Here is a 57,233-nt window from a genome sequence, read left to right as displayed (position 1 = left end):
TTCCTTCTGGATGACGGCCATGACCGCGGTGGTGCTCAGCGTGCTTGCCCTGCTGTTTGAAGTGCCGCAGTGGAAAGTGCCAGGCGCCGCCACCTGGTGGTCGATCGGCTACAACGCGGTGCTGATTTTTGGTTTTGCGCACGCCGCCTGGTACTTCCTGGCGCGCAGCCTGCCGCCGGTGGCTTCGTCGCTGAGTGTGATGATGATTCCGATTCTGGGCATGTTCTCCGGCGCGCTGGGCCTGGGCGAGGTGCTGCACTGGCAGGACTGGGCCGCCGTCGTGCTGATGGTCGTCGCGATTGGGTCGGTGTTGGTGCCCACGCGCGCAGGTTTTTCATCCCGGATCTGATTCGGGATCCATGCAAGCATCACGCAGCCTGAGGGGTCATCGCAGCATGGATTGCGGATCAGGTCCGCAATGACACTTCGGTCAACGCTTGAATTCAGACATGGCGAGACACAAATCGTCCCAGGCCTTGGCCTTGTCGCCCAGGCTGCGCAGCAAATAGGCCGGGTGGTAACTGACCACCACTGGCACGCCGAGGTAGCGGTGCACCTGGCCGCGCAGTTTGCCGAGCGGGATTTTCTGCACCTCGGGCACACTGTCCTGCAGCAGCGACTGCGCCGCAAATTTGCCCAGCGCAAGAATCATTTTCGGCTGCAGCAATTCGACCTGGCGTTTCAAATAGGGCTCGCACTGTGCGATCTCGGTGGGGTCGGGGTTGCGGTTCGCGGGCGGCCGGCATTTGAGCACATTGGTGATGAAGATGTTCCGGGCCACGCCGGGCCGCGCTGCGTCGTCATTGCCGCGCTGCAGCCCAATGGCCAGCAGCATGTTGTCGAGCAGTTTGCCGGCCTGGCCGACAAAGGGCTCGCCGGCGATGTCCTCGTTTTCACCGGGCGCCTCGCCGACGACCAGCCAGTCCACGGCCGGTGCGGCCTCACCCGCCTGACCGGAATGCGGGCCAACGCCAAACACGGTGTGCTTGCGGTTGGTGCACAGCGCGCAGGCGCGGCAGCCGGCAACGGCGAACTGCAGCGCCGGCCAGGCCATCAGCTCAATGCCTGCGGGGCGCGGCTCCAGGCCGGCCGCAGGGGCTGCGGGGGCGCGTGCCACGGTGGGCGCGGGCTGAGGCGCGCGGGCGGCGGCAACCTGGGGGCGCCGGAGTTCAGCATCAAATCGGGCCTCAGCCCTTGGGGGACGCGCGGGAACAGCTGCTGAATCCATAGCGGCCAAAACGTCCGGTACAGCCGTTGCAGGCGGCGCTTGCCAGATGCGCACACCCATCTCGCGCAGCATGGCGCGCTGGCGTTTGTCGAGGTCCAGGCTCATGACAGGCCCAGGCTCATGACCACCGCGTCTTCGCGCTGACCCTCGGCTGCCGGGTAATACTGGCGGCGCGTGCCGACATGGCGAAAACCGTAATGCTCGTACACGGCGCGCGCGCGCTCGTTGCTCACGCGCACTTCCAGCCACAGCCACAAGGCGCCCTGGCCGCGTGACCAGAGCACCAGCGCATCGAGCATCACGCGGGCCCAGCCCTGGTGCTGGTGGTCGGGTGCGACGGTGATGTTGAGCAGATGCACTTCGTCCACACCTTTCATCGCCACAAAATAACCGAGCAGCTCGCTTGCGCCTTCTGGCCCGGCGGCCAGCACTTGCGCCTCGTAACCGGCGTTCAGCGAGTCGCTGAAGTTGCCCCGGCTCCAAGGGTGGTCGTAGGCGCTTTGCTCCACTCGCAACACCGCCTCGAACCATGAGGCGGTCATCGGTTCAAAACGGGCTTCGATGGGTTGGAGAACAGCGTTCATGATGGGGAGGCGAGCGCAGCCTGGGCCTTGACCTGTGCGCGCTCTTCGGTGGTCAATGCTACTTTATCGCGCACATACAGCGGCAGCGCCTGCGCCGCGTCCACGCTGTGCCCGGCCGCCAGCAGCGCCGGCGCCAGCCGCAGCATGGCGCTGGCCGTGGGCAGGGCTTGGACACACTGCGACGCTGGCCAGACCGGCAAGCGGCCTGCATAAACCTTGAACACATTGCCGGCCAGCAGGTTTGCCGCGCCCGGCACAAAGTCGTCCGGCCGGCGCAGCGTGCAGTCATCCAGCGCCGCCCAGGCGCCCGCCGCCCAGGCAAAGCGCTGCACATACATCTCGTCCATGCGCGCATCCAGCAGCGCTGTGAGCTGCAGCGCCTGCGCCTCGGGCTGATGCCGGAAGCGCGCTTCTTCGGCAACCGCCAGCAAGGTGTCCAGCGGCAGCACCGGCAGCTTTGCGCCCAGCGCCAGACCCTGCGCCACAGAACACGCCGTGCGCAGACCGGTGAAGGAGCCCGGCCCGCGGCCGAACACCAGTGCGTCCAGTTCCGCCAGCGCCAGCCCGGCTTGCATGAGCAGGTCCAGGATGGACGGAATCAGCGCACTGGACGCCTGCGCTGCGCCCGGCCCGGTGTGCTGCCACACCTGCGTGCCATCGGTGAGCGCCACCGACAGTACTTCGGTGCTGGTATCAAAAGCCAGGAGTTTCATGGATTCACAGTCAAATCAGGCCTTGGCCCTTGTGGAGCGGGCGTCACCAGCTATCAAATCAGGAGCGACTGCCGGTGGACGCTGCGCTTGCATGCGCACCCCAAACACAATGCCCACCGTCACCAGCGCCAGCCCCGCCAGCAAATTCCAGTGCAGCGGCTCGCCGAGGAACATCACCGCGCCGAGTGCCGACAGGCCGGGCACCACGGCGGTGATCATGGTTGAACGCACCGGCCCGAAATGCTGGACCATCTTGGTGAAGGTGATGCCGGAAATCACTACCGAGCCCATGCCCTGGAACACCACCTGGAAAATGATTTCGCTCCAGGGCGCGGTGGTGAGCTGCGTGGCCAGCGCGCCGCTGAACACCAGCAGGCCATAGACCGGCACATAGGTCACAAAGGCAAACACGCTGATCGCAATTGTCGCCTGCACCGCTTGCAGCGCGTGTTTGCGCACCAGCACCGAGTACACGGCCCAGCAGGTGGACGCGCCCAGAAACAGCAGGTCGCCCTTCCACACCTCGCTGCCAGGCTCCAGCCAGGCGCGCAGCAGGCTGGCGCCGCCGACCAGCACGTCGCCGAGAAAAATCAGGCCCAGCCCGATGGCCCGCACCGGCGTCACGCGGTCTTTCAGGATCAGCACCGCCATCAGCGTGGTACTCAGCGGCAAGGTGCCGGGCAGCAGCACCGAGGCATGCGCGGCCGGTGCGAAATAAAAGCCGCTGTAGGCCAGGCAGGCATAAGCGATGCCGCCCACCAAACCGATCAGCGCGGTCAGTTTGAAACCCAGCGGCGACAGCCCCAGCCAGCTCGGCGGGGCCAGGCCGGGGGCGCTGTCACGCGCGCGCTTCCACACCAGCCAGGCGCCCCAGGGCAGCAGCACCAGTGCGGCGCCAGCAAAACGCAGCAGGCAGATGTCCAGCGGGGTCAGGCCGCGGTGCGCGGTGGCGCGGGCAATCACGATGAAGGAGGTCCAGATGGCCACCGTCACGACGGCGGCCAGCACGCCCACGGTCTTGGGGGAAAAACGCATGTCCTGATTATCCGGGCAAGCGGCCGGGAGCAGCCCTCGCACGGATAATCAGTCGATGTTTGTGAATCCCCTTCCCGCCCGGCTGCTGCTGGCCGCTGCCCTGGCCCTGCTGCCGGCGTGGGCGCTGGCCCAGAAGACCCCGGCCGCAAAATCCGCCAAAGCGGTGCTGCCGGCGGCGATCAGCCAGGCTTTGACCCGCGCCCAGGTGCCGACGGATGCCGTCACGCTGCTGGTGATGGACGCCGCTGGCAAGGCCGCGCCGCGCCTGGCCCATCGGGCCGGCGAGCCAATGAACCCGGCTTCGGTGATGAAGCTGGTGACCACCTACGCGGCGCTGGACCTGCTGGGCCCTGACTTCACCTGGAGCACCCGCGTGCTGATGGACGGCAGCATTTCCGAGGGCGTGTTGCACGGCAACCTGATCGTGCGCGGCGGCGGCGACCCCAAGATGGTGGTCGAGCGCCTGCAGGCGCTGCTGGCGCAGATCCAGTACAGCGGCGTGAAAGTTGTGCGTGGTGACATCGTGCTGGACCGCAGCGCCTTCCAGGCATCGGTACAGGATGCGGGTGAGTTTGATGGCGAGCCGCTGCGGCCCTACAACGCCAGCCCCGACGCGCTGCTTATAAACTTCAAGTCGCTGGTCATGCGTTTTACACCGGACCCGCTGAACAACCGGGCGCTGGTGGCTGTGGAGCCGCCGCTGGCCGGCATCGTGATCGACGACAGTGTGCCGCTGGCGCGGGTGGCGCGTTGCGGCGACTGGCGCAGCGAGCTGCGCGCCAGCGTCGACAACCCGAACCGCCTGCAGTTCACCGGCAGTTATTCGGCGGCCTGCGGTGAACGTGTCTGGCCCAGCGCCTATGCCGACCCGGCGAGTTTTGCGGCGCGCGCGATCGAGGGCTCCTGGCGCGCCATGGGCGGCCTGCTGACCGGCACGGTGCGCGACGCCACGGCGCCCGAGCTGGCGCTGCTGCGCGCGCGCGGCACGCTGTCGGGCGAGAAGCCGCCGCTGCGGCTGGACGCGCCCTCACTGCCGCTGCGCGAGATCGTGCGCGACGTCAACAAATTCTCCAACAACGTGATGGCCCGGCACCTGTTCCTGAGCTTGAGCCGGCCCGGACAGGGCGGGCAGCTCGACCAGGCCTCGCCCGGGACCGGCCGCGCGGCGCTGGCCGCCTGGTGGAAAAAATCGATTCCCTTGCAGCCCGCACCGGTGATGGACAACGGCTCCGGCCTGAGCCGCAGCGAGCGCATCAGCGCAACCAGCCTGGCGGCGATGCTGCAACACGCGGCGCAAAGCCGCGTTGCGCAAGACCTGCTCGACTCGCTGCCGGTTGCCGGCATGGATGCCACCATGCGCGAACGCGCGAAAAATGTCGCCGGCCAGGCATTCATCAAGACCGGCTCGCTGCGCGACGTGACAGCGGTCGCCGGTTATGCCAACGGTGTCAGTGGTGCGCGTTATATCGTCGTCGGCATGGTCAACCACCCCAATGCCGGGGCGGCACGGCCAGCGCTCGATGCCCTGATCCAGTGGGCGGTGCAGGAGCGCTGAAATTTGAAACACATTCAAACGCTCCTGATTCAATAGCGACTTACGCTCACCCGTTAAAGGCCAGGGACCGATTTGATGCCTGATGGGCAACGGTGAAGCGTTTTTGCAGATGCCGCGCCTGCACGGCCGCGTCCACAATCGCAACCGTCAGGTCGGCCACCGACATACCGGCGGACTGCGGTGAGCCATTCCCCCGTGGCGTGACGGAAAGCCCCCCAAGCTGCGACATACGATGAAATGCTGATGGCCTGCTCTGGCCGCGAACTTGGTACGGCAACTCGAAAGTACCGAAGCAGGATGAAAGTGATGGTTCCTGCCCAGGGCAAGGCTTGCAACGCCGCCATGGTACGAGGGCGCGCGCTCATGGCTTGATACTTTTGCGATGCAGTATCAAGGTAGCGATGCTCCGCCGAATGTGGGCGCCATAAAGCTGGCGCGGCGGGTGTTGCCGGCCTTGACCGCCCAGTGCGTGTCGCGGTCTGACACGGTGACGTTGGCGTCCGTGCTCTCCGGCCGACCGGCATAACGTGTCTTGGGCAACAGCCAGACCATTTCATGGAGGCTGTCTGGATGGCTGGCTGTGAACTGTGACACGCCCGCCGCATCGCGCTTCTCGGTCCAGGCGACGGCCTGACGCGAGGTCATGAAATCGGCCAGCCGTGTCATGGTGTACCAGCGAAATTGTTCAGAACCTTTTGCCTTGGCGTACGCCAGCAGGTCTTGCAGCACATCGGGCCAGACATTGGCGCCGTTGGGGTGCATGTAGATCATTCGGGTGGTGTTGTGCCTGACTGCAAAGTCCACAGAATCGCGGTACCAGTTGATGACTTCCTGCTTGGGCACCTGGTTGACCTGAAACTCTTCAAAGGTGGCGTATTGTCCTGCGGGCGTGACAGGAAACACCCACAAGTTTGGGTTGCGCAGCTGGCCGTCCCGGTACTGACGGGTAGGCCCTAGGCCGGTGTGGCCGCCAAAATAAACCGCCACTACACCTTGCTGCTCCAGCCAGTCCATGGCCCAGGTCGGGTTGTTGCCGACCGGTGGCGAATACTGCCGCATCGGTGGGCCAAAAGCCCAGTCGATCAGTGCCTTGACTTTTTGAGCCATGGGCAAAAAGGCATCCGGGACTCCGTGCGGGGTGGACGAAGTCAAGCCCAGGTAGGGTCGCAATGGGTGACTGACCGCGCGCTTGATGGAGGCCACGTTCTGCTCCAGATAGGGCAGGAAAGTGGCGCGGTTGGATTCGTTGGCGTTGAGTCCGTAGTAGTCGTGGTTCCAGCCACCATGGCTGCCGATGGCGTGCCCCTTCTTGGCGAAACGGCGCAAGATATCCTGCGCCACCGGATTGTTGTCCAGGTTCCAGCCTTTGCCGTCACCATCAGTGACCGCATCAGGGCCGGTCGTCATGTCGATAGAAAACGGACCGTGATCGAAGATGCCGAGTTTTTCCAGCGTCAGCGTCGGCTGCTGTGCGGTGAAAGAGTCCAGGTGCCAGTCCAGCGTCAGTCCGGGTACGGCATTGGGCACAGGAGACAGCTGCGCCAGTTGAAGGACGTTGTGCGCAAAGTAATGCAGAAAGCCGTGCAGGGGCAACCCATCGGTGCGCACCACCTTGAGATAGGTCAAGGGCAGATTCACAAACAGCACCTGGCCACGCCCCACTTTGTTCAGGCCCGCCACCAGACCGGCCCGCGGCGACGTGGCCAGCGTTTTGCCGTTGAATGCGCCGCGGGTAACAAAACTCGAATATTTCAACTGCCCCAGGAGGTAGCCGCTGTAAGCGTCCAATACATCTCCGGGCATGGCCGCACCACCTGGCAAGCTGCCGGCCGCCAACTCGGTCGGGGTGCTCTCAGCCAGATACGTCGAAGGCGCTTCAGCGGATGACGCGGCGCTGGCAGTTGCCGGTGACACAGGGGGAGCGTCTTTCGCCACATAAGGGATCGACTTGCCCGGCGGAACCTGCAAGGCGCGCAGGGTGCTGCGCATGGCGGTCACCGGACCTACGACGGTGCTTTTTTCACGCAGAGCGTCATAGAGCCCATAGTCCACGCCGGCGAGGTCGCTCAACTTTGCACGGGGGATGGCGTAGGTTGGTTTCTGGTTGCCGTCCAGGGCGAAGATGCCGAAATCGTGAACCAGCAGGGTGTTGCCCCCCGCCGTGGTGTAGTCGCGCACTGCCTTGAGCAAGGCGTCGGTGGCAATGGGGTGAAGCAGGTCGGGCAATACAAGCCCCCCGTATTTGAGCGCTTCGGGCCCGAGAGCCATGAACTGGCTGTCGGTCAAAGGCTGCAGTCGCACGCCGTCTTCAGAGGCCGCATCTACCCAGGCGGTCACTTCGGGTGAAGTCAGCTTCTGCCCGTCCGGGACCAGCAACATAAGCAGGCCGGGGTCGGCGACCATCGGTGGGTTTTCAGCGACGCGGGGCCGGGCGCTCACCGACGTGCCGGTCATGATATTTTTCTCCGAGCAGGCGCCCAAGGCGGCTGTCAGCAGCACTGAGAAAAAGCAGATCAGGACGGTGTTACGGCGAGAGCGGAGGAGTGTGAGCAAGGGCAGAACATGCATTGGAAGCAAGCGCAGTCATGGATTTCGGTCGCGCAGTGGTCCTTCAGCTTGCGCAAATATCTTTCGACCATAACCGTGCAATATTCCACTCCCAGTGCGGATGGGATGACACGCCTGTAGGACATGACGCCGCAAGAGGCGAGCTTACATGGCGCGGGCCGCATCCAGGTGCGCCTTGACCCGTTGTGCCAGCGCAATGTCTCCCGGTGTGTCGGGCCGCCAGGGCGACACGGGGAGGGCCTGCCCCTCCGGATCAACCGCGACAAATACCAACACGCATTCGGTGATGTCATACATGTCACCGGTTTTCATGTCACCAGCCCGCACCTGGACCGAGATGTTCATGCTGGTGGTGCCGGTGTAAGCCAGCCGGGCCTCGACCTCTACCAGGTCGCCTATCTTGATCGGCCGTTGAAACCGGATGCTGCCGACCGAGACGGTGACGCAGTAGCGCCTGGCCCAGCGGGTGGCGCAGGCATAACCGGCCTCGTCTATCCATTTCATGACAGTGCCGCCGTGAACCTTGCCGCCGAAGTTGATGGTGCTGGGCTCGGCCAGAAAACGAAGGGTGATGGAGGACATGCGGCTCTCTCAATAGTGCGCTATGAAAATAATAGCTGCTAATGCCCTTTCTGCAAGGGCTAAAGCCCTTTTATTCTTGTAAAAGCCGCTTCAGGTAACGCCCGGTGTGGCTGTCCGGGTTGGCGGCGATGTCTTCGGGCGTTCCGACCCCGACCACCGTGCCGCCACCGGCCCCGCCTTCGGGGCCCATATCGATCAGCCAGTCGGCGGTTTTGATCACGTCAAGGTTGTGTTCGATCACGACGATGGTGTTGCCGGCGTCGCGCAACTGGTGCAGCACCCTGAGCAGCAAATCGATGTCGGCAAAATGCAGGCCGGTGGTCGGCTCGTCGAGGATGTAGAGCGTGCGGCCGGTGTCGCGCTTGGACAGCTCCAGCGCGAGCTTGACGCGTTGCGCCTCGCCGCCCGACAACGTGGTCGCCGCCTGGCCGAGCTTGATGTAACTCAGGCCGACATCGAGCAGGGTGTGCAGTTTGCGCGCAATCACCGGCACTGCCTTGAAGAACTCAGCTGCGTCCTCCACCGTCAGATCCAGCACCTGGGCGATGTTCTTGCCCTTGTACTGAACCTCCAGCGTCTCGCGGTTGTAACGCATGCCCTTGCAGACGTCGCAGGGCACGTAGACATCGGGCAGAAAGTGCATCTCGACCTTGACCACGCCGTCGCCCTGGCAGGCTTCGCAGCGGCCGCCGGCGACATTGAAGGAAAAGCGCCCGGCGCCGTAGCCGCGTTCACGCGCGGTGTTCATCTCGGCCATCAGTTCGCGGATCGGCGTGAAGAGACCCGTGTAGGTGGCCGGGTTGCTGCGCGGCGTGCGGCCAATCGGCGACTGGTCCACATTGATGACCTTGTCGAAATGTTCGATGCCTTCGATGCTTTCGTGCGGCGCCGGCTCTTCATGCGCGCGGTACAGGGTGCGCGCGACTGCCGCGTACAGCGTGTCATTGACGAGGGTCGATTTGCCGGAGCCCGACACGCCGGTCACGCAGGTCAACAGGCCGACCGGGAAATCGACGCTGACGTTTTTGAGGTTGTGGCCACTGGCGTTGATGATGCGGATCGCCTGCATGTCGCCTTGCGTGCGCAGGTGTTCGGCCTCGCGCGCGGCACGTTTGATGCCCGCTGCGCTGGGCGCAAATTTCGAGGGCTTTTTCGGATCGCGGTAAGGCGCCTTGACGACCGTCGGCAACCACGGCGTGCGGCGCTTGGGCACGGCGATGGCGAGGGTTCCCGCCAGGTATTTTCCGGTCAGGGAGTTTGGGTTGGCGAGTACGTCGGCATAGCTGCCTTGTGCCATCACACGCCCGCCGTGAATGCCGGCACCCGGCCCCATGTCGATCACGTGGTCGGCGGCGCGGATCATGTCTTCGTCGTGTTCGACCACCAGCACGCTGTTGCCGATGTCGCGCAAATGTTTGAGTGTGCCGATCAGGCGATCGTTGTCGCGCTGGTGCAGGCCGATGCTGGGCTCGTCCAGCACATACATCACGCCGGTCAGCCCCGAGCCGATCTGCGAGGCCAGGCGGATGCGCTGCGACTCGCCGCCCGACAGCGTTTCTGCGCTGCGGTCCAGACTCAGGTAGTTCAGGCCCACATCGTTGAGAAACTTCAGGCGCAGGCCGATCTCGCGCACTACTTTGCCGGCGATTTCGGCTTTCGCGCCTTCCATGCTCAGCGTGTTGAAGTAGTCGAAGCTCTCGCGCAGCGTGATGTTGCTGATCTGGTAGATCGCCTTGCGCCCGGCGGCGCCGACCAGGTAGACATGGCGGGCCTCGCGGCGCAAGCGCGTGCCTTCGCAGTCGGGACAGGGCTGCAGGCTGCGGTAACGCGCAAGTTCTTCGCGCACGGCGGCTGAATCGGTTTCGCGATAACGCCGCTCGAAGTTGGTGATCACACCTTCGAAAGGATGTTTCTTCGTGTGTTTTTTGCCGGCGTTGGCGCCCGAGTCGAGGATGTAGCTGAATTTGATCTCTTCGTCGCCCGAGCCGTGCAGCACCACCTGCCGCACCGCGTCCGGCAGCTTTTCAAACGCGGTGTCGATGTCGAAGCTGTAGTGTTTGGCCAGGCTTTCGAGCATGGAAAAGTAATAGGCGTTGCGCCTGTCCCAGCCCTTGACCGCGCCGCTGGCCAGACTCAAGGTCGGGAAGGCCACCACCCGGGCCGGGTCGAAAAACTCCATGTGGCCCAGGCCGTCGCAGCTCGGGCAGGCGCCCACCGGCGAGTTGAAGGAAAACAGGCGCGGCTCCATCTCGCTGAGCGAGTAGCTGCAGACCGGGCAGGAAAACTTGGCGCTGAACAAGTGTTCCTGGCTGGAGTCCATTTCCATCGCAATCGCCTTGCCGTCAGCCAGTCGCAGCGCGGCCTCAAAACTTTCGGCCAGGCGCTGCTGCATGTCGGGTCGCACCTTGAGGCGGTCGATCACCACATCAATGTTGTGTTTCTCGGCCTTCTTGAGCTTGGGCAGCTCGTCGAACTCGTACGCCTGGCCGTCGACGCGAAAACGCACATATCCCTGGGCCTGCATCTCGGCAAACAACTCGACAAATTCGCCCTTGCGCTCCCGCGCCACCGGCGCCAGGACCATCAGTTTGGTGTCTTCCGGCAGGGCCAGCACATGGTCCACCATCTCGCTGACGCTTTGCGCCTGCAGCGGCAGGTCGTGATCGGGACAAAAAGGTGTGCCGGCGCGCGCAAACAGCAGGCGCAGGTAATCGTGTATTTCGGTGACGGTGCCGACGGTGGAGCGCGGGTTGTGCGAGGTCGCTTTCTGCTCAATCGAGATCGCTGGCGACAGACCTTCGATCATGTCCACATCGGGCTTGTCCATCAGCTGCAGAAACTGCCGGGCGTAGGTGGACAGGCTTTCGACATACCGGCGCTGACCCTCGGCGTACAGCGTGTCAAACGCCAGCGAGGATTTGCCCGAGCCGCTCAGGCCGGTGATGACCACCAGCTGGTTGCGCGGAATGTCCAGGTCGATGTTCTTGAGGTTGTGCGTGCGCGCGCCGCGGATGCTGATGCGTTGCGCCGCCAACTGATTGGCCCCCACGCTTGCCACTTCGTGTGCTGCACTGCCCTCCGGGGGGGCTGGACTTGCTTGGGGCGGCCCTTCGCTGCGTCCGGCCAGGGAGCGGCTGGCATCAGGTTCGGCCGCCACCGGGCCGGCAGCGGCTGCGAGGTATTTGACGTCGTTGGGAGAGTTCACGTGTAGGGGCGCCGCAAAACCCTCCATCATAGACGCGTGTGGGGGTTTTGACACCGTGGCCACCGGTGGCCTTCGGGGCGATGCCGCGGCCCGGCGCAACGGCGCGTTTCCTGCTTGCAGCCAGGAACCTGGGAAAACGACCCGCAATTCAAAGACAATAGCCCACCGCTACGCTGGTTTTTCTGCCCGTCTTCATTTGTGAACCACTTCGCCTGACCGTGTCTCCTGCCCCTTCCTACCCCATGACCGCCACCGAGCGGCGCGCGAGCGCCTCGCTGGCCTCGATTTTTGCGCTGCGCATGCTGGGGCTGTTTCTGGTGCTGCCGGTGTTTGCACTGGAAGCCGCGCGTTACCCCGGCGGGGACGACCCGGCGCGTGTCGGGCTGGCCATGGGCATCTACGGCCTGTCCCAGGGCCTTCTGCAAATCCCTTTTGGCATGGCTTCGGACTGGTTGGGGCGCAAGAAGGTGATCGTGGCTGGCCTCGTGGTGTTTGCACTGGGCAGCTTTGTGGCGGCCTGGGCGCCCGACCTGACCTGGCTGATTATCGGCCGCTCGCTGCAGGGTGCCGGCGCCATCTCGGCGGCCGTGACCGCCTTGCTGGCCGACACCACGCGCGACGAAGTGCGGACCAAGGCGATGGCGCTGGTGGGCGCCAGCATCGGCTTGATGTTTGCGCTGTCGCTGGTGCTGGCGCCGCTGCTGACCGCGCAGATCGGACTCGCCGGTCTGTTTGGCTTGACCGGCGCACTGGCAATCGCCGGCATCGCGGTGGTGGTCTGGTGGGTGCCGCCCGAGCCGCTGCTGCACGTGAATCGGCCGCGCGGTAGCCTGGCCGAGGTGTTGAGCCACCCGGCGCTGCTGCGGCTGGACCTGGGGGTTTTCATATTACATGCAGTGCAACTGGCCATGTGGGTGGCCATTCCGGCCTTGCTGGTGCAGGCCGGGCTGGCCAGCAGCAGCCACTGGCAGGTTTACCTGCCGGCGGTGCTGGCTTCCTTTCTGGTCATGGGATGCACGCTGTTTCCGCTCGCAAAACGGGGTTACCTGCGTGGCGTCTTCCTTGGAGCGGTGGGCCTGATCGCGCTGGTGCAGTTCGGGCTGATGGCCGCGTCCGTTCAGGGCGCGCCCTCGCTGGCGGGTCTCGGCGTGCTGCTTTTCCTGTTTTTCTGCGGTTTCAATATCCTCGAAGCCTGCCAGCCGAGTCTGGCTTCGCGCGTGGCACCGGCCCATTCGCGCGGCGCGGCGCTCGGGGTTTACAACACGCTGCAGTCGCTGGGGTTTTTTGCTGGTGGCGCGCTGGGCGGGTGGCTTGCCAAGACGGCCGGTCCCCAGGCGCTGTTTGCGGCCTGCGGCGGCCTCATGCTGCTCTGGCTGCTGGTGGCCTGGCCGATGCGTGCGCCCCCACGTTCGCTCCCTGCGGGTAGCTCTCTGCCCCCCGAGGGTGCTAATTTTCCTAGGGGCGGCCCGGCAGAAAATTCCGCCCTGCCGCCAACCGCCGAATCAGCGGCGGTACAGCCAGTTAAACTGTGAAAAATTAGGAGAACATGCCATGGCATCCGTCAACAAAGTCATCCTCGTCGGCAACCTGGGCCGCGACCCCGAAGTGCGCTACATGCCCAGCGGCGACGCCGTGGCCAATATTGCGCTGGCCACCAGCAGCAAGTACAAGAACAAGGCCGGTGAAATGGTCGAAGAGACTGAATGGCACCGCATCAGCTTTTTCGGCCGCCAGGCTGAAATCGTCGGTGAATATCTCAAGAAGGGACGCTCGGTTTACATCGAGGGCCGCCTGAAGACCCGCAAGTACACCGACAAGGACGGCGTGGAGAAATACGCCACCGACATCATTGCCAGTGAAATGCAGATGCTTGGCAGCCGCGAAGGCATGGGCGGCCCCGGCGGCAACGATGGCGGTGACGAAGGCGGCGAGCGCCAGTATTCGCGTCCACCGGCCGCCGCGCCGCGTGCCCCGGCCGCGGCCCCACGGGCGCCCGCTCCAACCAAGGCCGCTAGCGGGTTCGACGACATGGACGACGACATTCCGTTCTGATCCTCCGGTTTCCGGTATTCCTTCTGCCCGGCCTGCGCTTTGCGCACACCGGGCAGATGCATTTTTTAAACAACGCTTTGTCTCCCGCCGCCGTGAGGCTGTGTAGGCGCCGGCCTTGTTCTGGCGCGGCGACCTCTTTCAGCGCGTTTTGTTGGCTAGGATGAAATCCCCTGCCAACATGACCTGAGAAGCCCCCATGCGCCCTGAACCACGATCGAACGATATCCCTGCGACTCGGCCGCTTAAGCGCATGGCTGGGCGCGGCCCTGCTCGCCACCGCAGGTCTGGCGCCGGCGCAGGCCAACACCGACCCCCACAGCGATCTGCTGAGCACCCCCGGCAGTGCCGGCCTGGGCCTGGCGGTGCGCGCCGAGCAATCGCCTTATGTCGGCGGCGGCACCCGTTATGACCTGCTGCCGCTTTACCTGTACGAGGGCAAACGTGTGTTCCTGCATGGCAGCCGCGCCGGGCTCAAGCTGCTCGACGACGGCGCTCAGCGTGTCGATATCTTTCTGGACCAGCGCTTCGAAGGGTATGCCGACGACCGGATTCCGCCCAGCCTGGCCGGCATGGCCGAGCGCGGCTCGGGCCTGGACGCCGGTGTCTCTTACCGCTACCGTCAGCCTTGGGGCACGGTGCAGGCCGAGTTTTTGCAGGACGCCGCCGGATTTTCCAAGGGCAGCGAGCTGCGCCTGTCCTATGCCTACGACTGGCGCTCGGGTCGGCTCGCGCTGCGGCCCAACCTGACGGTGGCGGCGCGCAGCGCCAAGCTCAACAATTACTACTATGGCGTGCGGCCCGGCTAGGCCATGGCAACGCGGCCGGCCTATGAGCCCGGCAGTGGTATCAACACCACGCTGGGCCTGTACGCTACTTGCGAACTGAGCGAAGGCTGGCGCCTGCTCGGTGGCGTGACTCGCACCTTTCTGGACGACAAGGTCAAGGCCAGCCCCATCATCGGCCGGTCGGCGCAGACCGGAGTGTTCATCGGCGCCGCCTATGACTTCGGCACCTACAAGGGCCAATGGGCGCAGGAAGCCAGCTCACCGACCTATTTCAAGCTGCTGTATGGCAAGTCGACCAAAGACGGTTGCCACTTGGCGAAAATCATTACCTTGCGCTGTGCCTCCACGGCCAAGGTCAACTCCACACGCATTGCGGGTGTGCAGGTCGGAAAACCCTTCATCGAGCAGCCCAATGGCTGGCCGCTGGACATCGTCGGTTACGTCGGCCTGCTGCAGCACGACGACCGCGGCCTGGCCCCCAACGGCATGCAACTCGACGCTTTCATGAAGGCTTATTACTACGGCTTCCCCTGGAGTGACCGGGTCAAGACCCGGCTCGGCCTCGGCGTGGGCGTGGGCGTGTCGCTGGCGCAGCGTGCACCTTATGCCGAATCCAGCAGCCAGGCCGCACGCGGACGCTTAACCTCGCGCCTGCTCAACTACCTGGACCCGAGTATCGACTTCAGCTTGGGCGACCTGATCGGCCGCCCCGGCCTGAAAGACACCTACCTCGGCTTCGGCGTGTCGCACCGCTCGGGCATCTTCGGCTCGTCGCGCCTGCTGGGCAATGTCAACGGCGGCTCCAATTACATCTATACCTACGTCGAAACCGTGTTGTAAGTTGTGAGGGTCATTTGCTATTAAAACAATAGCTGTTCACGCCTATCCGGCATGGGCTGAAGCCTGTTTTCTTTTATGAAAATTGATACGGATTCAGCCCAGATTCTGCACGTTGCTCGACGCAATGACGCCGCCGCCCAGGCAGACATCCCCCTGGTAAAGCACCGCCGACTGGCCCGGCGTCACCGCCCATTGCCGCTGTTCAAAGCGCAGCCCGGCTTCGGTGGCTGCGGGCGCGACCAGCGTGCAGGCCGCATCCGCCTGCCGGTAACGCGTCTTGGCCGCCATCGTGCCGGCTTCGGGTGGCGCACCCGCGACCCAGCTGCAGTCCTGTACCTGCAGTTCGGTGGACAGCAGCCACGGGTGGTCGTGGCCCTGCACCACCCACAGGGTGTTGCTGTCCATGTCCTTGCGCGCGACAAACCAGGGCTCGTGGTCGCCAGCGCCGCGCTGGCCCTGCGCCTGCAACGCCTTGAGTTCGGCGCCGCGCGCTTTCACGCCGCCTATGCCTAGGCCCTGGCGCTGGCCCAGGGTGTAAAAACTCAGGCCCACATGTTCGCCGAGCACGCGACCTTTGTCGTTTTTGATGGGTCCCGGCGCCTTGGCAATGTAGCGATTCAGGAAGTCGCGGAAAGGCCGCTCGCCGATAAAGCAGATGCCGGTCGAGTCTTTTTTCTTGGCGTTGGGCAGGCCGATCTCGTTGGCGATGCGCCGCACCTCGATCTTTTTGAGTTCGCCAACCGGAAACAGTGTGCTGGCCAGTTGCGCCTGGTTCAGGCGGTGCAGAAAATAGCTTTGGTCTTTCGCCGGATCCAGGCCCTTGAGCAGCTCGTGGTGACCGGCGGCTTCGTTTTTTCGCACGCGCGCGTAGTGACCCGTCGCGATCTTCTCGGCGCCCAGGCGCATCGCGTGGTCGAGGAAGGCCTTGAACTTGATCTCGGCGTTGCACAGGATGTCGGGATTCGGCGTGCGGCCGGCCTGGTACTCGCGCAGGAACTCGGCAAACACCCGGTCCTTGTAGTCGGCGGCGAAGTTGACGTGTTCGATCTCGATGCCGATCACATCGGCCACGGCCGCAGCGTCCACGAAGTCGATGTTCGACGAGCAGAACTCGCTGTCGTCGTCATCTTCCCAGTTCTTCATGAAGATGCCGATGACTTCGTGCCCTTGCTGTTTAAGCAGGTGCGCGGTCACCGCGGAGTCCACGCCCCCGCTCAAACCGACCACCACACGCTGCTTCGCTACCTTGCCCATGGGTCGATTATCCCGGGACGGGGATCTTATTGCTGGAGGCTGGCCAATACCCGGTCGACCATGACGCCGGCCTGCCCGAGGCTGTTCATCGGGTCGCAGAAGGTGGTCAATTGTTCGCGCGTCACGTGTTTGGTGATTTCCGGGTGTTCGGCCAGCAGGTCGATTAGCGGGCGTTGTTGCCGCAGCGCGTCACGGCAGATGTCGTAGACCAGGTCGTGCGCGTATTCGCGGCCGATGTAGGGGCCCAGGCCCATCATCACGGCCTCCGACATCACCAGGCCGTGGGTCATGTCGATGTTGCGCCGCATCTGCGCGGCATCAACCTCCAGCCCGGCCAGGATGAACTTCGTCTGCTTGAGCGCGCCCGAGGTCAAGCAGAAAATTTCCGGCATGGCCACCCATTCGATCTCCCAGGGACCAGTCGAGCGTTCGTGGTCGGCCACCATGGCGTCCATCAGCGAGGCCGCAAGCTGGCGCACCACCGAGATGTTGGCGTGGATGTAGAGGCAGGAAATCGGGTTGCGTTTTTGCGGCATGGTCGAGGAGGAACCGCGCCCCGGCGCAAACGGCTCGAAGACTTCGGCCACTTCGGTTTGCATCATCAGCTTGACGTCCATCGCAATCTTGCCGAGCGAGCCACCGACGATGCCGAGGAAGGCGCCGACCTCGGCAAAGTTGTCGCGCACCGTGTGCCATGAAATCAGCGGCTGGTCCAGGCCCAGCTCCTTCATCAGGCCGGCCTGGGTTTCCATCGCGCCCTTTTCAAGCGACGACAGCGTGCCGGATGCGCCGCCGAACTCGCCGACCAGCACGCGCGGCTTCAGTTGCGCGAGCCGCTCGCGGTGCCGTTCGATGCCGGCGAGGATGCTGGCCATCTTGTAGCCGAAGGTGATGGGCGTGGCCTGCTGCAGGTTGCTGCGGCCGATGATGGGCGTGTCGCGGTGCTCGCGCGCCAGTTTGGCCAGCGATGCGGAAATGTCTTTCAGGTCTTCCTCAACCAGCGCCAGCCCTTCGCGGATTTGCAGCACGGCGGCGGTATCTGTGATGTCCTGCGTGGTCGCACCCCAATGGCAGTATTCGCCGAGCTTGTCCTTGCATTGCGCATTAATCTGGTTGACGACGGCAATGATGGGGTAGCCGATCTGCTCGGTCTTGGCCTTGAGTTTGACCCAGTCGATCTGGCTCAACTCGCAGTTTTTGACAATCTCATCAGCGGCGTTCTGCGGAATGATGCCGAGCCGGCCCTGCACCCTGGCCAGCGCACGCTCGATGTCGAGGTATTTGGCGGTGCGGTTCTCGTCCGACCAGACGTAGCGCATTTTTTCGTCGCTGAACATATCGCCGAATATTTTTGAATCAATGATGCTTGCTGCCATTTGGTGCTCCGTTGGATGGTTGTTTGAATGCTCTGTCGTTTAAGTAGTAAGGCCGGCCAGCGCAACGATGCGCTGGGCCTTGAGGATGGCCGGGCGGCCCACCATTTTTCCGTCGACCTGTATCGCCCCTCTAGCGCCCGTGCCACAGGCCTGCAGCCCCCGATCTGCCCAGTCCAGTTCCTGCGCGCTGGGCGCCAGCGCCGCGCGGACGGCGGTGACTTGTGAGGGGTGAATGCACATCTTGGCGCCGAAGCCCAGGCTGCGTGCGTGGGCCATGTCGGCGCCCACTTTGGCGGCGTCCAGGTCGGGCGTCACGCCCGCCACGGGTGCCGCCAAACCCGCAGCCCGCGACGCAACTGCCAGTTGCGCTGCGGCGTAGTCCAGCGCCAGGCTGTCCGCCGGGATGTCCAGGTCGGCCATGTAATCGATGGAGCCAAAGCCAAGCCGCGTCACGCCGGCAGCGTGCGCGATCTCGCCCAGAGCCAGCATGCCGCGTGCGGCCTGCGCCTGCGCGGGAGAGGCCAGTGTGATGGAAAGACTCGCCAGCAAGGGCGTCAGCAGCAGGGACAGGGCGGGGGAGCCAGACAACATACAAATCTTCTGGGATTGGAAGCAGATGCCGCAATCGTGTCCTTATCCAGCGTCGCAGTAAAGTGCAATTTTTGCTAAGATTAGTGCGTGGCACGCATCAATTTTGATTTGCAGCAATTGCAGGCTTTTGTGGCCGTGGCCGAACGTGGCAGTTTTCGCGCTGCGGCAGAGCAAATTCATCTTTCGGCGCCGGCGCTGAGCCGGCGAATCGACAAGTTGGAGACCATTCTGGGAGCCCGTCTGTTCAACCGCACCACGCGCGAGGTGGATCTCACGCCTTTGGGCCGGGTCTTCTTGGAGCGCGCGCGGGCCGCGCTGGATGACCTGGAGTCGGCCATGCTGGGCATCTCGGACATCGCCGCCAGCCGCAGCGGCCGGGTCACGGTAGCCTGCGTTCCCTCGGCGGCGATCAACTTCCTTCCGTCGGTGGTCAGTTCTTTTTCCGCGCGTTATCCGCTGATCCGCATACGTGTGGTCGACGAGGCGGCGGGTCTTGTGCTGGCCAGTGTGATCTCCGGCGAGTCCGATTTCGGTATCACTTTCATGAGCAGCTTGGTGCCTGGTGTGGACTTCGACCCGATTCACACCGACCCCTTCGTGCTGGCCGTGCGCCGCGAGCATCCGCTTGCTGCGCGCAAAAACCTGGCCTGGTCTGAGCTGGAAGGCGAGCGGCTGATTGCTGTGGCGCGCTCCAGCGGCAACCGCCAGGTGCTCGACGATGCGCTGGCCCAGGCCGGCGTCAATCCGTCCTACCGTTTTGAAGTCAGCCACATCGCCACCCTGCTGGGCATGGTGGACGCCGGGCTCGGCCTGGCGGCGGTGCCTCGCTTGGCGCTGCCGTCCACCCACCCCACGCTGGCTGGCGTGGCGCTGCGCCGGCCAGCGGTGTCCCGGGTGCTGGGCCTGGCCACCCGTCGCGGCGCTGCCCTGCATGCACCCGCCAGGGTGTTCCACGACTACCTGCGCGCCGCGCTCAAGGCGCGGCGCTGAAGCTCAGGAATTTGGCAGAAAAACCGACGGGTCCGTGGTGACCAGGTCCAGCGGGTAGCGCCGACCGGCCAGGTAGTCTTCCATGCAGGTCAGCAGCAGCGGGCTGCGGTGCAGCGGAACGCAGGCCCGGATTTCGTCTGGGCTGAGCCACAGGGTGCGCACAATGCCTTCGTCGAGCGCCTGCCCCACCACTTCGTCTCCCAGCGAGCCGCAAAACGCGAAACGCAGGTAGGTGATGTCCAGTACTTTGTCCTGGCCGGGCACGCTTTTCTCAAAGCGCGACATGTAAACGCCGACCAGTGCGCCCGGCGTGAAATGAAAGGCGGTTTCTTCCAGCGTTTCGCGGATGCAGGCCTGAACAATGCTTTCACCTGGGTCAAGATGGCCGGCCGGGTTGTTCAGGCGCAGTCCGTCCTGCGTGTGTTCCTCGACCAGCAGGAATTTACCCTCGCGTTCGAGGATGGCGGCAACGGTGACACTGGGTTTCCAACGTGAGTTCATGCGCGCATTATCCGGTGCCGTACCGTCGCGGTTACTGCGCGGCCAAAACAGCGCGAAACTCATGTAAGCTAGCCGCCAGCTTCAATTTCACGTAGAACTACTTACACGCAACGAGGAGACACCCATGCGAATTGGGGTACCAGCCGAAATCACGACAGGGGAAACACGTGTCGCCGTGACGCCCGAGACGGCCAAAAAACTCAAAGCCCAAGGCCACACGGTCGTCATCCAGTCGGGTGCCGGTGTGGCCGCCAGCGTTCCCGATGAAGCTTATGTAGCGGTCGGCGCTGAAATCGGCGATGCTGCCTCCGCCTACGGTTGCGACATCGTGCTCAAGGTGCGTTGCCCGCTGGACAGCGAGATCGGCCTGGCCAAAGCCGGGTCGGTGCTGGTTGGCATGCTCAACCCGTTTGATGCCGCCGGCCTGCAACGCCTGGCCGCGGCGCAACTGACGGCGTTTGCGCTGGAAGCCGCACCGCGCACCAGCCGCGCGCAAAGCATGGACGTGCTCTCCTCGCAGGCCAATATTGCTGGCTACAAGGCAGTGATGATGGCGGCCAACAGCTACCAGCGCTTCTTTCCGATGTTGATGACTGCCGCCGGTACCGTCAAGGCTGCGCGCGTGGTGATTCTGGGCGTTGGCGTGGCCGGCTTGCAAGCCATTGCCACGGCCAAACGCCTGGGCGCGGTGATCGAGGCCAGCGATGTGCGCCCCAGCGTCAAGGAGCAGGTCGAGTCACTGGGCGGCAAGTTCATTGACGTGCCTTACGAAACCGATGAAGAGCGTGAAGCGGCTGTTGGTGTCGGTGGTTACGCCAAGCCGATGCCGCCAAGCTGGCTGGAGCGGCAAAAGGCCGAGGTTGCCAAACGTGTGGCCCAGGCCGACATCGTCATCACCACCGCACTGATCCCGGGCCGCGCCGCCCCGGTGCTGGTGACCGAGGACATGGTCAAGGCCATGAAACCCGGCAGTGTGATTGTTGACCTGGCCGCACCACAGGGCGGCAATTGCCCGCTGACCGAAGCCGGAAAAACCGTGGTCAAACACGGCGTCACGCTGATTGGCGAAACCAATGTGCCGGCGCTGGTCGCCGCCGACGCCAGCGCGCTCTACGCGCGCAACCTGCTGGACTTCCTCAAGCTGGTGATCAGCAAGGAAGGCACGCTGACCGTCGACCTTGAAGACGACATCGTGGCAGCCTGCCTGATGACGCAGGCCGGCGAAATCAAAAAGAAATAAACACTTTCAGGGCAGGCGACAACGCCACCCGACCAGGAGAAAAGACCATGGATGCCGTGTCACCCACCATCATCAACCTCATCATCTTTGTGCTAGCCATTTACGTGGGTTACCACGTGGTCTGGACCGTGACGCCTGCGCTGCACACACCGCTGATGGCGGTGACCAACGCGATCTCGGCGATTGTCATTGTTGGCGCCATGCTGGCAGCCGCACTGACCGTCACGCCGCTGGGCAAAACCATGGGCGTACTGGCCGTGGCGCTGGCCGCGGTCAATGTGTTCGGCGGCTTCCTGGTCACGCGCCGCATGCTGGAGATGTTCCGGAAAAAAGAGAAGAAAGCCGTTGCGGCTGACGCAGCGGGCTCGGGAGTGGCCAAATGAGCATGAATGTTGTCACGCTGCTGTACTTGGTGGCTTCCGTCTGTTTCATCCAGGCGCTCAAGGGCCTGTCGCATCCGACCACTTCGATTCGCGGCAACCTGTTCGGCATGGTCGGCATGGCGATTGCCATCCTGACCACGGGCGCCCTGATCGTGGAAATTTCCGGCGGCAAGGCCGTCGGCATGGTCTATGTGCTGGGCGCATTGCTGGTTGGCGGCACCGCCGGCACCCTCATGGCCAAACGTGTCGAGATGACCAAGATGCCCGAGCTGGTGGCTTTTATGCACAGCATGATTGGCCTGGCGGCGGTGTTTATCGCCGTGGCCGCGATGGCCGAGCCAGATGCCTTTGGCATCGTGGCCCAAGGTTTGGGCACGGCGGCGATTCCGGCCGGCAACCGGCTTGAGCTTTTCCTCGGTGCGGCCATCGGTGCCATCACCTTCAGCGGCTCGGTGATTGCCTTCGGCAAGCTCAGCGGCAAGTACAAGTTCCGCCTGTTTCAGGGTGCGCCGGTCACTTTTGCAGGCCAACACATGCTCAATCTGGCACTGGGCGTCGCCACATTGGCGCTCGGCCTGGTGTTCATGTTCACTGGCAACTGGACCGCATTTTTTGCGATGCTGGCGCTGTCTTTTGTGCTCGGCGTGTTGATCATCATCCCGATCGGTGGAGCTGACATGCCGGTGGTGGTGTCCATGCTCAACAGCTATTCGGGTTGGGCTGCGGCCGGCATTGGCTTCTCGCTGAACAACGCCATGCTGATCGTTGCTGGTTCACTCGTCGGCTCGTCGGGCGCCATCCTGTCCTACATCATGTGCAAGGCGATGAATCGCTCCTTCTTCAACGTGATCCTGGGCGGCTTTGGCGGCGAGGCCGGTGCGGTAGTCGGCGGCGCCAAGGAGCAGCGCCCGGTCAAGTCGGGCTCGGCCGACGATGCGGCTTTCATTTTGGGCAATGCCGAAACCGTGATCATCGTGCCGGGTTACGGCCTGGCGGTGGCGCGCGCGCAGCACTCGGTCAAGGAGCTCGCGCAAAAACTGATTGACCGGGGTGTCAACGTCAAGTACGCGATTCACCCGGTGGCCGGCCGCATGCCCGGCCACATGAACGTGCTGCTGGCCGAAGCCGAGGTGCCTTACGACCAGGTGCATGAAATGGAAGACATCAACGCCGAGTTCGGTCAGGCCGACGTGGCCATCATCCTGGGCGCCAACGACGTGGTGAATCCGGCCGCCCACGTCAGGGGCAGCGCGATCTACGGCATGCCGATTCTCGAGGCCTATAAGGCCAAGACTGTCATCGTCAACAAACGCTCGATGGCGGCCGGTTATGCCGGCCTGGACAACGAGCTGTTTTACATGGACAAAACCATGATGGTGTTTGGCGATGCCAAAAAAGTCATCGAAGACATGGGCAAGGCCATTGAGTAAGAAGCCGGCAGATAACACTTCCTGCTGTTTTAAAAACAGAAATTAGAGGGCTTGCCCCCCTGATTTCCCGGTTTCCTAGGGAAAACGCAATAACCCGACAGAGGGTTGCGCCGTGAAAATTCGTGGCAGTAGTTCAATCGTAATCTGGAGAAGACAAGCATGAATGCATCCACCCCTGACCGCCCCTGGCTGAGCGCCTATCCGCCGGGTGTGCCCACCGACGTTGACATCTCCCAATACACGTCCCTCGTCGCACTGATGGAAGAAAGCTTTGCCAAAAACGCTTCGGCGGTGGCCTACAGCTTTATGGGCAAAGACGTGACTTTCGGTCAGACCGACAGCCTGTCGCAGGCTTTTGCTGCCTACCTGCAGGGCCTCGGCCTGGCCAAGGGTGACCGTGTCGCCATCATGATGCCGAATGTGCCGCAGTACCCCATCACGGTGGCCGCCATCCTGCGCGCCGGTTATGTCGTGGTCAATGTCAACCCGCTGTACACCCCGCGCGAGCTCGAGCACCAGCTCAAGGACTCAGGCGCCAAGGCGATAGTCATCATTGAGAACTTCGCCAATACGCTGGAGCAGTGCATCGCCAATACGCCGGTCAAACATGTGGTGCTCAGCGCCATGGGTGACCAGCTCGGCATGCTCAAGGGCGCGCTGGTCAATTACGTGGTGCGCAACGTCAAGAAGATGGTGCCGGCCTTCAACCTGCCCTCGGCCGTGCGTTTCAACGACGCCGTGGCCCGCGGTACGCGCGCCACGCTCAAGCGCCCCGACCTCAAGCCCGATGATGTGGCAGTGCTGCAGTACACCGGCGGCACCACCGGGGTGTCCAAAGGTGCAGTGCTGCTGCACCGCAATGTGATTGCCAACGTGCTGCAGTCCGAGGCCTGGAACGGCCCGGCCATGGCCAGCATGGAAACCGGTGTGCAGCCGACCTATGTCTGCGCGCTGCCGCTGTATCACATCTTCGCCTTCACCGTGAACATGATGCTGGGCATGCGCACCGGCGGCAAAAACATCCTGATCCCGAATCCGCGCGACCTGCCGGCGGTGCTCAAGGAGCTGGCCAAGCACAAGATTCACAGCTTTCCGGCGGTCAACACCTTGTTCAATGGCCTGGCCAACCACCCCGACTTCAACACCGTGGACTGGTCGCACCTGAAGGTGTCGCTGGGCGGCGGCATGGCTGTCACGAGTGCGGTGGCCAAGCTCTGGCTGGAAAAAACCGGCTGCCCAATCTGTGAAGGTTACGGCCTGTCGGAGACCTCTCCGTCGGCAAGCTGCAACCCGACCAACAGCAAGACCTTCACCGGCACCATTGGCGTGCCGATTCCCGGCACCTGGTTCAAGCTGCTCGACGATGACGGCAACGAGGTGCCCAACGGCCAGCCCGGCGAGATCGCCATCAAGGGACCGCAGGTGATGGCCGGTTACTGGCAACGTCCTGACGAAACCGCGAAGGTCATGACGCCTGACGGCTACTTCAAGTCGGGCGACATCGGCATTGTTGACGAGCGGGGCTTCTTCAAGATCGTCGACCGCAAGAAAGACATGATTTTGGTCAGCGGCTTTAATGTTTACCCGAACGAGGTCGAAGACGTGGTGGGCGGTTTGGAAGGCGTGATGGAATGCGCCTGTGTCGGCGTGGTCGATGACAAGTCGGGCGAAGCCGTCAAGCTGGTCATCGTCAAGAAAAACCCGGACCTGACGGAAGCCCAGGTGCGCGAGTTCTGCAAGACCAACCTGACCGGCTACAAACAGCCCAAGGTGGTGGAGTTTCGTACAGAGCTGCCCAAAACGCCGGTCGGCAAAATCTTGCGCCGCGAACTGCGCGACAAAAAGTAGGGCGGGAGACCCCCCTTCAACAAAGGCGGCTTCGGCCGCCTTATTCTTTTCGGGCAAACTTGCGGCAATGACAACGACCGCTATCCTCAGTGCTCTGGCCGAAGAGCAGCAGGGTCTGATTAAGCTGCTTGAGCATCCGCAAAAAACCCGCCACGCCGGGCGCGACTTCTGGCGCGGCCGGCTGCACGGCCAGCCGGTGGTGCTGGCCCTGTCGCGTATCGGCAAGGTGGCGGCGGCGACCACCAGTGTGGCGCTGATCGAGCGCTTCAAGGTGGGACGCATTGTGTTCACCGGCGTGGCGGGCGGCCTCGGTGAGGGTGTGACTGTCGGCGACGTAGTGGTGGCCAGCGAGTTTGTTCAGCACGACATGGATGCCTCGCCGATTTTCCCGCGTTACGAGGTACCGCTCTATGACCAGAGCCGATTCGTCTGTGACAAAGCGTTGACAGCTTTGCTGCTGCAGGCCAGCCGCGCCGGGCTCGAAAGCCTGGCCCTGCCGACGAAGGCCTTGCTGCATCACGGACTGGTGGCCAGCGGTGACCGTTTTGTCTCCGGGGCAGCCGAGTCGCGGTCCTTGCGTTCAGCGCTTGGGCTGGGTGGGCATGAGGTGCTGGCCGTAGAGATGGAAGGGGCGGCGGTGGCGCAAGTGTGTTTTGACTACGGCCTGCCGTTTGCGGCGGTGCGCACAATTTCCGACTGTGCCGATGACACGGCGCATGTGGACTTCCCGGCCTTCGTCAAAGACGTGGCCAGTTTGTATGCCCAGGCGATGGTTCGGCACCTGTTGGCGTTGCTGTAAAAGCGCGCCGCAAAGTGGCCCATCACAACCGTCAAAGCTGGATCAGGCGAATCGCTTTGCGCGAACCGTCGCTCATGTCCTTGACCGCCTGTAGCAGCTGGTTCAGATACGACTGAGCCTCGGATTGTTCCAGCCGGGCGGGCTGCGCCATGTAGCCAATTGCGATGTGAAAGACCAGCGGGTCGGCGCCGGGCAACTCGCGTGACGGACGCAAACCGCTGGCCAGGATCTTGGTCGCCACGTCGTTGACCGAGTCGCTGGTCATCGGTCCTTCCATCAACAAGGCAAACTGGCTGTCGCCGACGCGGGCCACGGTGTCGGTTGTTTGCGCCGCCGCGCGTATTCGCGAGGCGGCCATCACCATCGCGCGGTCGCCGGCCTCGCGGCCATGCTCTTGCTGCAAGGCGGCGAAGTTGCTCAGGTTGATCAGCAGCAGCGCGCAGGGTTGCTGGTAACGCCCGGCTGTGCTCAGGACCTGGCGCAGTTTGCTGACCAGCACCCGGGTGGATCTGAGGCCGGTCAGCGGATCGGTCGTGCGCAGTGCGGCAGCACGGGTTTCGGGTTCGCGCCGCTGCGTTACGCGGCGCAGGAGGCCGTAAAACAGGATCGGCAGCTCCAGCGCTGAACCCAGCAGCAAGGCATGTTCAGTCAGGAAACTGGCTCTGAGCAGGCCCATGTTGCGCGCGAGCGGGAACAGCGAGGCGACGATGATGGGAAGAAATCCTAGCGCGAGCCAGCGCGCGTGCCGGTCGCCCTCGAACAGGGACACGCCGACCACCAACAGCAAGGCGACGATGCCGGTACTCACGAGCACATTGGCCACGGAAAAACTCTCAACAGTCGGGACAGTGCCATCGATCAACGCGATGCCCAGCAGCAGGCCAAACATGGCCATCAAAAACCAGTCCAAAGCGCGGGAGAAGCGCCGAGGTGTGGTGACGGTGCGAACAAACAGCATGGCTGTTGCGGCGGCTGCCAGCGGCAGTGCGAATACGGCAGGATTGTTCAGCGCCGGCCGTTCCGGCCACCAGTAGAGGCCGGCAATACCGGTGAAGGCGACTTGCGAAGCTGCAAAGGTGGACACATAGACGGCGTAGCTCGCAAAACCCCAGTCGCGGTAGGCCACCGCGTTGATCAGCGCCAGCAGACTGACCAGGAAGGCCAGTCCGAAGTAGGCGCCCAGCAGCAGGTGGTCAAGCTGGCGCGCGGCGGTGAGCCGGGTGTCTGAAACTGCGCGCGGGACCGCCGAGAACGGGACACGCGCGTGCTCAATGCGCAGGTAATAACGCACGGGCTGGCCTTGTTCAGGGCTCAGCGACAGTGCAGGGAAGCGGCCCGGAACGGGCCAGGCACTCATGGGCAGGGTGTCTCCCGCCTGCTGCACCACCCAGCGCCCGAGGCTGTCGCGGTAATACAGGCTGATCTTGTCCACTGCAGCCATTGGTAGCTCCAGTTTCCAGTGATCGCGCGGGTCGTTGACCACGGCGTCAAAGCGCAACCAGAGTGCGGCGTTGTCCAGCGCCTGTGGCTTGCCGGCTTGCAGCGGCGTGAATCCCGGGGGCTGCGGGCCGGCCTCCACCTTCTCCACAGGGGTCTGGCCCCCTGGATCCAGCCAGGTGTCCACTGAGGCCGCCAGGCTGACGGGGCCGGGGTGGACACCCAGCGTCAACAGCTCGGCGGCAGCGGCGGGGACGGCCAACAGGCTCGCCTGCAGGCAAAGCATGGCCAGCACCGCCTTGGCGAAGGCGACGAGCGCTCGTCCGGCGGTCAACTTGTTAGCGGCTCCCACAGACGCGTATTGTGCAGCAAGCGTTTTTTGACAAGAGCGCTGGCGGATTGCCGGGGCTGCCAGCTTGACCGGCGGCGTACCGTGCCAGGGCTGCTGGCATCCGGCGCCGAACCGGCGTTTCAGACGCTACTGATTTAATAGCTGACTACGCTTGCTCAACATGGGCTACAGCCCGATTTGATCAGGAATTTGCGATACAGACGCGCAGCACTTCCTGACCATACGCTTCGAGTTTTTTGACACCTATGCCGCTGATACCTTCCAGGTCGGTCAGGGTCTGCGGTGCGCGCTCGGCAATGGCGCGCAGGGTCGCGTCGTGAAAGATCACAAAGGCCGGCAGGTTGTGCTCGCGCGCCACCTCGGCGCGCCAGGCCTTGAGTCGGGTCAGGCGCTCCAGCGCGCCGGCGTTGAGTGAAGCCTCGGCCAGACCTTTGACCGAGGTCTTGGTGCTTTTTTTGCGCCGCTCGCCCGCGCCGCCTGCGGCCTGCTCGCGCAGCAGCAGGCTGACCTCGCCCTTGAGCACCTGGCGCGCGTCGGGCAGCAACTGCAGGGTGTTGAAGGCGTCGGGATCGACCCGCACCATGCCTTTGGCGATCAGCTGGCGCAACACGCCGCGCCACTGCACTTCAGACAGGTCGGCGCCTATGCCGAAGGTGCTGAGTTTGTCGTGGCTGTGCTGCAGCACTTTTTCAGTCGCCTTGCCGCGCAGGATATCCATCATGTGGCCGGCGCCGAAAGTGATACCGCTGGCCTGCTGCACGCGGTAAATGCAGCTCAGCATCTTGCGCGCGGCTTCGGTGGCGTCCCAGACCACCGGGGGCTGCAAACAGTTGTCGCAGTTGCCGCAATAGCTGTGAGCCCCCACGCTTGCCACTTCGTGTGCTGCGCTGCCCCCCGAGGGGGCTAATTTTCCTTGGGGCGGCCCGGCGGAAAATTGCTGGCTGTCCATGGTTTCGCCGAAATAGCGCAGCAAGCTGGCGCGGCGGCAGCGCGTGTCTTCGGCCAGGCTCAAGAGCGCGTCCAGCTTGCCGCGCATGACCTGTTTGAATTCTTCGCTGGCCGTCTCGCTGGTGTCTATCATGCGGCGTTGGTTCACCACGTCCTGCAGGCCGTAAGTCATCCAGGCGTTGGCCGGCAGGCCGTCACGGCCGGCGCGCCCGGTCTCCTGGTAATAACCTTCGATGTTTTTCGGCATGTCCAGGTGCGCGACAAAACGCACGTCCGGCTTGTCGATGCCCATGCCGAAGGCAATCGTGGCCACCATCACCATGCCTTCTTCGCGCAGGAAGCGGTCCTGGCGTTGTTGGCGCAGTGCACTGTCCAGGCCGGCGTGGTAGGCCATGGCTTTGAGTCCCGCGTCCTGCAGCATGTCGGCAATTTCTTCCACCCGTTTGCGCGACTGGCAGTAGACGATACCGGCCTCGCCCGCATGTTCGCTTTCGATGAAACGCAGCAACTGGCGCGTGGGTTCCAGCTTCTCAACGATGGTGTAACGGATGTTGGGCCGGTCAAAACTGCTGACAAACTCGCGTGCGTCCTCCAGCTTAAGCCGTTCGATCATGTCCTGGCGTGTCAGCGCATCGGCGGTTGCCGTCAGCGCAATACGCGGCACGTCGGGGAAGGTTTCGTGCAGCAGACTGAGGGATCGGTACTCGGGCCGGAAGTCGTGGCCCCACTGGCTCACGCAGTGCGCCTCGTCAATCGCGAACAGGCTCAGCAGGCCGCGTTCGTGCAGCGAGCCGAGCAGGCCCTTCATGCGCGGCGTATTGATGCGCTCCGGTGCGGCGTAAAGCAGGGTCAGCTCGTTGCGCAGCAGCTGTTTTTCAAGCGCGCTGCTTTCTTCCTGCGTCTGGGTGGAGTTGAGGAAAGCCGCGGACACGCCGGCTTCATGCAGCGCGCCGACCTGGTCGTGCATCAGCGCAATCAGCGGCGAGATCACCACCGTCACGCCATGGCCGGCGTTTTGCCGGGCGATGGCCGGGATCTGGTAACACAGCGACTTGCCGCCGCCGGTCGGCATCAGCACCAGCGCATCGCCGCCGCCGACCACATGTTCGACGATGGCCTGCTGGGGCCCGCGGAAGTCGGAGTAGCCGAAAACCTGCCCCAGGATGTCCAGCGGGGAGGGGTGGGTCGAGGTGTACGGCAAGGTGGGGTGTATCAGGGCAGAAAAAAAATGCTATTGAATAAATAGCTGTGTACGCCCGCTGGGTAGGGGCTAGAGCCAGATTTGGCTCAAAAAATCCGCTACATCTGCTCCCAGGGCAAACCTTCAAAACGCCAGCCGCTCAGGGTGGAGCGCTGGAACTGCTCATCGAGCTCGCCTTCAAAGCCATGCACCACGTTGATGACCTCGGCAAAACCGGCGGCTTCAAGCGCCTGGCCAGCGGCCAAGGTGCGCTGGCCGGAGCGGCAAATCAGCAACACCGGTTGCGCTTTGCTGCTGGCTTCACGCGCCACGGCATCGGCAAACTTCTTTCCATCCGGCGTCAGGTCGGGGTACTCGTACCAGGGCACGTTGACCACGCCCGGCGGCCGGCCGACATACAGCGACTCGATTTCCATGCGCACGTCGACAAACAGCGCGTCAGGGTGCTGCTGGAGGTAGTCCCAGGCTTCTTGGGGTTGTAGGTGTTTCATGGGGGTATCCGGCGGGAGCCTTATTGTCAGGCAAAGCGGCGCGGGAATTTTCCGCCGGGCCGCCCCAAGGAAAATTAGCCCCCTCGGGGGGCAGCGCATCACACGAAGTGAAAAGCGTGGGGGCGAAAAGTTTAAAATCGGTGCATGAAGCAAGCCATCTACACCCGCGGCGCGGCGCTCCCCGCCATCCTGGAAAAACGCATCGCCATTCTCGACGGCGCCATGGGCACCATGATCCAGCGCTTCAAGCTCAATGAAGCGCAGTACCGCGGCGAGCGTTTCAAGGACTTTCATAAAGACGTCAAGGGCAACAACGAGCTGCTGAGCCTGACCCGCCCCGACGTGATTCAGGACATCCACGAAGGCTATCTGGCGGCCGGCGCCGACATGATAGAGACCAACACCTTTGGTGCCACCACCGTGGCCCAGGCCGACTACGACATGGCCGAGCTGGCAGTCGAGATGAACTACGCGTCGGCCCGCATCGCGCGCGCCGCCTGCGACAAGTTCTCCACGCCCGAGAAGCCGCGTTTTGTCGTTGGCGCCCTCGGTCCCACGCCCAAAACCGCCAGCATCAGCCCCGACGTCAACGACCCTGGCGCGCGCAACACCAGTTTCGAGGAGCTGCGCCAGGCCTATTACGAGCAGACCGAGGCGCTGGTCAAGGGCGGCAGCGACGTGCTGCTGGTCGAAACCATTTTCGACACACTCAACGCCAAAGCCGCGCTGTTTGCGATTGACGAGTATTTCGACAACAGCGGCGAGCGTCTGCCGCTGATCATCAGCGGCACCGTGACCGACGCTTCAGGCCGCATCCTGAGCGGCCAGACTGTCACCGCTTTCTGGCACAGCATCCGCCACGCCCGGCCGCTGGCCGTCGGCCTGAACTGCGCACTCGGCGCCGCGTTGATGCGTCCCTACATCCAGGAGCTGGCGCGTGTGGCCGGCGACACCTTTATCAGCTGCTACCCCAACGCCGGATTGCCCAATCCGATGAGCGACACCGGTTTCGACGAGACCCCCGACGTGACCTCGCGCCTGCTGCGCGAGTTTGCAGCCGAAGGACTGGTCAATATTGTCGGTGGCTGCTGCGGCACGACGCCGGAGCACATCGGTGCGATTCATCAGGCGGTCGAGCCGCTGGCACCCCGGAGTATTCAGCGCGGCTTCTTTTACAAGGAAGCCGCCTGAGGCGCTCAGGCCTCCGGCGGTCATCCGGGACTTGATCCGGGATCCATGTTTGTTGGCTACTTCAGCTTGTTCTGGTTTGTGTTTGGCTGCAGGCCGGGGGTTGCCCGGCGGCAAGTAACTTTCTTTTGCTTCGCCAAAAGAAAGTCACCAAAGAAAAGGCGACCCGATGGTCCGGGTCCCCTTCGCTGCCGCTCAGGGGCAACCTGCGGTGCTCGCCGAAAACGGGGTCGAGCTCGAACTCGCTTCACTCAGACAATCGCTCGCCCTGATCCGTTTTCGGCTGTGCTCCTCGGCCCGGCCCGACGGGTGGGGGAGAAAACCCCAAATACCAGAGACAAAAATCCGGAGTCCTTGAAGCGCGAAGCGCTTCAAGGACGGGAATCCCAAGCGGCCGTCATGTTTGCACGCGAGCGCAGTACACGCGGCCAGATGAAGTCCCCCTCCATCGCCCAGCGGGGCGAGGGAGGGGCTAGGGGTGGGAGTGGGGAGTTAAAACTACTGTCCTGAACAGACCGCAGGCGCAGCGTGACGCCACAAAAAAATCAGCTCAGCACAACACTGCTCAAGCGCCGCCGGTAAGTCGCCACCACCGGATCATCCGGCGGAATCTGCCCGTCGGCGACCTTGACTTTGGGTGGCTCGATGATTTCAAGGATGGAGACAAAGGTCTTGCGTGCCAGTTCGTCGTTCCACGACTTGTCACGCATGAGAATTTCCAGCAATTCGTCCATCGCCGCTACCCAGCGCTGCTGACTCATGTGGAGTTGCGCCAGCGCGTAACGCGTCTCAAAATCCCGCTTGTTGGCCGTAAGTTTTGCATCGAATCCGGCCTGAGCCCCTGCCGGATCTGCATGAGCAGCTCCTGATTCGATAGCATCGAACCAGTGCTGCAGGGCCTCGAACTTGCGCACGAGGGCTACTTTGGGGTGGACCGGCGCAAACGCCGCTTTGGCGTGCGCGAGCTGGCCGTGCTGCAGCAGCATCCGCACATAGTCGAACAAGGCGCTGTCGTTGGACGGGTCGTTGGCGACTGCGGCCTTCAGTTTTTCCAGCACGGCGACGGGGCTGCTGTCTTCGGGTTCCGGCGCCTCCTCTTCTTCTTCCGGCGGCAACTCGTCGGCCGGCGGCAGGTGTTTATCGAGGAATTCCTTGACTTTGCCCTCGGGCAGTGCGCCCTGGAAACCATCAACCGGCTGGCCGTTGATCATCAATATGCAGGTCGGAATGCTTTTAATGCCAAAGGCAGCGCCCAGTTGCTGCTCCTGGTCGGAATCAATCTTGACCAGCTTGAATCGGCCGTTGTAGGCCACCTCAACCTTTTCCAGGATGGGGCCGAGCGACTTGCAGGGCCCGCACCAAGGCGCCCAGAAATCAATCAACACGGGTGTGGTCATGGAAGCCGCAATAACTTCCGCTTCAAAATTGGCAATGGTGACGTCGATCATGGTGCTGGGCAAATAAGGGTGGTCAGGGAGTTTTCAACAGGCGCGGTTGCGCAGGGACGATAGCACGTGGCGCAAGGCCCGGTGGCTGGGCGCACGCCCCAGACCGTAAAATCGGTGCTGGCATCGAACGATTGGCGGCCCAGCCGGCCCGGAAGGCAACACATGACAACAACACAAGATCAACAGGCGCCACTGATAGGCGTGCTGATGGGCTCCAGCAGCGACTGGGACACCATGCAGCATGCGGTGCAAATCCTCCAGCACTTCGGCGTGGCGCACGAGGCGCGTGTGGTGTCCGCGCACCGCATGCCCGACGAATTGTTCGCCTATGCCGAGCAGGCAGCCGGCCGCGGCCTCCAGGCCATCATCGCCGGTGCAGGCGGTGCGGCCCATCTGCCGGGCATGCTGGCTGCGAAGACCGCCGTGCCGGTGCTGGGCGTGCCAGTGGCCAGCAAACACCTGCAGGGCGTGGACTCGCTGCACAGCATCGTGCAGATGCCCAGAGGCATCCCGGTGGCGACTTTTGCCATCGGCAACGCCGGCGCGGCCAATGCGGCGCTGTTTGCCGTCGCCATGCTGGCAACCCACGACAAGGCGCTGGCAGGCAAGCTGCAGGCCTTCCGCGCCGAGCAGACCGCCGCCGCGCGGGCCATGACGTTGCCGCCCACATGAGTTTTACGCCGATCTTCCCGGGCTCCGTCGATGCAGCAGGCCGGCCCGCCACGCTGGGCGTGATGGGCGGCGGCCAGCTTGGCCGCATGTTTGTGCACGCGGCCCAGCGCCTGGGTTATTTCACCGCCGTGCTCGATCCCGATCCGGCCAGCCCGGCCGGCCGCGTCAGCCACCACCACATCGTTACCGGTTACAGCGACGCCGAAGGCCTCAAGCAACTGGCATCGTCGTGCGCGGCCATCACCACCGAATTTGAAAACGTCCCGGCCGATGCGTTGCAGGCGCTAGCGGCCTGCCGGCCGGTGACGCCGGGCGCGGGTGCGGTCGCGATCGCGCAAAACCGCATCGAGGAAAAAGCCCATTTCACGGCCAGCGCAGGCGTGGCGGGCGTGACCTGCGCGCCTTATGCCGTGATCGAAACGTCTGAACAACTTCAGTCCGTCGCCGCGGACCTGCTGCCCGGCATCCTCAAAACCGCCCGCATGGGTTACGACGGCAAAGGCCAGGCGCGTGTCAACAACGTCGCCGAGCTTGCCGCTGCGTGGAACGGATTTGAGCAGATGCCCTGCGTGCTCGAGAAGCTGCTGCCGCTGAAAGCCGAATGTTCAGTCATCGTCGCGCGCGGTTGGGACGGCGCCATCGTGGGCTTTGCCCCGCAGTACAACGTGCATGTGGAGGGCATCCTTGCCGTGACCACCGCTTATGAAGGAAATATGCCTCCAGCCCTTGCGCAACGGGCGCGAGTAGCTACGGAATCCATAGCAAATCACATCGGGTATGTCGGCGTCTTGTGCGTCGAGTTTTTTGTCATCGACGACGGCAGCGCCGACGGCGCGCTGGTGGTCAATGAAATGGCGCCGCGTCCACACAATAGCGGTCATTACACGATGGACGCCTGCGATGTCTCGCAGTTCGACCTGCAGGTGCACGCTATGGCCGGTTTGCCGCTGCCGCAGCCGCGTCAGCACTCGCCGGCGATCATGCTCAACCTGCTGGGCGATATCTGGTGCGATGCTGCGGGCCAGCCGCGTGCGCCCGACTGGCAGACGGTGCTGGCCCTGCCGGGCACCCACCTGCACCTGTATGGCAAGCTCGAGGCGCGGGTCGGCCGCAAGATGGGCCACCTCACCCTTACCGGCGCGGACATCACCGGCGTCAAGTCGATGGCGCGTCAAGCTGCAAAAATCTTGTCGCTGCCCGGACTGGACGCGCTGGAATGATCCTCGACGGCAAGGACCCGGCGGCCATCGCCGAGGCGGCCCGGGTGATCCGTGCCGGCGGCCTGGTCGGCTTTGCCACGGAAACGGTATACGGCCTGGGCGCCGACGCCTCCAGCAGCGCCGCAGTGGCGGGCATCTTCGCCGCCAAGGGCCGGCCGAGCGACCACCCGCTGATCGTTCACGTGGCCATCCCGGCGCAGGTGGCCGATTACGCCTTTAATATCCCGCCGTTTGCCGAACGCCTGATGGCCGCCCTCTGGCCCGGCCCACTCACCGTGATCCTGAAGCGCCAGCCCGGCATCGCTGCGGCAGCCGCCGGCGGCCAGGATTCCATCGGCCTGCGCTGCCCGGCCCATCCGGTCGCGCAGGCGCTGCTCAAGGCCTGTGCCACCGGTGTGGCCGCGCCTAGCGCCAACCGCTTCGGCCGAGTCAGCCCGACCACCGCACGCCATGTCGCTGAAGAATTTGGTGACGATTTGCTGGTGCTTGACGGCGGGCCCTGCGAGGTCGGCATCGAGTCCAGCATCGTCGACTGCACGCGCGGGCGGCCGGTGTTGTTGCGCCCCGGCGTGTTCACGCGCGCGCAGCTTGAAGCCGCCTGCGGCGAGCCGGTGCTGAGCAACGAGGAATTTCTGGGCGACGCCGCCCCGCGCGCCTCCGGCACGCTCGAATCGCACTACGCACCCACCGCCAGGGTGCGCCTGATGGACGCCGCGGCCATCCAGGCGGCGCTGGACCTGCTGGGCACCGACGCCGCGCATATCGCGGTGTATGCCCGCTCCGTCGTGCGCATCACCTCGGAAAAAGTGATTTACCGCCGCATGCCCGACGACGCACTCGCCACGGCGCAGCAACTGTTCGCCGTGCTGCGCGGCTTCGATGCGCAGGGTGTCAAGTTGATCTGGATCGAACACCCGCCTGCAGGCGCCGGGTGGGACGGTGTGCGGGACCGGCTGGGTCGGGCGGCTGCGGATTGACGCGCTGAGCCGCCACAGTGCATAGTGGGCTGGCTCCGCGATAAAGCATTCCTCCCTGAAAGCAGACATGACTTCTCCTTTTGAAGCCGGTACCACCCCAGCCATCACCGCACTGCTGCAGCAATTGCGTGAAGGCCGGGAACCTGACGCGGCAGCGCAGGAGATCTTGCGCATCACTGCCGCGCTGCAAGCGCAGTTGCGCCAGCGCGATGCAGATGTGGCGGCCGCGATCAAGGAGCTGGAGTCTTTTTCTTATTCGGTTTCGCACGACCTGCGTGCGCCGCTGAGCACCATCGACGGTTTCAGCCGGCTGCTTGAGGGCTCCTCGGCCAAAGGCGATGTCGAGCGCAGCAAACATTATCTGCAACGGCTCCGGCTGGGTGTGGCCAATATCAACGAGCTGATCGGTGCGCTGCTGGTGGTGTCGCGCCTGCTGCGCGCGCCGATGGCCGTGCAGGCGGTGGATCTTGGCGCGCTCGCGCAGGGCGCCTTTGCGGCGTTGCAGGTGGCTGAGCCCGCGCGTGTGGCGCAGATCGAGGTTCAAACGGGCCTGGTCGCCCAGGGCGACCAGGCGCTGCTCAAGCAATTGGTCGATCACCTGGCCGGCAACGCCTGGAAGTTCAGCGCCAAAAAGGACAAGACCGTCATTACCGTCGGTAGTCAGGCCGGAGCGGATGGCGAGACGGTGTACTTTGTCAGCGACCAGGGTGCGGGCTTCGACATGGCCCATGCCGAAAAGCTGTTCGGCATTTTCCAGCGTATGCATGTCTCGTCGGACTTCACCGGCCTCGGCACGGGTCTGGCGACGGTGCAGCGCATTGTTGCGCGGCATGGCGGAAAAATCTGGGCCGAGGCTGCGGTGGAAGAGGGTGCGACGATCTACTTCACGCTGCCTGGGGTTTGATCGCCGGCATTGCGCTGCGTGCCCGGCCCGCTTCGGGCTGTAGTTTCAACTCCCCACTCCCACTCCCACCCCTAGCCCCTCCCTCGCCCCGCTGGGCGATGGAGGGGGACTTTATGTGGCCGCGTGTGCTGCGCTCGCGTGCAAACATGACGGTCTGTTGGGATTCTCGTGCAGGAAGCGCTTCGCGCTTCCTGCACTCCGGACTTTCCCCGCATTGGTTTTGAGCCCCCACCCGTCGGGCTGGGCCGAGGAGCGCAGGTCAAAGCGGAGGGACCCAGACCATCGGGTCGTCTTTATTTTGGGTACTTTTCTTTGGCGAAGCAAAGAAAAGTGCCTCGCCCGCCGGGGCGAGACCCGGCTTGCTGGAAGCACTTCAACAGCCCGCGCTGGCCAATAGGCCAAGCCGCGCGGGCGCGCGCGCCCTACTTCAACCAGCCCCGCTTCCTGAAATACCACATCGGCACCACCGCGCTGGCCGCCATCAGTAGCAGGGCATACGGATAACCGAGTGTCCACTCCAGCTCGGGCATGAGTTTGAAGTTCATGCCGTAGACGCTGGCGATCAGTGTCGGCGGCAGCAGGGCTACGCTGGCCACCGAGAAGATCTTGATGATCTTGTTCTGGTTGATATTGATGAAACCAACCGTGGCGTCCATCAAAAAGTTGATCTTGTCGAACAGGAAGGCGGTGTGGGAGTCCAGTGAGTCGATGTCGCGCAGGATCTGGCGCGCTTCCTCGAACTGCTCGGCGTTGAGCATCTTGCTGCGCATCATGAAGCTGACGGCGCGGCGCGTGTCCATCACGTTGCGGCGGATCCGGCCATTCAAATCCTCGTGGCGCGCGATGGCGCCCAGCACCTCGCCGGCCAAAGCATCGGTCACGTCGCCCGACAGCACCTTGGTGCTGACTTTCTCCAGCTCGACGTAGATGTTCTCCAGTGTGTCGGCCGAATATTCGGCATCGGCGTCAAACAGCTTGAGCAGCACTTCCTTGGCGTCTTCAATCAGCCCCGGCGCGCGGCGGGCGCGCATGCGCAACAGGCGGAACACCGGCACATCCTCGTCGTGGATGGAAAACAGCACGCCCTTGCTTTTCAGGTCGTCATTGACCAGGTTCAGGATGAAGGCGACCCGCACCGTGCGCGGCTCATCGTCGTCGGCGATCAGGAAGTCTGAGCGGATGTGCAACTCGCCGTTGTCTTCCTCGTAAAAACGCGCGGACTCTTCGATGTCCTCGTCCATCGCGTCTTCCGGAATCGACAGGCCGTAGTACTGCTTGATCCAGCGTTTTTCTTCAAGCGTGGGGGATTCGAGGTCGACCCAGATCGGCTGGAACTTGGACAGCTCCTCCAGAGATTCGATTTCTTCCTGGAACAGGCGCCCGTTGGCGAGCGTGAAAATATTGAGCATGACTGGCTCCCAATGGGTTCAGGGGGCCGGCGCCGGCCAGGGAGCGGCTCGGTATCGGCGGGGTTGTGGATGGCGGCATCGCTTTCAACCCCGTGATGACATGCGTCAGTCTGCGGCGTTGAAAGCTAGCAACTGGGGCTGCTTTCCAAGGGTGTCTCCGGTCATCAGGAAGCCTTGATTATGGCACTTTGGGTAGCATCTCTCCACTTGGCGCCGACCCGAAAAATGCCATCAATTCATCCTTGCGCGCATGGGCGTCCCGTTCTCCCAAGGCCATCAGCGCCTTGATGAAACCGGGCTCGAACTGCAGGTAGCTGGCCAGTGCCGCCCCGCTCGGGCTGCCTCGCGCACCCAGCGCGCCCAGGCCCGCCAGGGCGTTGTAGGTCGCGGCAGGCAATTCGCCTGCATGCGCCTGGGCCAGTGCGTCGAGAGACTGCGATGGCGCGATCGCCAGCACGTCAACCGACCGGTAGGGCATGACCGCGGCGACTTCGCATGGCATCTGGCGCAGTGTGTCCACCAGCGGTGTGTCGTTCAGGAAAGCCTGCTGCTTGCGCACCTGCCGGGACAAAAACAAGGCCGCGGCAATGCGGCTGGAGCGGATCCAGCCGGGCACGTTGAGCTGGTACACCTGCGCGGAGCGCAGCGTGGCCCAGAAACCGGCCAGTTGCTTGAACGCCGCGAGGCCTTCGCTGGCCCGGCTGGCCAGGTAGCAGGCATTGAGCGCGCCGGCCGAGGTGCCGACCAGGATTTTGAATGGGAAACGCGGCTCTTTCTCGGCCTCGCGATGTGGGCCCACGATGCGGGCCACCGCCTGCAGCACGCCAGCCTGGTAAGCGGTGCGGGCGCCACCGCCCATCAGCACCAGCGCGGTGAGGTTTTCGTCAGGCCGTGTCAGGCCGTAGGAAATAATCGTTTCAAGCGACATGGCGCCTGACCGGCCAGTCCGCTAAACCGCCTGGGGGCAAGCATGGGGACGGGCAAAAGCGGGCCAGAAAGGTGTTAATGCGCAGCACTCCGGGACAGAGGTGGAGAAAGTGACCTTGATATTAGGGCCACATCCTGGGTCTCTGCCATTCGGGGTCGGCCCAATCCTGAGCAAATCGCGGGGCCTTGCGCGATGGATCTGCCGATCTTGACTGACTACTCTCGCATCTTGCCGATGGCCAGAAGCACAGAAAACATCAAAAAATTCATACGAATCAACAGCAGATCGCCGGGTTGACAAGGTGGCCTGCGGCGCGTGCGTGATGCCCGTGAGACTTGTTTCATTTTTCTTGCGCCGCAGGATTGCGTTTGCCCGGCTTCAGGCGCATAGTGAAACCAAGAGAGTTGTCCGTTCGCCGCCTTGCCGCTTGTGCCGGGCGGTGTTTTTAAACCCCCTTCCAGCCATGGAAAAGGAGTCTCTTTATGAATTTGACGATCAGCGGCCACCATCTTGAAGTTACCCCCGCACTGCGCGGATATGTGACCAGCAAGCTGGATCGGATAACCCGGCATTTTGATCAGGTTGTCGACGTAAAAGTTTTGTTGACGATTGATAACATGAAGGAAAAAGAACGGCGCCAAAGGGCAGAGTGCAATGTGCATGTCAAAGGGCGTGACCTGTTTGCCGAGAGTTCACATGCTGATTTGTATGCTGCGGTCGATGAGCTGACCGACAAGCTGGACCGCCAGGTCGGGCGTTACAAGACCAAAACCCAGGATCACCACCACGTTGCCGCCAAGCGCCAAGCCTGACGAGTGCGCAGCCGCTGCGGCGTTGTGCTCCAAAGTGGTACGGAAAAGCCGTCTGTGCAGTCAGGCGGCTTTTTTATGCGCTGGATGGTATCGATGCTTATGAAAGTGCATAATTCGGCGACTAAAAGATCGTTATGAACCGTCTTTCGCAAATTCTGCCTTCCGCCCAAGTACTGGTGAGTGTTGAAGCCACCAGCAAAAAACGCGCTTTTGAAGAAGCTGGCTTGCTGTTCGAAAACCAGCAGGGTTTGAACCGCGCCCTGATCACAGACAGCCTGTTCGCGCGTGAGCGCCTCGGCTCAACCGGCCTGGGCCACGGCGTGGCGATTCCGCACGGCCGCATCAAGGGCCTGAAGGCGCCTATGGCGGCCGTGTTCCAGTTGCACGCGCCGATTGGGTTCGATGCACCCGATGAGCAGGCGGTGGGACTGCTGATTTTTCTGCTGGTGCCTGAGGCGGCGACCCAGAAACATCTGGAAATCCTGTCCGAAATCGCCGAATTGCTCAGCGACAGTTCCCTGCGCGAGCAGCTCAAGGCCAGTACCGACGCGGCAGCCCTGCACCAGCTGATCGCCTCCTGGCAGTCGAGCCACGCTGTCAGCCCCTGACATGCGTCGTGACCTGACACAGGTGTTCCTGAAAACGCAGGCATGAAGCCTACCGTCGTCAGCGCCGATGTCCTGTTCGAGGACCACCGCGCCGCGCTGAAGTGGGAGTGGGTGGCCGGCCTGGGCGCCTCCGAACGGCGCTTTGATGAGGTGGCGGTGCGTGCCGCCCGTTCCGGCGCCGACCTGGTCGGCTACCTCAATTACATCCATCCTTACCGGGTGCAACTGCTTGGCGAGCGCGAAATCGCTTATCTCAGCAACGGCAGCCCTGAAGATTGCGCCCGCCGCATTTCCCGCATTGTCACGCTGGAGCCCCCGGTGCTGATCATCGCCGACGGCCAAGTCGCGCCCGACACCCTGTTGTCGATGTGCGAGCGCGCGCAGATTCCGATGTTTGCGACCCAGGAATCGGCGGCATTTGTGATCGACGTGCTGCGTGCCTACCTGTCCAAACATTTTGCCGACCGCACTTCCATGCACGGCGTGTTCATGGACATCCTCGGCGTCGGCCTGATGATCACCGGCGAGTCCGGACTCGGCAAAAGCGAGCTCGGCCTGGAGCTGATCTCGCGTGGCCATGGTCTGGTGGCCGATGACGCGGTGGATTTGTACCGCATCAACCAGACCACGATCGAGGGGCGCTGCCCGGAGCTGCTGCAAAACCTGCTGGAAGTGCGCGGCATCGGCCTGCTCGACATCAAGGCGATATTTGGCGAGACCGCTGTTCGCCGCAAGATGCGGCTCAAGCTGATCGTGCACCTGGTCCGGCGCGAGACGCTGGAGCGCGAGTACGAACGGATCCCCTATGAGCCGCTGACGCAGGACGTGCTCGGTATTCCGGTACGCAAGGTGGTGATTCAGGTGGTGGCGGGTCGCAACATTGCGGTGCTGGTCGAGGCTGCCGTGCGCAACGTCATCCTGCAATTGCGCGGCATCGACACCTACCAGGAGTTTGTCGAGCGACACCGCCAGGCGATGGAGCGCGGTGGCTGACCTGGCCCCCACGCTCGCTCACTGCGTGTAGCTGCGCTGCCCGCCAGGGCACCCGGCCGCTACGTTTGGATTCGTCAATGCTATGTTATTAATAGCTATTAATGCACGTCGGTAAAGGGCAGGAGCCTCTTTTGACTTGATTTTTCGGCAAACCTACCTACCGGGCCTGGCTCAGTTGTGGTGCGCGTGGCGCGGCGTGAGCGGGCGGTTTGGGCACTTGTCCTTGGTGCAGTTGGCGTACATGGACAGCGAGTGGTCGGCAATGGTGAATCCCTTGGCCTTGGCGACAGAATGCTGTCGCTTTTCGATTTCGGCGTCGTAGAACTCTTCGACCTTGCCGCAATCCAGGCACACCAAATGGTCGTGGTGCTGGCCTTCGTTGATTTCATAGACAGCTTTGCCGGACTCGAAGTTGCTGCGGTTGAGCAGACCCGCCTGCTCGAATTGCGTGAGCACCCGGTACACCGTGGCCAGTCCGATATCGGAGCGGTCTTCCAGCAGCACCCTGAAAACATCTTCCGCCGTCATGTGTCGCTGCTTGCCCGCCTGAAAAATCTCCAGGATCTTCAGGCGCGGTAGCGTGGCTTTCAGGCCGGTGTTTTTGAGTTCGTCGATATTGCTCATGGCGGTATCCCGGAGAAAAGTGGGCAAAAACGGGCAAAAGCGGGTGAAGTCAGAAAGGCAGGGCGCTGGCCCGGCGGGCTGACGGGCACCCATGAGGGTGCGAACACCCTGCCGCTACAATGATCAATCATATCGCTACACCCAAGCCCATGTCTGCAAAAAATCGTCACGGCATCCAAACCGCCCTTACCATTCTGGCTTGCAGTGTGCTGGCCGCTTGCGGCAGCATCAAGGGCATGACCAGCGGGCTCAGCGACAGCAAGATCAACCCCGTCAACTGGATCACGCCCTACAAGATAGAGATCGTCCAGGGCAATTTTGTGTCTAAGGAGCAGGTCGAGCTGCTCAAGCCGGGCATGCTCCGGGCGCAGGTGCGGGAGGTGCTGGGTACGCCCTTGCTGACCAGCGTGTTCCATGAGGATCGCTGGGACTATGTATTTACCCTGAAGCGCCAGGACGTCGAGCCGCAGGCGCTCAAGCTCACGGTGTTTTTCAAGAACGACGTGTTGGAGCGCTTCGAGGGCGATGCCATGCCGAGCGAGTCCGAATTTGTCTCCAGACTTGACTCCCGCCGCAAATTTGGCAAGGTGCCTGTGCTGGAACTGACCGACGAGCAACTCAAAGCCGCTGAAAAAAAACCAGCTGGCGCAAATGTTGCGCCAGCAACGCCGCCGGCACCCATGGCGCCCCCGACCGCCAGTTACCCGCCGCTGGAAAGCCCGACGCGGTGAGTCCGGCCGGCAGCGCCCCCCCTCACCACATTGCGGTCGCCGGCGCCGGTGGTCGCATGGGCCAGATGCTGGTCGAAGCCGTGCGTGCCAGCGGTGACTGCCAGTTGACCGGCGCCCTCGACGTGACTGCCAGCCCCGGCCTGGGCAAGGATGCAGCAGCTTTTCTGGGCCATACCAGTGGCGTGGCTATCACCGCCGACCTCGCCGCCGGCCTGGCCGGCGCGCAAGTGCTGATCGACTTCACCCGGCCCGAAGGCACGATGGCGCACCTGGCTGCGTGCCGTGAACTCGGCGTCAAGCTGGTCATCGGCACCACCGGCTTTTCCGAGGCGCAAAAGGCCGAGATTGCAGCTGCCGCCAAAGACATTGCCATCGTCATGGCGCCCAACATGAGTGTCGGCGTCAACGTCACGCTCAAGCTGCTTGAGATGGCCGCAAAAGCCCTGAACACCGGTTACGACATCGAGATCATCGAGGCGCACCACCGCCACAAGGTCGATGCACCGTCGGGCACCGCGCTCAAGATGGGTGAGGTGATTGCCGGCGCCCTGGGCCGCGACCTCAAGGATTGCGCGGTGTATGCCCGAGAAGGCGTGACCGGCGAGCGCGACCCTTCGTCCATCGGTTTTGCCACCATCCGCGGCGGCGACATTGTCGGCGACCACACCGTGCTGTTTGCCGGCACCGGTGAACGCATCGAAATTACTCACAAATCTTCCAGCCGGGTCACCTATGCCCAGGGCAGCCTGCGGGCCGCGCGTTTTCTCGCGGGCCAGCGCGCGGGTTTGTTCGACATGTTCGACGTACTGAACCTCAAGTGAGGAGCTCATGAGCGTCGCGCCCAATGCACAAGAATCGACAAGTGCGGTGATGCTCTCTCTACCAGCCGGGGCCGCGGAACCGGCTTTGCCGGGCCGCAGGCGCTGCGCCCCTCTTTCCCGTTCAAGGGGCAGCGAGCCGCCGAAGGCTAGCGAAGCGACGAGCGTGGGGGCCTCATGTTCTCGCTGATCACCCAGGGCGACGCCGTGACCGGACTGGTGGCAGCGCTGCTGCTGCTCATGTCCGTGGCCAGCTGGGTGGCCATCGTCTGGAAAGCCTGGCTGCTCAGACGGGCCAGCAGCGATGTGGCTCGCAGCACGGCGGTGTTCTGGCAGTCTTCTGCGCTGGCCGATGCGCAGCAGAAAGTTGCCGCTTTCGACCGCGAAGCGCTGGTACTGCCCCTGATCGCCGCCGTCGGGCTGCAGGCTCCCGGCACGCTGGCCTCGGCCGGCGACCGGTCCCAACAATTGACCCGTGTGCTTCGCGATGCCTTGCACGCGGTGCTGCATCGGCTGCAGTATGGGCAGGTGCTGCTGGCCACCGTCGGTTCCACCGCGCCTTTTGTGGGCTTGTTGGGCACGGTCTGGGGTATTTACCATGCGCTGGTGGGCATTGCCGCCGCCGGCCAGATCACCATCGACAAGGTATCCGGCCCGGTCGGCGAGGCCCTGATCATGACCGCCGCTGGCCTGGCGGTGGCCATCCCGGCCGTGCTGGCCTACAACATTTTCGGGCGCAACATCAGCCGCATGGAAGCGGCCCTTGAAGGTTTTGCCTACGATTTGCGGGAGCTGTTGGTTGCGACCGGTGAGGTGGGGCATCAATTTTCCGACGGGCCGGCCTTGGGGAAATTAGCCCCTCTTTCAAGTGAAAGGGGCAGCGCACCGCCGGAGGCTCGCGAAGCGACAAGCGTGGGGGGCCGGCTAACATGAGTTTCGGCCGGCTCGAACGCACGCCGGGCGCCCAGCCCTTCAGCGAAATCAACGTCACCCCGCTGGTCGATGTGATGCTGGTGCTGGTGGTGATCTTCATCATCACCGCGCCGCTGCTGGCCAGTTCGATCCGACTGGAACTGCCCAGAAGCGACGCTGCGCAACCCAATGAGGTGCCGCAGTTTGTGACCTTGGTCGTTGATAAGCGCGGCCAGGCCTTTCTCAATGACCAGCCCGTGTCTGCCGACCAGTTGGCACAAAGTCTCAGGCAAAGCGCCGCCCGCAACCCGGACATCGAAGTACAGCTAAGCGCCGACCAGGCCGTGCCTTATGGCCGCATCGTTGAAGTCATGGGTATCGCGCAAAAAGCCGGGCTGAACCGCATCGGCTTCGTGGCTGATGCTGCTGCCGAACCCGCCCCTGCAGCCCGGCCCTGAAGGCTTGCTTCGGCCCCGCCCGGCCAGCGCCTAAAATCCCTGCAATCGGTAGCCATGGGCTGCCCCCTTCTATTTCTCTATTCCTTTTTTCCGCGCGCTATGCAAGACAAATACGACCACCTCAATGTTGAGCGCAGTGCGCAGGCCCAATGGACTGCGTCTGGCGCCTACCGCGTCACAGAAGACAGCAGCAAGAAGAAGTACTACGCCTGCTCGATGCTGCCTTACCCTAGTGGCAAACTGCACATGGGCCATGTGCGCAACTACACCATCAACGACATGCTCACGCGTTATTTGCGCATGAAGGGCTACAACGTGCTCATGCCCATGGGCTGGGACGCCTTTGGCCTGCCCGCCGAAAACGCCGCCATGAAAAACGGCGTGCCACCGGCGAAGTGGACCTACGACAACATCGCTTACATGAAAAAACAGATGCAGGCGATGGGCCTGGCAATCGACTGGAGCCGCGAGCTTGCCACCTGCGACCCGTCGTATTACAAGTGGAACCAGTGGCTGTTTCTCAAGATGCTGGAAAAAGGCATTGCCTACCGCAAGACCCAGGTGGTGAACTGGGACCCGGTGGACCAGACCGTGCTGGCGAACGAGCAGGTGATCGATGGCAAGGGCTGGCGCACTGGCGCCGTGGTTGAAAAGCGCGAGATCCCCGGCTACTACCTGAAGATCACTGACTATGCCGAAGAGCTGCTCGACAGCGTCAGCAACAAGTTGCCGGGCTGGCCCGAGCGGGTCAAGCTGATGCAGGAAAACTGGATTGGCAAAAGTGAAGGCGTGCGTTTCGCGTTCACGCATGACATCAAGGACGCTTTCGGCGCGCTGATCGGCGACGGCAAGATGTATGTCTTCACTACGCGTGCCGACACCATCATGGGGGTGACCTTCTGCGCCGTGGCGCCCGAACACCCGCTGGCCATCCATGCCGCTGCATCGAATCCGAAACTCGCGGCTTTTATCGAAGACTGCAAGTCCGGTGGCACGACCGAAGCCGAGCTCGCGACGCAGGAGAAAAAGGGCCAGCGCACTGGCTTGTTTGTCACGCATCCACTGACCGCTGAGTTGGTTGAAGTCTGGGTTGGCAACTATGTGCTCATGAGTTACGGCGACGGCGCGGTGATGGGCGTGCCTGCGCACGATGAACGTGACTTCGAGTTTGCCCAAAAATACCGCCTGCCCATCAAGCAGGTCACCGATGTGCCCGGCAAGACTTACAGTACCGGCGCATGGGCCGACTGGTACGGTGACAAGCAGCAGGGCGTCGCGGTCAACTCGGGCAAGTACGATGGCCTCGGCTTCAAGGCTGCGGTCGATGCGGTGGCCGTAGACCTGGTCGCCAAGGGTTTAGGGGAGAAAAAAACCACCTGGCGCCTTCGCGACTGGGGCGTGAGCCGCCAGCGCTACTGGGGCACGCCGATTCCCATCATCCACTGCGATGAGCATGGCGCCGTGCCAGTGCCGGAAAAAGATTTGCCGGTCATCCTGCCGCAGGACTGCGTGCCTGACGGCTCGGGCAACCCGTTGGCCAAGCATGAAGGTTTTCACGCCGGTGTGGTTTGCCCTGTGTGCGGCAAAGCGGCGCGCCGCGAAACCGACACCATGGACACCTTTGTCGATTCGTCGTGGTACTTCATGCGTTATTGCGATCCGAAGAACGACGAAAAGATGGTCGCCGGGGGTGCTGACTACTGGATGCCGATGGACCAGTACATCGGCGGCATCGAACACGCCATCCTGCACCTGCTGTACGCGCGCTTCTGGACCAAGGTCATGCGCGACCTGGACCTCGTCAAGATCGACGAGCCTTTTACCAAGCTGCTGACGCAGGGCATGGTGCTCAATCACATCTATTCGCGCAAGGGCGCTAAGGGCGGTGTCGAGTATTTCTGGCCGGCCGATGTGGACGATGTGCACGACGAACATGGCAAGGTCACCGGCGCCAAGCTGCGCAAGGATGGTTCGATGGTGAGCTACGAAGGCGTGGGCACCATGAGCAAAAGCAAGAACAACGGCGTCGATCCGCAGGATCTGATCGAAAAGTACGGCGCCGACACCGCGCGCCTGTACACCATGTTCACATCGCCGCCAGAAGCCACGCTGGAGTGGAATGACGCGGGGGTGGAGGGCTCCTACCGCTTCCTGCGCCGCGTCTGGAATTTCGGGGTCAAGCTGAACGCTATGAATTCAGGAGCTGTTGACGCCCGCCCGATTAGGACTGGAGCCGTATTTGACAAGGAAGCGCAGGCGCTGCGTCGCGAGATCCACACAGTGCTCAAGCAGATTGATTACGACTACCAGCGCATGCAATACAACACGGTGGTGTCGGGCGGCATGAAGTTGCTGAACGCACTCGAAGACTTCAAAGGCCAGCCTTCCAGTGGCTCGGCGTTCGCGTTGCGCGAAGGCATGGGAATTTTGCTGCGCTGCTTGTACCCGGCGACTCCCCATGTGGCGAATGCTTTGTGGGCAGAGCTCGGGTTTGCGAAGGACCATGGCGATCTGCTTGACGCACCCTGGCCCGAAGTGGATGCCTTGGCATTGGTGCAGGACGAGATCGAGCTGGTGCTGCAGATCAACGGCAAGCTGCGCGGATCGGTCACCGTGCCCACTGGCGCGGACAAGTCTGCGATTGAGGCGGCGGCGCTGGCGTCGGACGCTTTTGTCAAACTGGCTGCCGGCGCGCTCGCAAAAAAGGTTATCGTGGTGCCAGGTCGTCTGGTCAACATCGTCATCTGAAGGAAAGCACCATGCATCGTCGCGTTTTTCTGCTTGCCGCCATGGCAGTTGCCGGGCTCAGCGCCTGCGGTTTTGCGCTGCGCCAGGCGCCTAACTATGCCTTCAAGACCCTGTTCAACACAGCGGCGGAAGGCTCGACGCTGGGTACAGAGTTCAACCGCAACCTGGAGGCGGGCGGCACGGTGAAGGTGATCCGCGACCCCCGCTTGATAGATCAGGCCGATGTGATCTTTGATGTGCTGGTGGACCAGCGCGAGAAAACCGTGGTCGGTGTCAATGCTTCCGGGCAGGTGCGCGAGTTCCAGTTGCGCACCCGGTTTAATTTCCAGCTGCGCACGCTGGCGGGCAAGCGCCTGATTCCGCCGACGGAGATCCTGATCCAGCGCGACATCAGTTTTAATGAATCGGCGGTGCTGGCGAAAGAGACCGAAGAGCAATTGCTCTACCGCGACATGCAAAGCGACATCGTCCAGCAGGTGCTGCGTCGTCTCGCGGCGCTGAAAGAGCTGTGAGCATGGCTGCGCCACTCGTCGTCTGAACTTCCAAACATGCAGCTCGCGCCTACTCAGCTCCAGCAGCATTTGCAGCGCGGGCTGAAGCCGCTCTACACCCTGCATGGCGACGAGCCCTTGCTGGTGCAGGAGTTTGCCGATGCCTTGCGCGCGGCTGCACGCGAGCAGGGCTACACCGAACGCACGGTGCACACCGTCGCCGGGGCACATTTTGACTGGAGCGAGGTGCTGGCCAGCGGCGGATCGCTGAGCCTGTTCGCCGATAAGCAGATCATCGAAATTCGCATCCCCAGCGGCAAGCCGGGCAAGGACGGCTCAGCCGCGCTGCAGCAGATTGCCGAGCGCGCTGGCAAGGAGGGAGGCGACGACAGCACGCTAACCCTGGTGCTGCTGCCCAGGCTGGACAGCATGACGACCAAGGGCGCATGGTTCGGTGCGTTGGAAAGTTTCGGCACCACCGTCAAATTCGACCCCATCGACAGGCGTAGCCTGCCGGCCTGGATTGCCCAGCGCCTGCAGCAACAAGGCCAGCGCGTGGCGACGGGTGAAGAAGGCCAGCGCACGCTGCAATTTTTTGCCGACCGTGTTGAAGGCAACCTGTTGGCCGCGCACCAGGAGATCCAGAAGCTGGGCCTGCTTCATCCGCCCGGCGCTGACGAGACCTCGGCCGTGCTCAGCTTCGACCAGGTCGAAAACGCGGTGCTCAATGTGGCGCGTTACGACGTCTTCAAGTTGTCCGAAGCGGTTCTGGGCGGGCAGGCGGTTCGTGTGCAGCGCATGCTGGACGGTCTGCAGTCCGAAGGCGAGTCCGAGGTGCTGGTGCACTGGGCGCTGGCCGAAGACATCCGCAGCCTGAAGCGTGTCAAAGATGCTATTCAAGCCGGCCGGCCCATGCCGATGGCGCTGCGCGAAAACCGCGTCTGGGGCATCAAGGAAAAACTGTTCGAACGCGTGTTGCCCCAAATCAGCGACACCAGCCTGGCCAATTTACTGAACGCCGCGCACAAGGTGGACGGCATCGTCAAGGGCCTCAAGCAACCCGACTGGCCCGCAAGCGGCTGGCAGTCACTGCACCGGCTGGCGGGGATGGTTTGCAAGGAATGCGCCGGACCTTCGCGCTTGTCCAAGGGCACGACGGGAGCTCGCGCCACCGTAACTGGCTACACCGGGTAGAGAATGCCAACACAATGATTTTGATAGCGCATTGTCCCCGTTTTTGTTACCCCAGAGCCGTTTTTTATCGCTGAAACCAGGCGCAACAGTTTGTCAATGAGCCTCACAGGACCCCCATGAGTCAGCTACTGATCAACGACTACCTCAAGCAGCTTGACATCATTCGTCGCGTCAGCGGCAGCGCGACCCGACTATTCGCGAGAAATTCGACACCTACCGCTTTGCCGATTACAAAGACAAGGTGATAGACCTGTTGAGGCGCGTGACGACCGTGAGTGTGGAAACCATGAAGATAGTGGATGCCATGAAAGCCGCAAGTCTGGCCCGGAACGGCGACAAATGAGGGTGACCCATCGGTGGTGGATGCCGGGCCAAGTGCGGGATAACACGGGAGATGTTGAGCGCCCGATGGTCACACGTTCGCAGTCAAAATTGGCTTCTTCCCCGGTACTACTTGCGCGGACAGCTATCAAAAGAGTAGCAAGCAAGAGCTGATTGTGCAGTCGTCCTTGACCGATCTGTCTTTGCGCCTGGCCCTGCAACTCAGCCCGCGCGGGCACCTGTTGGCGCTGCCTCAGGCCGATGCAACTTTGCTGGCCGAAAAAACAAGCACTGAATTGGCGCAGGCCTTTGGGCGCGGTGCCGGACACGGGTTGCTGCAGCTAGGGTCAAACTGTGTTGACCACGTGTTGCCGCCGGTGTGGGGCTGGTGGCGTGATTTTGCGGCCAGTTATGTGACGGCGCTTTGCGCCCTACCCGAAGTTGCAGGCGCTGCAAAGCCTTTCACGGTGGCCCTGCCCACAGCTGAACGTCTGGAGGCCAGGGTTGCCGACGCACCGCCCATGCAGGGTGCCGAATACCTCACGGCTCAGGTGCTTGCTGCGCTTTGGCAGGATATGGATACCGCCCTGGCGGTTGAACTGGCTGCGTCTGCATTGCCGCTGCAGGATTTTTTAAAAACCCGTCACCCGATCTGGAACATGGTGGGCCGGGTGCATTTCAATCTGGCTGAAAACCGCAAAGACCCGGACTACCCGTTTGCTTTTCTGGCGACCTACACCGCAGGCTTGTCTGCCGCAGGCAAGGCGCAGCACCAGCCGCTGTCACGCGCGTTGGCCGAGTTTGCTGGCGCCGGGCAGCAGGCGCAGTTGCTGTCTTTGCTGCTGCCAGTGCAGCGCGCCGCAACGCATTGCGCGTGGCTCGATGAGATGGTGAAAGAAGGCGGCATCTACCACCCGCTGCGCTGGAGCCCCGAGCAGGCGTATGCTTTTTTGCGTGATGTGGGCCAGCTCGAAGCCGCCGGTATCGTGGTGCGGACGCCTGGCGTATGGAAGGCGGGCAGGCCCAGCCGCCCCAGCGCCAAAGGCAGCGTGGGCGCGCGCCCGCCATCATTGCTGGGAGCTGGTGCGTTGCTGGACTTCAGCATGGAGGTGTCGCTCGATGGTGAAACCTTGAGCGCCGCCGACATCACGGCGCTGCTCAAGGGAGGTGATGGTTTGCAACTGCTGCGTGGCCGTTGGGTGGAAGTGAGCAAAAAGTCGCTGGAGCGGCTGCTGCAGCGTTTTGAGGCGATTGAAAAAGCTGCAGCCAACGGTCTGCCCTTTGCCGAAGCCTTGCGGCTGGTAGCGGGCGCATCGCTGGACGGCATTGGCCCGGCTGATGAATCTGACGATGCCGACTGGTCAGAGCTGGTCGCTGGCCCCTGGCTGGCCCAGACGCTGCAAGGCCTGCGCCAGCCCGCGGGCCTGGCCTGCGTCAGCCCCGGCGCAGCGCTGAAAGCCACGCTGCGCCCGTACCAGGAAGCCGGCGTGCGCTGGTTGTATCTGCTGACTCGGCTGGGCCTGGGTGCCTGCCTGGCTGACGACATGGGGCTGGGTAAAACGATTCAGGTTTTGTCTTTGCTGCTGGTGCTTCAAGAAGAGTCAGCAGCGGCCAAAAACACACATCAGCCCAGCCTGCTGGTGGTGCCGGCCTCACTGCTGGCCAACTGGGCGGCAGAAGCCGCGCGTTTTGCACCCAGCCTGCGCCTGCTGGTAGCGCACCCTTCGGCCATGCCGATGGCTGATTTGAAAGTGCTCGATGCCAGCCAGTTGGCCACGCATGATCTGGTTGTGACCAGTTATGGCAGCCTGGCGCGCCTGCCTGAACTGCAAGCCGTGCAGTGGCGGCTGGTGGTGGTCGATGAGGCGCAGGCCATCAAAAACCCCGGTGCCCAGCAAACCCGGCAGGTCAAAAAATTGCTGGCTGGCTCGCGCATTGCACTGACCGGCACACCGGTAGAAAACCGTTTGTCTGACTTGTGGTCGATTTTTGACTTTACCCACCCCGGTTTGCTGGGCAGCAGCAAGGCGTTTACCCAGTTCACCAAACGGCTGGCGCAGGCAGAACACTTTGGCCCGCTGCGCAGCCTGGTGCAGCCTTACATCTTGCGCCGCATGAAAACCGACAAGCGTGTGATTGCCGACCTGCCCGACAAAACCGAACTCAAAGCCTTTTGCCACCTGAGCCCGGCGCAGGCCGCCTTGTACCAGCGCGCTGTCAAGGAACTGGCTGCCGCGCTAGAAGACACCGGCGGCATGCAGCGCAAAGGTCTGGTGTTGTCTTACCTGATGCGCTTCAAACAGATTTGCAACCACCCGTCGCAGTGGCTGGGTGACGGTGCCTGGGCCGAAGCTGACAGCGGCAAATTTGCCCGCCTGCGCGAGCTGGTGGAAGTGATTGCCGCGAAGCAGGAAAAAGTGCTGGTATTTACCCAGTTCCGTGAAACCGCCGAACCATTGGCCGCCTTTCTGGGCAGTATTTTTGGTCGCGAAGGCCTGGTGTTGCATGGCGGTACACCGGTGGCCAAACGGCAGGCGCTGGTCAAACGTTTTCAGGACGATGAGCTCACGCCGTTTTTTGTGCTGTCCATCAAGGCCGGCGGTGCCGGGCTGAACCTGACGGCGGCGTCGCATGTCATTCACTTTGACCGCTGGTGGAACCCGGCGGTTGAAAACCAGGCGACCGACCGCGCCTTTCGCATCGGACAAAAACACAATGTGCTGGTACACAAGTTTGTCTGCCAGGGCACAGTGGAAGACCGCATCGACCAGTTGATTGAAAGCAAAAAGCAGCTGGTGCAAGATGTGCTTGAAGGCGGTGCGGAGCTGCAATTGACTGAATTGAGCGATGCCGAACTGCTCAACCTTGTCAGGCTGGACATCCACACGGCACAGGACAACTGATAACGCGAAGAAAGACAACACATGAGTTATTACGGCTGGAAACCCTATGTCTCTGTGGGCGCCCGGCAAAAACAGGCCGAAAAAACCGCAACCAAAGCCAAAAAGGCCGGCAAGCTGTACCCCATCGCCGCCTACCGTGGTGCGCTGGCCAAAACCGCATGGGGCAAAAACTGGTGCGACAACCTCGAAGCCCACAGCGACTATGACAACCGCCTGCCACGCGGCCGCACTTATGTGCGCAATGGCTCGGTGATTGACCTGCAGATCAGTGCTGGCAAGGTCAATGCACTGGTGGTGGGTTCTTCGTTGTATAAAGTCGAGGTCACAGTCAAACCGGTAGCGCCAGCGCAATGGAAGTCCATTTGCAAAGACTGTTCCGGATCGATTGCATCGCTCGTGGAGATTTTGCAGGGCAAGCTGTCAACGTCGGTGATGCAGCGCCTGTGCCAGCCCGGCACGGGTCTAATGCCAAGCGCCACGGCCCTCAAATTCAGCTGTAGCTGCCCTGACTGGGCCGACATGTGCAAACATGTGGCGGCCGTGCTCTACGGCGTAGGCGCCAGGCTCGACCACCAGCCCGAGCTTTTGTTTACCTTGTGCAACGTTGATGCCAAGGAGCTGATTCAGGCGGCAGGCAGCGGCCTTGCGACAAAACGCACAGCGCCAGAATTTGCCAAAGTACTTGATGATGCCTTTCTTGGCGACGTGTTTGGTCTGGACATGGCCGAACCGCTTGATGAGGTGTTGCCCGTCAAGCCGGTGGCTGCCAAGAAGATGGCGGGCAAAAAAGCAGTGCTTCAAAAAGTCTCTGCCAGCAAAGTGGTGCCCGGCAAGCTTGCCGCGAAGAAGCCTGCTGTCAAAAAAGTAGCGGCTGTGAAAGCCACCGCCAAAAAGGCGACAGTCAAACAGGGGGTGGCCAGAAAAGCTGCCACGGCAGTGAAACCGGCAAGAAAAAAATGATTGCAAAAAAGCACGGGGAGGCGAAGACGCGATAAGGAGCCGCTCAACCCGACGGTTGTAAAGACAATGGAGTGGTCGGTGCCTCGCCCTTCCCGATCTCAGGCAGACCCTGGATTTATGTCAAAAACGGCCTCAGTCCTTATGGATAGTGCGCCAACAGTTATCAAAAACAGAGCGTTTTGAGGTTGCCCATCTTGCTGCGACGCCAGAATGCACCGCTACCAGCGGCTAAACGCATGAGTGTCGCGTGCGCACGCCGCTGGTGTCGGACCGTAGACCCCGCAGCTAAAAGGCAAGCTCAAACCCTGATCTTGCGACAGCGCCTTGCGCGCGCATGGCGCGTGGCCCTGATCAGCGTTACGCTAGCGGCATGCAGCAGACCGCCTCGCTCTCCCGGAAACTCATCCGCATCGGTACAAGCCTGTTGGTGGTCGCGCTGATCTCCATTGGACTGACCCTTTGGGTGACTTGGCAGCTTGAGGGCGGGTCTGCGGCAGTCAACGAGGCCGGACGCATGCGTATGCAAACCTGGCGCTTGGCAAGTGCGGTGCAGGCTGGGGTGGAGCGTGCTGAACTGCAGAACCTGGTGGTCCGTTTCGAGGAAAGCCTGGAGCTGCTGCGTGATGGCGACCCTTCCAGGCCGCTTTTTGTTCCGTGGGATGAACAGGTGCGCCAGCGCTTCGCCGATGTCGAGTCACTCTGGCGCGACCAGCGACAGCTGTGGCTGGCAGAGCCACCGCCGCAGGCGCAGGTACTGCTCAAGGCGGGGAACGAATTTGTGGATGCCAGTGACCGCCTGGTGTTGGTGATCGAGCAGCACCTGTCCCGGCTGACAGCCATCTTGAACCTGTTCCAGCTTTTGATGATGGCTTTGGCGGTGGGCGGCGCGGTGGTCATGCTCTACACCGGGTATATGTATGTCATCAATCCTCTGGGACAACTTCGGCAGGGCCTGCACAAGCTGGAGTCGGGTGATTTCAGGACACGCATCGAAGTGGATACCGCTGACGAATTCGGCCAGGTGGCCGCCGGTTTCAACCACATGGCCAGCAAGCTGCAATCTCTCTACCAAGGGCTGGAGGCCAAGGTGGAAGTCAAGACGCGGCGCATTGAAGCGCAACGGGCACGGCTGGAGGCGCTTTACAAAGTCAGCGCTTTCCTGGCACAGGCGGGCAGCATCGATGAACTGGCGCAGGGCTTTGCGCAGCGTGTGCGCTCGGTGATGAAGGCCGATGCGGCAACGGTCAGGTGGTCGGATGATGTCAACCAGCGTTACCTGATGCTGGCGTCCGACTGCTTCCCGCAGGACCTGGTGGAAGAAGAGCGCAGCTTGCTGGCCGGGGCCTGTGCGTGCGGCAACTTGCGCCCGGATGCACGCACCCGGGTCATTCCTATCCTCAGTCACGACGATGCGCCGATACGTCATTGCGCCAAGGTCGGCTATGAAAGCGTCGTCAGTGTTCCGATCCGTCTGCAGCAACGTTTGCTCGGAGAATTCAACCTGTTCTTTCGAAGCCCCATTTTGCTGAACGCCGACGAAATAGAGCTGCTGGATTCACTGGCCAGTCACCTCGCCAGCTCGCTGGAGGGCTTGCGCGCCGATGCCCTGGACCGGGAAGCGGCGGTCGCGGAGGAGCGTGCCTTGCTGGCGCGCAATCTGCATGATTCGATTGCCCAGTCCCTGGCTTTCCTGAAGATCCAGGTGCAGTTGCTGCGTGCAGCCGTGCAAAAGGGGCAAGCGTCGCAGATACACGGCGCACTTGACGAACTGGACATCGGGCTACGCGAAAGTATTGGTGACGTTCGCGAGCTACTGGTGCACTTCCGCACGCGCACCAACACCGATGACATCGAGCAGGCGCTGCAGGAAACCCTGCAGAAGTTTCAGAGTCAGGCGGGCTTGTCCGCAAGGTTGCAGGTCCACGGACATGGGCTGCCGCTGCCTTCTGACGTTCAGGTGCAGGTGTTGCATGTGCTGCAGGAGGCGCTGTCCAATGTACGCAAACATGCCGGCGCCACGCAAGTGGATCTGGAGGTAGCCAAAGGCGCGCACTGGCGATTTGTGGTGCGGGACAATGGCGCCGGTTTCGACACCCAGAAGTACCCCGGGGACTCGCATGTCGGGCTGAACATCATGCGCGAGCGGGCTGGGCGTATTGGCGCCGAGTTGGACATCGTGTCGGTAGCTGGGGAAGGGAGCGCTGTCACGCTGACGCTGCCGCCACATCCGGAAGTGGGTGGTCTGTCAGCGAAGGCGCCTATGCCGGCCGAGCTGCAAGAGCAGAGGGCAGGCGCGTGATGCGGGGCACTTCCACAAAGACTGTTCAGTTGCTGGTGGTGGACGACCACAACCTGTTTCGCCGCGGACTTGTTGCGCTGCTCTCGCAAGATGGTCGCTTCGAGGTGGCTGCCGAGGCCGGCGACATCGGCGAGGCGCTGCGCTGCCTGGAACGCAGCCAGCCCGATCTGATCCTGCTGGACAACCACCTGCCCGGTGTGCGGGGCGTGGACGGCATCGCGGCGCTCAAGGAAGCGGCGCCGGGTACCCGCATCCTGATGCTGACGGTCAGCGAAAACGAGGACGATCTGGCGGCGGCGCTGCAGGCCGGCGCCGAGGGTTACCTGCTCAAGACCGTGGAGCTAGACCACTTGTCCGAGTCCATCATCAAGGTGTTGGACGGGGAATCTGTCGTCAGCCCGGAGATGATGACCAAACTGGTGCTTGCCTTCAGATCCAAGGCGCCGGTGCCTGCCTCCGGCGAGGTGCCCGGGGAGCTTTCAAGCGGTACAGTAGCGGTTCCACCATCGGCCCAGCAGGCGGATTCAGTCCTTGCCTTGCTGTCGGGCCGCGAGCGCGAAGTCCTGGCGCTGATTGCACAGGGCGCGAGTAATAAGGTGATAGCACGCCAACTCGCCATTGAGCAAACCACGGTGAAGGTTCACGTGCAGCACATTCTGCGCAAATTGCAACTCAGCTCAAGGGTTCAAGCCGCCGTATACGCGGCTGGCCGTGACCTGCTTTGACGCAGATCAACAAGCCTTCAGATTGAACCCCGCGTAGTTCTTCAGAACGATGGCGACCTCGGTCGCCATCGTCTTTTTTGTCCCATCCTGACGTTCCAAAGGAGGATGTTCAAGAACCCCGTGAAGGCCGACAGTCATGCCATGTGTCTGGAGAAACTGCATGGCCTCTGAACTGGGTAACTCGAAAAAAGCATGGTCGGTACTGATCGTCAGCACGCTGGCTTTCACGGTTTGTTTCATGGTCTGGATGATGTTTGGCGTTATCGGCATCCCGATCAAGAAGATGCTCAACCTCAACGCCACCGAGTTTGGCCTGCTCGCGGCCACGCCAGTGCTGACGGGGTCTTTGATCCGCGTTCCGCTGGGCATCTGGACCGACCGCTACGGTGGGCGCATCGTCATGGCCATCCTCATGGCCACCACCATCCCGGCGATCTGGCTCATGAGTTACGCCACGGTATATTGGCACTTTTTGGTGATTGGACTGTTTGTCGGTCTGGCTGGCGGTTCGTTCTCTGTCGGCACGCCCTACGTGGCACGCTGGTTCCCAAAAAATCGCCAGGGCATGGCGATGGGTGTGTACGGCGCCGGCAACTCTGGCGCCGCTGTCAACAAATTTGTGGCGCCTGTGCTGCTGGTGGCTTTTGGCTGGGCCATGGTGCCGCAGGTGTACGCGGTCATCATGCTGGGTGCGCTGGTGCTGTTCTGGCTGTTCAGCCACAGCGACCCCACCCACCTGGTGCCCAGCCACGTCAAGTTCAGTGACCAGCTCAAGCTACTCAAAGACCCGAAGGTCATCAAGTACTGCCAGTACTACAGCATTGTGTTCGGTGGTTACGTGGCCTTGTCGCTGTGGATGGTGCAGTACTACGTGGGCGAGTTTGGTCTGGACATCCGCGTCG

48 protein-coding genes and 1 pseudogene (2 of these 49 cut by a window edge) are annotated in these 57,233 nt (G+C 62.7%); 31 read left to right on the top strand and 18 right to left on the bottom strand.

Annotated features, from left to right (window positions below):
- Positions 1-349 carry the 3' portion of a DMT family transporter gene (locus IEX16_RS03505; protein ID WP_188706656.1) on the top strand. Its footprint begins 545 nt before the window's first position, so 349 of the gene's 894 nt are visible here — the last part of the coding sequence; its start codon lies beyond the left edge, outside the window; it ends in the stop codon at positions 347-349.
- A gap of 81 nt (positions 350-430) precedes the next feature.
- Here IEX16_RS03505 and IEX16_RS03500 read toward each other — a convergent pair whose 3' ends face one another.
- The 4 genes from IEX16_RS03500 to IEX16_RS03485 are packed head-to-tail and all read right to left on the bottom strand — an operon-like array spanning position 431 to position 3,560.
- Positions 431-1,333, bottom strand: coding sequence for a uracil-DNA glycosylase (locus IEX16_RS03500; RefSeq protein ID WP_188706654.1), 903 nt, complete (start codon positions 1,331-1,333; stop codon positions 431-433).
- Positions 1,330-1,812: a ribosomal protein S18-alanine N-acetyltransferase gene (rimI, locus tag IEX16_RS03495; protein ID WP_188706652.1), complete on the bottom strand. Its 483-nt coding sequence runs from the start codon at positions 1,810-1,812 to the stop codon at positions 1,330-1,332. Before rimI ends, IEX16_RS03500 begins: the two co-directional genes overlap by 4 nt.
- Entirely contained in the window at positions 1,809-2,525 is a 717-nt protein-coding gene (tsaB, locus tag IEX16_RS03490) for a tRNA (adenosine(37)-N6)-threonylcarbamoyltransferase complex dimerization subunit type 1 TsaB (protein ID WP_188706650.1), read from the bottom strand. Before tsaB ends, rimI begins: the two co-directional genes overlap by 4 nt.
- Positions 2,526-2,540: 15 nt before the next feature.
- Positions 2,541-3,560 (bottom strand): DMT family transporter, encoded by a 1,020-nt coding sequence (locus tag IEX16_RS03485; protein ID WP_188706648.1) that lies wholly within the window; start codon positions 3,558-3,560, stop codon positions 2,541-2,543.
- A gap of 55 nt (positions 3,561-3,615) precedes the next feature.
- On the opposite strand from IEX16_RS03485, the gene dacB reads away from it, so the two are divergent.
- Positions 3,616-5,115 carry a D-alanyl-D-alanine carboxypeptidase/D-alanyl-D-alanine endopeptidase gene (dacB, locus tag IEX16_RS03480; protein ID WP_188706646.1) on the top strand — a complete coding sequence of 500 codons (1,500 nt, stop codon included), beginning with the start codon at positions 3,616-3,618 and terminating at the stop codon, positions 5,113-5,115.
- 390 nt (positions 5,116-5,505) lie between these two features.
- Here dacB and IEX16_RS03475 read toward each other — a convergent pair whose 3' ends face one another.
- From IEX16_RS03475 to uvrA, 3 genes are all read right to left on the bottom strand, one after another.
- Positions 5,506-7,569, bottom strand: a complete 2,064-nt coding sequence (locus IEX16_RS03475) for a polysaccharide deacetylase family protein (RefSeq protein WP_188706644.1) — start codon at positions 7,567-7,569, stop codon at positions 5,506-5,508.
- A 258-nt stretch (positions 7,570-7,827) separates the two neighbouring features.
- Positions 7,828-8,265: an acyl-CoA thioesterase gene (locus IEX16_RS03470; protein WP_188706642.1), complete on the bottom strand. Its 438-nt coding sequence runs from the start codon at positions 8,263-8,265 to the stop codon at positions 7,828-7,830.
- A gap of 70 nt (positions 8,266-8,335) precedes the next feature.
- The gene (gene uvrA / locus IEX16_RS03465) at positions 8,336-11,323 is read right to left on the bottom strand and encodes an excinuclease ABC subunit UvrA (RefSeq protein ID WP_188707166.1); all 2,988 of its coding nucleotides are present in this window, start codon (positions 11,321-11,323) and stop codon (positions 8,336-8,338) included.
- Positions 11,324-11,712: 389 nt separating this feature from the next.
- On the opposite strand from uvrA, the gene IEX16_RS03460 reads away from it, so the two are divergent.
- The 3 genes and pseudogenes from IEX16_RS03460 (at position 11,713) to IEX16_RS03450 (ending at position 15,147) form a co-directional block, all read left to right on the top strand.
- Entirely contained in the window at positions 11,713-13,002 is a 1,290-nt protein-coding gene (locus IEX16_RS03460) for an MFS transporter (protein ID WP_188707163.1), read from the top strand.
- A 19-nt stretch (positions 13,003-13,021) separates the two neighbouring features.
- Positions 13,022-13,522: a single-stranded DNA-binding protein gene (ssb, locus tag IEX16_RS03455; protein WP_188706640.1), complete on the top strand. Its 501-nt coding sequence runs from the start codon at positions 13,022-13,024 to the stop codon at positions 13,520-13,522.
- A 362-nt stretch (positions 13,523-13,884) separates the two neighbouring features.
- A pseudogene (locus IEX16_RS03450) lies at positions 13,885-15,147 on the top strand (MipA/OmpV family protein).
- Between the two features lie 93 nt (positions 15,148-15,240).
- Here IEX16_RS03450 and mnmA read toward each other — a convergent pair.
- From mnmA to IEX16_RS03435, 3 genes are read right to left on the bottom strand one after another with little or no spacing between them, the layout of a single operon-like run.
- Entirely contained in the window at positions 15,241-16,401 is a 1,161-nt protein-coding gene (mnmA, locus tag IEX16_RS03445) for a tRNA 2-thiouridine(34) synthase MnmA (RefSeq protein ID WP_188706638.1), read from the bottom strand.
- A gap of 26 nt (positions 16,402-16,427) precedes the next feature.
- On the bottom strand, positions 16,428-17,777 hold the full coding sequence (pcaB, locus tag IEX16_RS03440; protein WP_188706636.1) for a 3-carboxy-cis,cis-muconate cycloisomerase: 1,350 nt from the start codon (positions 17,775-17,777) through the stop codon (positions 16,428-16,430).
- A 39-nt stretch (positions 17,778-17,816) separates the two neighbouring features.
- Entirely contained in the window at positions 17,817-18,368 is a 552-nt protein-coding gene (locus tag IEX16_RS03435) for an aldolase/citrate lyase family protein (RefSeq protein ID WP_188706633.1), read from the bottom strand.
- Between the two features lie 87 nt (positions 18,369-18,455).
- On the opposite strand from IEX16_RS03435, the gene IEX16_RS03430 reads away from it, so the two are divergent.
- Positions 18,456-19,358 (top strand): LysR family transcriptional regulator, encoded by a 903-nt coding sequence (locus IEX16_RS03430; RefSeq protein WP_188706631.1) that lies wholly within the window; start codon positions 18,456-18,458, stop codon positions 19,356-19,358.
- Positions 19,359-19,361: 3 nt separating this feature from the next.
- On the opposite strand, the gene IEX16_RS03425 is transcribed toward IEX16_RS03430, so the two are convergent.
- Entirely contained in the window at positions 19,362-19,859 is a 498-nt protein-coding gene (locus IEX16_RS03425; protein WP_188706629.1) for an NUDIX hydrolase, read from the bottom strand.
- A 124-nt stretch (positions 19,860-19,983) separates the two neighbouring features.
- On the opposite strand from IEX16_RS03425, the gene IEX16_RS03420 reads away from it, so the two are divergent.
- From IEX16_RS03420 to IEX16_RS03400, 5 genes are all read left to right on the top strand, one after another.
- On the top strand, positions 19,984-21,099 hold the full coding sequence (locus IEX16_RS03420; protein ID WP_188706627.1) for a Re/Si-specific NAD(P)(+) transhydrogenase subunit alpha: 1,116 nt from the start codon (positions 19,984-19,986) through the stop codon (positions 21,097-21,099).
- Positions 21,100-21,146: 47 nt separating this feature from the next.
- Positions 21,147-21,482 carry an NAD(P) transhydrogenase subunit alpha part 2 gene (locus tag IEX16_RS03415; RefSeq protein ID WP_188706625.1) on the top strand — a complete coding sequence of 112 codons (336 nt, stop codon included), beginning with the start codon at positions 21,147-21,149 and terminating at the stop codon, positions 21,480-21,482.
- Complete coding sequence (locus IEX16_RS03410) at positions 21,479-22,912, top strand: NAD(P)(+) transhydrogenase (Re/Si-specific) subunit beta (protein ID WP_188706623.1); 1,434 nt, start codon at positions 21,479-21,481, stop codon at positions 22,910-22,912. The genes IEX16_RS03415 and IEX16_RS03410 overlap by 4 nt, the downstream gene beginning before the upstream one ends.
- A gap of 159 nt (positions 22,913-23,071) precedes the next feature.
- Positions 23,072-24,760 carry a long-chain-fatty-acid--CoA ligase gene (locus IEX16_RS03405; protein WP_188706621.1) on the top strand — a complete coding sequence of 563 codons (1,689 nt, stop codon included), beginning with the start codon at positions 23,072-23,074 and terminating at the stop codon, positions 24,758-24,760.
- Positions 24,761-24,827: 67 nt separating this feature from the next.
- Entirely contained in the window at positions 24,828-25,559 is a 732-nt protein-coding gene (locus tag IEX16_RS03400; RefSeq protein ID WP_188706619.1) for a 5'-methylthioadenosine/adenosylhomocysteine nucleosidase, read from the top strand.
- A 31-nt stretch (positions 25,560-25,590) separates the two neighbouring features.
- Here the strand turns inward: IEX16_RS03400 and IEX16_RS03395 are convergent, their stop codons facing one another.
- The 3 genes from IEX16_RS03395 to IEX16_RS03385 all read right to left on the bottom strand — a co-directional run bounded on the left by IEX16_RS03395 (position 25,591) and on the right by IEX16_RS03385 (position 29,988).
- Complete coding sequence (locus IEX16_RS03395; RefSeq protein ID WP_188706617.1) at positions 25,591-27,330, bottom strand: sensor domain-containing diguanylate cyclase; 1,740 nt, start codon at positions 27,328-27,330, stop codon at positions 25,591-25,593.
- A 199-nt stretch (positions 27,331-27,529) separates the two neighbouring features.
- Positions 27,530-29,497: a RecQ family ATP-dependent DNA helicase gene (locus IEX16_RS03390; protein ID WP_229676148.1), complete on the bottom strand. Its 1,968-nt coding sequence runs from the start codon at positions 29,495-29,497 to the stop codon at positions 27,530-27,532.
- Between the two features lie 98 nt (positions 29,498-29,595).
- Positions 29,596-29,988, bottom strand: a complete 393-nt coding sequence (locus IEX16_RS03385) for a rhodanese-like domain-containing protein (protein ID WP_188706615.1) — start codon at positions 29,986-29,988, stop codon at positions 29,596-29,598.
- 144 nt (positions 29,989-30,132) lie between these two features.
- Here IEX16_RS03385 and IEX16_RS03380 point away from each other — a divergent pair, with 144 nt between their 5' ends.
- Positions 30,133-31,179 (top strand): homocysteine S-methyltransferase family protein, encoded by a 1,047-nt coding sequence (locus IEX16_RS03380; protein WP_188706613.1) that lies wholly within the window; start codon positions 30,133-30,135, stop codon positions 31,177-31,179.
- Positions 31,180-31,721: 542 nt separating this feature from the next.
- Here the strand turns inward: IEX16_RS03380 and trxA are convergent.
- Entirely contained in the window at positions 31,722-32,624 is a 903-nt protein-coding gene (trxA, locus tag IEX16_RS03375; protein ID WP_188706611.1) for a thioredoxin, read from the bottom strand.
- Positions 32,625-32,786: 162 nt separating this feature from the next.
- On the opposite strand from trxA, the gene purE reads away from it, so the two are divergent.
- The 4 genes from purE to IEX16_RS03355 all read left to right on the top strand — a co-directional run bounded on the left by purE (position 32,787) and on the right by IEX16_RS03355 (position 36,397).
- Positions 32,787-33,296 (top strand): 5-(carboxyamino)imidazole ribonucleotide mutase, encoded by a 510-nt coding sequence (gene purE, locus IEX16_RS03370; RefSeq protein ID WP_188706610.1) that lies wholly within the window; start codon positions 32,787-32,789, stop codon positions 33,294-33,296.
- Positions 33,293-34,516: a 5-(carboxyamino)imidazole ribonucleotide synthase gene (locus tag IEX16_RS03365; protein WP_188706608.1), complete on the top strand. Its 1,224-nt coding sequence runs from the start codon at positions 33,293-33,295 to the stop codon at positions 34,514-34,516. The genes purE and IEX16_RS03365 overlap by 4 nt, the downstream gene beginning before the upstream one ends.
- Positions 34,513-35,493, top strand: coding sequence for an L-threonylcarbamoyladenylate synthase (locus IEX16_RS03360; protein WP_188706605.1), 981 nt, complete (start codon positions 34,513-34,515; stop codon positions 35,491-35,493). Before IEX16_RS03365 ends, IEX16_RS03360 begins: the two co-directional genes overlap by 4 nt.
- A gap of 67 nt (positions 35,494-35,560) precedes the next feature.
- Positions 35,561-36,397 (top strand): sensor histidine kinase, encoded by an 837-nt coding sequence (locus IEX16_RS03355; protein ID WP_188706603.1) that lies wholly within the window; start codon positions 35,561-35,563, stop codon positions 36,395-36,397.
- Positions 36,398-36,819: 422 nt separating this feature from the next.
- Here the strand turns inward: IEX16_RS03355 and corA are convergent, their stop codons facing one another.
- Together corA and IEX16_RS03345 are read right to left on the bottom strand one after the other, a co-directional pair.
- Positions 36,820-37,806, bottom strand: a complete 987-nt coding sequence (gene corA / locus IEX16_RS03350) for a magnesium/cobalt transporter CorA (RefSeq protein ID WP_188706601.1) — start codon at positions 37,804-37,806, stop codon at positions 36,820-36,822.
- 178 nt (positions 37,807-37,984) lie between these two features.
- On the bottom strand, positions 37,985-38,734 hold the full coding sequence (locus IEX16_RS03345) for a patatin-like phospholipase family protein (protein ID WP_188706599.1): 750 nt from the start codon (positions 38,732-38,734) through the stop codon (positions 37,985-37,987).
- A gap of 539 nt (positions 38,735-39,273) precedes the next feature.
- On the opposite strand from IEX16_RS03345, the gene hpf reads away from it, so the two are divergent.
- From hpf to hprK, 3 genes are all read left to right on the top strand, one after another.
- On the top strand, positions 39,274-39,546 hold the full coding sequence (gene hpf, locus IEX16_RS03340) for a ribosome hibernation-promoting factor, HPF/YfiA family (RefSeq protein WP_229676182.1): 273 nt from the start codon (positions 39,274-39,276) through the stop codon (positions 39,544-39,546).
- Between the two features lie 134 nt (positions 39,547-39,680).
- Positions 39,681-40,154, top strand: coding sequence for a PTS IIA-like nitrogen regulatory protein PtsN (ptsN, locus tag IEX16_RS03335; RefSeq protein WP_188706595.1), 474 nt, complete (start codon positions 39,681-39,683; stop codon positions 40,152-40,154).
- 42 nt (positions 40,155-40,196) lie between these two features.
- Complete coding sequence (hprK, locus tag IEX16_RS03330) at positions 40,197-41,147, top strand: HPr(Ser) kinase/phosphatase (protein WP_188706593.1); 951 nt, start codon at positions 40,197-40,199, stop codon at positions 41,145-41,147.
- Between the two features lie 171 nt (positions 41,148-41,318).
- Here hprK and fur read toward each other — a convergent pair whose 3' ends face one another.
- Positions 41,319-41,771 carry a ferric iron uptake transcriptional regulator gene (fur, locus tag IEX16_RS03325; RefSeq protein ID WP_188706591.1) on the bottom strand — a complete coding sequence of 151 codons (453 nt, stop codon included), beginning with the start codon at positions 41,769-41,771 and terminating at the stop codon, positions 41,319-41,321.
- A gap of 149 nt (positions 41,772-41,920) precedes the next feature.
- On the opposite strand from fur, the gene IEX16_RS03320 reads away from it, so the two are divergent.
- The 12 genes from IEX16_RS03320 to IEX16_RS03265 form a co-directional block, all read left to right on the top strand.
- The gene (locus IEX16_RS03320; protein ID WP_188706590.1) at positions 41,921-42,502 is read left to right on the top strand and encodes an outer membrane protein assembly factor BamE; all 582 of its coding nucleotides are present in this window, start codon (positions 41,921-41,923) and stop codon (positions 42,500-42,502) included.
- Positions 42,499-43,323, top strand: coding sequence for a 4-hydroxy-tetrahydrodipicolinate reductase (gene dapB / locus IEX16_RS03315; protein ID WP_188706588.1), 825 nt, complete (start codon positions 42,499-42,501; stop codon positions 43,321-43,323). Before IEX16_RS03320 ends, dapB begins: the two co-directional genes overlap by 4 nt.
- A gap of 174 nt (positions 43,324-43,497) precedes the next feature.
- Complete coding sequence (locus IEX16_RS03310) at positions 43,498-44,253, top strand: MotA/TolQ/ExbB proton channel family protein (RefSeq protein ID WP_188706586.1); 756 nt, start codon at positions 43,498-43,500, stop codon at positions 44,251-44,253.
- Positions 44,250-44,690 carry an ExbD/TolR family protein gene (locus IEX16_RS03305; RefSeq protein WP_188706584.1) on the top strand — a complete coding sequence of 147 codons (441 nt, stop codon included), beginning with the start codon at positions 44,250-44,252 and terminating at the stop codon, positions 44,688-44,690. The genes IEX16_RS03310 and IEX16_RS03305 overlap by 4 nt, the downstream gene beginning before the upstream one ends.
- 99 nt (positions 44,691-44,789) lie before the next feature.
- Positions 44,790-47,438, top strand: a complete 2,649-nt coding sequence (leuS, locus tag IEX16_RS03300; RefSeq protein ID WP_188706582.1) for a leucine--tRNA ligase — start codon at positions 44,790-44,792, stop codon at positions 47,436-47,438.
- 11 nt (positions 47,439-47,449) lie between these two features.
- Positions 47,450-47,950 carry an LPS-assembly lipoprotein LptE gene (locus IEX16_RS03295; protein ID WP_188706580.1) on the top strand — a complete coding sequence of 167 codons (501 nt, stop codon included), beginning with the start codon at positions 47,450-47,452 and terminating at the stop codon, positions 47,948-47,950.
- A 36-nt stretch (positions 47,951-47,986) separates the two neighbouring features.
- Positions 47,987-49,123 carry a DNA polymerase III subunit delta gene (gene holA, locus IEX16_RS03290; RefSeq protein ID WP_188706578.1) on the top strand — a complete coding sequence of 379 codons (1,137 nt, stop codon included), beginning with the start codon at positions 47,987-47,989 and terminating at the stop codon, positions 49,121-49,123.
- A gap of 1,208 nt (positions 49,124-50,331) precedes the next feature.
- Entirely contained in the window at positions 50,332-52,347 is a 2,016-nt protein-coding gene (locus IEX16_RS03285; protein WP_373288275.1) for a DEAD/DEAH box helicase, read from the top strand.
- Positions 52,348-52,368: 21 nt separating this feature from the next.
- On the top strand, positions 52,369-53,307 hold the full coding sequence (locus IEX16_RS03280; protein WP_229676147.1) for an SWIM zinc finger family protein: 939 nt from the start codon (positions 52,369-52,371) through the stop codon (positions 53,305-53,307).
- 370 nt (positions 53,308-53,677) lie between these two features.
- Positions 53,678-55,606 (top strand): type IV pili methyl-accepting chemotaxis transducer N-terminal domain-containing protein, encoded by a 1,929-nt coding sequence (locus IEX16_RS03275; RefSeq protein ID WP_188706575.1) that lies wholly within the window; start codon positions 53,678-53,680, stop codon positions 55,604-55,606.
- The gene (locus tag IEX16_RS03270; protein ID WP_188706572.1) at positions 55,606-56,331 is read left to right on the top strand and encodes a response regulator; all 726 of its coding nucleotides are present in this window, start codon (positions 55,606-55,608) and stop codon (positions 56,329-56,331) included. Before IEX16_RS03275 ends, IEX16_RS03270 begins: the two co-directional genes overlap by 1 nt.
- A gap of 160 nt (positions 56,332-56,491) precedes the next feature.
- Positions 56,492-57,233 carry the 5' portion of an MFS transporter gene (locus IEX16_RS03265; protein ID WP_188706570.1) on the top strand. It continues 521 nt past the right edge of the window, so 742 of the gene's 1,263 nt are visible here — the first part of the coding sequence; its start codon is at positions 56,492-56,494; its stop codon lies off the right edge, out of view.

It is taken from the genome of Polaromonas eurypsychrophila, assembly GCF_014641715.1.
Classification (GTDB): domain Bacteria; phylum Pseudomonadota; class Gammaproteobacteria; order Burkholderiales; family Burkholderiaceae_C; genus Polaromonas; species Polaromonas eurypsychrophila.
The sequence above is the reverse complement of the archived record's forward strand: the minus strand, read 5'-3'. Positions and strand labels throughout refer to the sequence as shown.

Excerpts from the sequence above, each read along its gene's own strand:
- IEX16_RS03500 (WP_188706654.1), bottom strand. The coding sequence starts at position 1,333 with ATGAGCCTGGACCTCGACAAACGCCAGCGCGCCATGCTGCGCGAGATG.
- rimI (WP_188706652.1), bottom strand. The coding sequence starts at position 1,812 with ATGAACGCTGTTCTCCAACCCATCGAAGCCCGTTTTGAACCGATGACC.
- tsaB (WP_188706650.1), bottom strand. The coding sequence starts at position 2,525 with ATGAAACTCCTGGCTTTTGATACCAGCACCGAAGTACTGTCGGTGGCG.
- IEX16_RS03485 (WP_188706648.1), bottom strand. The coding sequence starts at position 3,560 with ATGCGTTTTTCCCCCAAGACCGTGGGCGTGCTGGCCGCCGTCGTGACG.
- dacB (WP_188706646.1), top strand. The coding sequence starts at position 3,616 with ATGTTTGTGAATCCCCTTCCCGCCCGGCTGCTGCTGGCCGCTGCCCTG.
- IEX16_RS03475 (WP_188706644.1), bottom strand. The coding sequence starts at position 7,569 with ATGACCGGCACGTCGGTGAGCGCCCGGCCCCGCGTCGCTGAAAACCCA.
- IEX16_RS03470 (WP_188706642.1), bottom strand. The coding sequence starts at position 8,265 with ATGTCCTCCATCACCCTTCGTTTTCTGGCCGAGCCCAGCACCATCAAC.
- IEX16_RS03460 (WP_188707163.1), top strand. The coding sequence starts at position 11,713 with ATGACCGCCACCGAGCGGCGCGCGAGCGCCTCGCTGGCCTCGATTTTT.
- ssb (WP_188706640.1), top strand. The coding sequence starts at position 13,022 with ATGGCATCCGTCAACAAAGTCATCCTCGTCGGCAACCTGGGCCGCGAC.
- mnmA (WP_188706638.1), bottom strand. The coding sequence starts at position 16,401 with ATGGGCAAGGTAGCGAAGCAGCGTGTGGTGGTCGGTTTGAGCGGGGGC.
- pcaB (WP_188706636.1), bottom strand. The coding sequence starts at position 17,777 with ATGGCAGCAAGCATCATTGATTCAAAAATATTCGGCGATATGTTCAGC.
- IEX16_RS03435 (WP_188706633.1), bottom strand. The coding sequence starts at position 18,368 with ATGTTGTCTGGCTCCCCCGCCCTGTCCCTGCTGCTGACGCCCTTGCTG.
- IEX16_RS03425 (WP_188706629.1), bottom strand. The coding sequence starts at position 19,859 with ATGAACTCACGTTGGAAACCCAGTGTCACCGTTGCCGCCATCCTCGAA.
- IEX16_RS03420 (WP_188706627.1), top strand. The coding sequence starts at position 19,984 with ATGCGAATTGGGGTACCAGCCGAAATCACGACAGGGGAAACACGTGTC.
- IEX16_RS03415 (WP_188706625.1), top strand. The coding sequence starts at position 21,147 with ATGGATGCCGTGTCACCCACCATCATCAACCTCATCATCTTTGTGCTA.
- IEX16_RS03410 (WP_188706623.1), top strand. The coding sequence starts at position 21,479 with ATGAGCATGAATGTTGTCACGCTGCTGTACTTGGTGGCTTCCGTCTGT.
- IEX16_RS03405 (WP_188706621.1), top strand. The coding sequence starts at position 23,072 with ATGAATGCATCCACCCCTGACCGCCCCTGGCTGAGCGCCTATCCGCCG.
- IEX16_RS03400 (WP_188706619.1), top strand. The coding sequence starts at position 24,828 with ATGACAACGACCGCTATCCTCAGTGCTCTGGCCGAAGAGCAGCAGGGT.
- IEX16_RS03385 (WP_188706615.1), bottom strand. The coding sequence starts at position 29,988 with ATGAAACACCTACAACCCCAAGAAGCCTGGGACTACCTCCAGCAGCAC.
- IEX16_RS03380 (WP_188706613.1), top strand. The coding sequence starts at position 30,133 with ATGAAGCAAGCCATCTACACCCGCGGCGCGGCGCTCCCCGCCATCCTG.
- trxA (WP_188706611.1), bottom strand. The coding sequence starts at position 32,624 with ATGATCGACGTCACCATTGCCAATTTTGAAGCGGAAGTTATTGCGGCT.
- purE (WP_188706610.1), top strand. The coding sequence starts at position 32,787 with ATGACAACAACACAAGATCAACAGGCGCCACTGATAGGCGTGCTGATG.
- IEX16_RS03365 (WP_188706608.1), top strand. The coding sequence starts at position 33,293 with ATGAGTTTTACGCCGATCTTCCCGGGCTCCGTCGATGCAGCAGGCCGG.
- IEX16_RS03360 (WP_188706605.1), top strand. The coding sequence starts at position 34,513 with ATGATCCTCGACGGCAAGGACCCGGCGGCCATCGCCGAGGCGGCCCGG.
- IEX16_RS03355 (WP_188706603.1), top strand. The coding sequence starts at position 35,561 with ATGACTTCTCCTTTTGAAGCCGGTACCACCCCAGCCATCACCGCACTG.
- corA (WP_188706601.1), bottom strand. The coding sequence starts at position 37,806 with ATGCTCAATATTTTCACGCTCGCCAACGGGCGCCTGTTCCAGGAAGAA.
- IEX16_RS03345 (WP_188706599.1), bottom strand. The coding sequence starts at position 38,734 with ATGTCGCTTGAAACGATTATTTCCTACGGCCTGACACGGCCTGACGAA.
- ptsN (WP_188706595.1), top strand. The coding sequence starts at position 39,681 with ATGAACCGTCTTTCGCAAATTCTGCCTTCCGCCCAAGTACTGGTGAGT.
- hprK (WP_188706593.1), top strand. The coding sequence starts at position 40,197 with ATGAAGCCTACCGTCGTCAGCGCCGATGTCCTGTTCGAGGACCACCGC.
- fur (WP_188706591.1), bottom strand. The coding sequence starts at position 41,771 with ATGAGCAATATCGACGAACTCAAAAACACCGGCCTGAAAGCCACGCTA.
- IEX16_RS03320 (WP_188706590.1), top strand. The coding sequence starts at position 41,921 with ATGTCTGCAAAAAATCGTCACGGCATCCAAACCGCCCTTACCATTCTG.
- IEX16_RS03310 (WP_188706586.1), top strand. The coding sequence starts at position 43,498 with ATGTTCTCGCTGATCACCCAGGGCGACGCCGTGACCGGACTGGTGGCA.
- IEX16_RS03305 (WP_188706584.1), top strand. The coding sequence starts at position 44,250 with ATGAGTTTCGGCCGGCTCGAACGCACGCCGGGCGCCCAGCCCTTCAGC.
- leuS (WP_188706582.1), top strand. The coding sequence starts at position 44,790 with ATGCAAGACAAATACGACCACCTCAATGTTGAGCGCAGTGCGCAGGCC.
- IEX16_RS03295 (WP_188706580.1), top strand. The coding sequence starts at position 47,450 with ATGCATCGTCGCGTTTTTCTGCTTGCCGCCATGGCAGTTGCCGGGCTC.
- holA (WP_188706578.1), top strand. The coding sequence starts at position 47,987 with ATGCAGCTCGCGCCTACTCAGCTCCAGCAGCATTTGCAGCGCGGGCTG.
- IEX16_RS03285 (WP_373288275.1), top strand. The coding sequence starts at position 50,332 with ATGGTGAAAGAAGGCGGCATCTACCACCCGCTGCGCTGGAGCCCCGAG.
- IEX16_RS03280 (WP_229676147.1), top strand. The coding sequence starts at position 52,369 with ATGAGTTATTACGGCTGGAAACCCTATGTCTCTGTGGGCGCCCGGCAA.
- IEX16_RS03275 (WP_188706575.1), top strand. The coding sequence starts at position 53,678 with ATGCAGCAGACCGCCTCGCTCTCCCGGAAACTCATCCGCATCGGTACA.
- IEX16_RS03270 (WP_188706572.1), top strand. The coding sequence starts at position 55,606 with ATGCGGGGCACTTCCACAAAGACTGTTCAGTTGCTGGTGGTGGACGAC.